This window comes from Vibrio sp. 378 (assembly GCF_033339435.1).
Window position 1 is genome coordinate 219,849 of the sequence record NZ_JAWOUO010000005.1, and the last position, 57,671, is coordinate 277,519.

At 45.4% G+C, this 57,671-nt stretch carries 53 protein-coding genes (1 of these 53 only partly in view); 31 read left to right on the top strand and 22 right to left on the bottom strand.

Annotated elements, in window-relative coordinates:
* Window positions 1-209: 209 nt before the first annotated feature.
* Window positions 210-1,388 carry a 2-octaprenyl-3-methyl-6-methoxy-1,4-benzoquinol hydroxylase gene (locus R7Q48_RS11595; RefSeq protein ID WP_213961136.1) on the bottom strand — a complete coding sequence of 393 codons (1,179 nt, stop codon included), beginning with the start codon at window positions 1,386-1,388 and terminating at the stop codon, window positions 210-212.
* A gap of 257 nt (window positions 1,389-1,645) precedes the next feature.
* Here R7Q48_RS11595 and miaB point away from each other — a divergent pair, with 257 nt between their 5' ends.
* The 5 genes from miaB (at window position 1,646) to lnt (ending at window position 7,264) form a co-directional block, all read left to right on the top strand.
* A complete protein-coding gene (miaB, locus tag R7Q48_RS11600) occupies window positions 1,646-3,070 on the top strand; it encodes a tRNA (N6-isopentenyl adenosine(37)-C2)-methylthiotransferase MiaB (protein ID WP_005373038.1) in 1,425 nt (474 codons plus the stop codon).
* Between the two features lie 73 nt (window positions 3,071-3,143).
* Window positions 3,144-4,241, top strand: coding sequence for a PhoH family protein (locus R7Q48_RS11605; protein WP_005373033.1), 1,098 nt, complete (start codon window positions 3,144-3,146; stop codon window positions 4,239-4,241).
* Between the two features lie 2 nt (window positions 4,242-4,243).
* Window positions 4,244-4,708, top strand: coding sequence for an rRNA maturation RNase YbeY (gene ybeY, locus R7Q48_RS11610; RefSeq protein WP_005373030.1), 465 nt, complete (start codon window positions 4,244-4,246; stop codon window positions 4,706-4,708).
* A 105-nt stretch (window positions 4,709-4,813) separates the two neighbouring features.
* On the top strand, window positions 4,814-5,713 hold the full coding sequence (gene corC / locus R7Q48_RS11615) for a CNNM family magnesium/cobalt transport protein CorC (protein WP_005384118.1): 900 nt from the start codon (window positions 4,814-4,816) through the stop codon (window positions 5,711-5,713).
* Window positions 5,714-5,746: 33 nt separating this feature from the next.
* On the top strand, window positions 5,747-7,264 hold the full coding sequence (gene lnt, locus R7Q48_RS11620) for an apolipoprotein N-acyltransferase (protein WP_262630347.1): 1,518 nt from the start codon (window positions 5,747-5,749) through the stop codon (window positions 7,262-7,264).
* 83 nt (window positions 7,265-7,347) lie between these two features.
* On the opposite strand, the gene R7Q48_RS11625 is transcribed toward lnt, so the two are convergent.
* Window positions 7,348-7,818, bottom strand: coding sequence for a zinc ribbon-containing protein (locus R7Q48_RS11625; protein ID WP_005373024.1), 471 nt, complete (start codon window positions 7,816-7,818; stop codon window positions 7,348-7,350).
* Window positions 7,819-7,971: 153 nt separating this feature from the next.
* Here R7Q48_RS11625 and leuS point away from each other — a divergent pair, with 153 nt between their 5' ends.
* From leuS to lipA, 12 genes are all read left to right on the top strand, one after another.
* Complete coding sequence (gene leuS, locus R7Q48_RS11630) at window positions 7,972-10,545, top strand: leucine--tRNA ligase (RefSeq protein WP_005391313.1); 2,574 nt, start codon at window positions 7,972-7,974, stop codon at window positions 10,543-10,545.
* 152 nt (window positions 10,546-10,697) lie between these two features.
* A complete protein-coding gene (lptE, locus tag R7Q48_RS11635; protein ID WP_005384122.1) occupies window positions 10,698-11,237 on the top strand; it encodes an LPS assembly lipoprotein LptE in 540 nt (179 codons plus the stop codon).
* Between the two features lie 5 nt (window positions 11,238-11,242).
* On the top strand, window positions 11,243-12,262 hold the full coding sequence (gene holA / locus R7Q48_RS11640) for a DNA polymerase III subunit delta (protein WP_033905862.1): 1,020 nt from the start codon (window positions 11,243-11,245) through the stop codon (window positions 12,260-12,262).
* A gap of 88 nt (window positions 12,263-12,350) precedes the next feature.
* On the top strand, window positions 12,351-12,668 hold the full coding sequence (gene rsfS, locus R7Q48_RS11645) for a ribosome silencing factor (RefSeq protein WP_005373015.1): 318 nt from the start codon (window positions 12,351-12,353) through the stop codon (window positions 12,666-12,668).
* 4 nt (window positions 12,669-12,672) lie between these two features.
* Window positions 12,673-13,143 carry a 23S rRNA (pseudouridine(1915)-N(3))-methyltransferase RlmH gene (gene rlmH, locus R7Q48_RS11650; protein WP_017821762.1) on the top strand — a complete coding sequence of 157 codons (471 nt, stop codon included), beginning with the start codon at window positions 12,673-12,675 and terminating at the stop codon, window positions 13,141-13,143.
* Window positions 13,144-13,172: 29 nt separating this feature from the next.
* Window positions 13,173-15,089, top strand: coding sequence for a penicillin-binding protein 2 (gene mrdA / locus R7Q48_RS11655; RefSeq protein WP_318132291.1), 1,917 nt, complete (start codon window positions 13,173-13,175; stop codon window positions 15,087-15,089).
* Entirely contained in the window at window positions 15,089-16,210 is a 1,122-nt protein-coding gene (rodA, locus tag R7Q48_RS11660; RefSeq protein WP_005373004.1) for a rod shape-determining protein RodA, read from the top strand. Before mrdA ends, rodA begins: the two co-directional genes overlap by 1 nt.
* A gap of 2 nt (window positions 16,211-16,212) precedes the next feature.
* Window positions 16,213-17,016 carry a septal ring lytic transglycosylase RlpA family protein gene (locus R7Q48_RS11665; RefSeq protein WP_017635670.1) on the top strand — a complete coding sequence of 268 codons (804 nt, stop codon included), beginning with the start codon at window positions 16,213-16,215 and terminating at the stop codon, window positions 17,014-17,016.
* Window positions 17,017-17,107: 91 nt separating this feature from the next.
* Window positions 17,108-18,286, top strand: coding sequence for a serine hydrolase (locus R7Q48_RS11670; protein ID WP_005384132.1), 1,179 nt, complete (start codon window positions 17,108-17,110; stop codon window positions 18,284-18,286).
* A 139-nt stretch (window positions 18,287-18,425) separates the two neighbouring features.
* Complete coding sequence (gene ybeD, locus R7Q48_RS11675; protein WP_005384135.1) at window positions 18,426-18,704, top strand: DUF493 family protein YbeD; 279 nt, start codon at window positions 18,426-18,428, stop codon at window positions 18,702-18,704.
* A gap of 176 nt (window positions 18,705-18,880) precedes the next feature.
* Window positions 18,881-19,543 carry a lipoyl(octanoyl) transferase LipB gene (gene lipB / locus R7Q48_RS11680; RefSeq protein WP_005384137.1) on the top strand — a complete coding sequence of 221 codons (663 nt, stop codon included), beginning with the start codon at window positions 18,881-18,883 and terminating at the stop codon, window positions 19,541-19,543.
* Window positions 19,540-20,505, top strand: coding sequence for a lipoyl synthase (gene lipA, locus R7Q48_RS11685; RefSeq protein WP_005391329.1), 966 nt, complete (start codon window positions 19,540-19,542; stop codon window positions 20,503-20,505). Before lipB ends, lipA begins: the two co-directional genes overlap by 4 nt.
* A 461-nt stretch (window positions 20,506-20,966) precedes the next feature.
* On the opposite strand, the gene glyA is transcribed toward lipA, so the two are convergent.
* Window positions 20,967-22,217: a serine hydroxymethyltransferase gene (gene glyA, locus R7Q48_RS11690; protein WP_005381985.1), complete on the bottom strand. Its 1,251-nt coding sequence runs from the start codon at window positions 22,215-22,217 to the stop codon at window positions 20,967-20,969.
* A 347-nt stretch (window positions 22,218-22,564) separates the two neighbouring features.
* Here glyA and R7Q48_RS11695 point away from each other — a divergent pair, with 347 nt between their 5' ends.
* The 3 genes from R7Q48_RS11695 to R7Q48_RS11705 all read left to right on the top strand — a co-directional run bounded on the left by R7Q48_RS11695 (window position 22,565) and on the right by R7Q48_RS11705 (window position 25,809).
* Window positions 22,565-23,167, top strand: a complete 603-nt coding sequence (locus tag R7Q48_RS11695; RefSeq protein WP_031780204.1) for a YitT family protein — start codon at window positions 22,565-22,567, stop codon at window positions 23,165-23,167.
* Between the two features lie 90 nt (window positions 23,168-23,257).
* Window positions 23,258-24,778, top strand: a complete 1,521-nt coding sequence (locus tag R7Q48_RS11700; protein WP_256903239.1) for a transcriptional regulator — start codon at window positions 23,258-23,260, stop codon at window positions 24,776-24,778.
* A gap of 131 nt (window positions 24,779-24,909) precedes the next feature.
* Window positions 24,910-25,809: a hypothetical protein gene (locus R7Q48_RS11705; RefSeq protein WP_017635673.1), complete on the top strand. Its 900-nt coding sequence runs from the start codon at window positions 24,910-24,912 to the stop codon at window positions 25,807-25,809.
* A 99-nt stretch (window positions 25,810-25,908) separates the two neighbouring features.
* On the opposite strand, the gene treC is transcribed toward R7Q48_RS11705, so the two are convergent.
* The 4 genes from treC to gmhB form a co-directional block, all read right to left on the bottom strand.
* A complete protein-coding gene (treC, locus tag R7Q48_RS11710; protein WP_033905856.1) occupies window positions 25,909-27,594 on the bottom strand; it encodes an alpha,alpha-phosphotrehalase in 1,686 nt (561 codons plus the stop codon).
* 87 nt (window positions 27,595-27,681) lie between these two features.
* Window positions 27,682-29,106, bottom strand: a complete 1,425-nt coding sequence (gene treB / locus R7Q48_RS11715; protein WP_005381959.1) for a PTS trehalose transporter subunit IIBC — start codon at window positions 29,104-29,106, stop codon at window positions 27,682-27,684.
* 176 nt (window positions 29,107-29,282) lie between these two features.
* Window positions 29,283-30,230 (bottom strand): trehalose operon repressor TreR, encoded by a 948-nt coding sequence (gene treR, locus R7Q48_RS11720; RefSeq protein WP_005381960.1) that lies wholly within the window; start codon window positions 30,228-30,230, stop codon window positions 29,283-29,285.
* Window positions 30,231-30,304: 74 nt separating this feature from the next.
* Window positions 30,305-30,856, bottom strand: coding sequence for a D-glycero-beta-D-manno-heptose 1,7-bisphosphate 7-phosphatase (gmhB, locus tag R7Q48_RS11725; protein WP_005381961.1), 552 nt, complete (start codon window positions 30,854-30,856; stop codon window positions 30,305-30,307).
* A gap of 341 nt (window positions 30,857-31,197) precedes the next feature.
* Here gmhB and metN point away from each other — a divergent pair, with 341 nt between their 5' ends.
* From metN to R7Q48_RS11740, 3 genes are read left to right on the top strand one after another with little or no spacing between them, the layout of a single operon-like run.
* The gene (metN, locus tag R7Q48_RS11730; RefSeq protein WP_256903238.1) at window positions 31,198-32,232 is read left to right on the top strand and encodes a methionine ABC transporter ATP-binding protein MetN; all 1,035 of its coding nucleotides are present in this window, start codon (window positions 31,198-31,200) and stop codon (window positions 32,230-32,232) included.
* A complete protein-coding gene (locus tag R7Q48_RS11735; protein WP_005383604.1) occupies window positions 32,222-32,899 on the top strand; it encodes a methionine ABC transporter permease in 678 nt (225 codons plus the stop codon). The genes metN and R7Q48_RS11735 overlap by 11 nt, the downstream gene beginning before the upstream one ends.
* 32 nt (window positions 32,900-32,931) lie before the next feature.
* Window positions 32,932-33,741: a MetQ/NlpA family lipoprotein gene (locus R7Q48_RS11740; protein WP_005381966.1), complete on the top strand. Its 810-nt coding sequence runs from the start codon at window positions 32,932-32,934 to the stop codon at window positions 33,739-33,741.
* Between the two features lie 126 nt (window positions 33,742-33,867).
* Here R7Q48_RS11740 and R7Q48_RS11745 read toward each other — a convergent pair whose 3' ends face one another.
* A complete protein-coding gene (locus R7Q48_RS11745) occupies window positions 33,868-34,644 on the bottom strand; it encodes a Zn-ribbon-containing protein (RefSeq protein ID WP_005383605.1) in 777 nt (258 codons plus the stop codon).
* A gap of 2 nt (window positions 34,645-34,646) precedes the next feature.
* The gene (syd, locus tag R7Q48_RS11750) at window positions 34,647-35,192 is read right to left on the bottom strand and encodes a SecY-interacting protein (RefSeq protein WP_256903237.1); all 546 of its coding nucleotides are present in this window, start codon (window positions 35,190-35,192) and stop codon (window positions 34,647-34,649) included.
* A gap of 108 nt (window positions 35,193-35,300) precedes the next feature.
* On the opposite strand from syd, the gene queF reads away from it, so the two are divergent.
* From queF to xni, 5 genes are all read left to right on the top strand, one after another.
* A complete protein-coding gene (queF, locus tag R7Q48_RS11755; protein ID WP_256903236.1) occupies window positions 35,301-36,146 on the top strand; it encodes an NADPH-dependent 7-cyano-7-deazaguanine reductase QueF in 846 nt (281 codons plus the stop codon).
* A gap of 164 nt (window positions 36,147-36,310) precedes the next feature.
* Window positions 36,311-38,593, top strand: coding sequence for a tetratricopeptide repeat protein (locus tag R7Q48_RS11760; RefSeq protein ID WP_262582615.1), 2,283 nt, complete (start codon window positions 36,311-36,313; stop codon window positions 38,591-38,593).
* Between the two features lie 98 nt (window positions 38,594-38,691).
* On the top strand, window positions 38,692-40,257 hold the full coding sequence (locus tag R7Q48_RS11765; protein ID WP_005381978.1) for a sensor domain-containing diguanylate cyclase: 1,566 nt from the start codon (window positions 38,692-38,694) through the stop codon (window positions 40,255-40,257).
* Window positions 40,258-40,548: 291 nt separating this feature from the next.
* Window positions 40,549-41,925 (top strand): nucleotide 5'-monophosphate nucleosidase PpnN, encoded by a 1,377-nt coding sequence (ppnN, locus tag R7Q48_RS11770; protein WP_005383611.1) that lies wholly within the window; start codon window positions 40,549-40,551, stop codon window positions 41,923-41,925.
* Between the two features lie 58 nt (window positions 41,926-41,983).
* Entirely contained in the window at window positions 41,984-42,766 is a 783-nt protein-coding gene (gene xni / locus R7Q48_RS11775) for a flap endonuclease Xni (protein WP_318132292.1), read from the top strand.
* 108 nt (window positions 42,767-42,874) lie between these two features.
* Here the strand turns inward: xni and rlmM are convergent, their stop codons facing one another.
* The 7 genes from rlmM to pomA all read right to left on the bottom strand — a co-directional run bounded on the left by rlmM (window position 42,875) and on the right by pomA (window position 49,769).
* Window positions 42,875-43,966, bottom strand: coding sequence for a 23S rRNA (cytidine(2498)-2'-O)-methyltransferase RlmM (gene rlmM, locus R7Q48_RS11780; protein ID WP_017820611.1), 1,092 nt, complete (start codon window positions 43,964-43,966; stop codon window positions 42,875-42,877).
* Window positions 43,963-44,361 carry a DUF423 domain-containing protein gene (locus R7Q48_RS11785; RefSeq protein ID WP_047010151.1) on the bottom strand — a complete coding sequence of 133 codons (399 nt, stop codon included), beginning with the start codon at window positions 44,359-44,361 and terminating at the stop codon, window positions 43,963-43,965. Before R7Q48_RS11785 ends, rlmM begins: the two co-directional genes overlap by 4 nt.
* A complete protein-coding gene (locus R7Q48_RS11790; protein ID WP_256903235.1) occupies window positions 44,351-44,974 on the bottom strand; it encodes an alpha/beta family hydrolase in 624 nt (207 codons plus the stop codon). Before R7Q48_RS11790 ends, R7Q48_RS11785 begins: the two co-directional genes overlap by 11 nt.
* Complete coding sequence (locus tag R7Q48_RS11795; RefSeq protein WP_005383616.1) at window positions 44,955-45,875, bottom strand: transcriptional regulator GcvA; 921 nt, start codon at window positions 45,873-45,875, stop codon at window positions 44,955-44,957. Before R7Q48_RS11795 ends, R7Q48_RS11790 begins: the two co-directional genes overlap by 20 nt.
* 510 nt (window positions 45,876-46,385) lie before the next feature.
* Window positions 46,386-47,834, bottom strand: a complete 1,449-nt coding sequence (gene thiI, locus R7Q48_RS11800) for a tRNA uracil 4-sulfurtransferase ThiI (RefSeq protein WP_005383617.1) — start codon at window positions 47,832-47,834, stop codon at window positions 46,386-46,388.
* 211 nt (window positions 47,835-48,045) lie between these two features.
* Window positions 48,046-48,993 carry a flagellar motor protein MotB gene (locus R7Q48_RS11805; protein WP_047102078.1) on the bottom strand — a complete coding sequence of 316 codons (948 nt, stop codon included), beginning with the start codon at window positions 48,991-48,993 and terminating at the stop codon, window positions 48,046-48,048.
* A gap of 14 nt (window positions 48,994-49,007) precedes the next feature.
* Window positions 49,008-49,769 (bottom strand): flagellar motor protein PomA, encoded by a 762-nt coding sequence (gene pomA, locus R7Q48_RS11810; protein ID WP_005381564.1) that lies wholly within the window; start codon window positions 49,767-49,769, stop codon window positions 49,008-49,010.
* A 263-nt stretch (window positions 49,770-50,032) separates the two neighbouring features.
* Between pomA and xseB the strand changes: the two genes are divergently transcribed.
* Genes xseB through dxs form a run of 3 tightly spaced genes read left to right on the top strand, consistent with a single transcriptional unit; the run spans window position 50,033 to window position 53,067 of the window.
* Entirely contained in the window at window positions 50,033-50,275 is a 243-nt protein-coding gene (gene xseB / locus R7Q48_RS11815) for an exodeoxyribonuclease VII small subunit (RefSeq protein ID WP_005381566.1), read from the top strand.
* Between the two features lie 21 nt (window positions 50,276-50,296).
* Complete coding sequence (ispA, locus tag R7Q48_RS11820) at window positions 50,297-51,181, top strand: (2E,6E)-farnesyl diphosphate synthase (RefSeq protein WP_318132293.1); 885 nt, start codon at window positions 50,297-50,299, stop codon at window positions 51,179-51,181.
* Between the two features lie 20 nt (window positions 51,182-51,201).
* A complete protein-coding gene (dxs, locus tag R7Q48_RS11825) occupies window positions 51,202-53,067 on the top strand; it encodes a 1-deoxy-D-xylulose-5-phosphate synthase (RefSeq protein WP_318132294.1) in 1,866 nt (621 codons plus the stop codon).
* 49 nt (window positions 53,068-53,116) lie between these two features.
* Here the strand turns inward: dxs and pgpA are convergent, their stop codons facing one another.
* The 6 genes from pgpA to R7Q48_RS11855 form a co-directional block, all read right to left on the bottom strand.
* Window positions 53,117-53,623 carry a phosphatidylglycerophosphatase A gene (gene pgpA, locus R7Q48_RS11830; RefSeq protein WP_031780838.1) on the bottom strand — a complete coding sequence of 169 codons (507 nt, stop codon included), beginning with the start codon at window positions 53,621-53,623 and terminating at the stop codon, window positions 53,117-53,119.
* 91 nt (window positions 53,624-53,714) lie between these two features.
* Window positions 53,715-54,680: a thiamine-phosphate kinase gene (gene thiL / locus R7Q48_RS11835; protein ID WP_005381570.1), complete on the bottom strand. Its 966-nt coding sequence runs from the start codon at window positions 54,678-54,680 to the stop codon at window positions 53,715-53,717.
* Window positions 54,681-54,758: 78 nt separating this feature from the next.
* The gene (gene nusB / locus R7Q48_RS11840; protein ID WP_005381571.1) at window positions 54,759-55,226 is read right to left on the bottom strand and encodes a transcription antitermination factor NusB; all 468 of its coding nucleotides are present in this window, start codon (window positions 55,224-55,226) and stop codon (window positions 54,759-54,761) included.
* Window positions 55,226-55,696, bottom strand: a complete 471-nt coding sequence (gene ribE / locus R7Q48_RS11845) for a 6,7-dimethyl-8-ribityllumazine synthase (protein ID WP_005381572.1) — start codon at window positions 55,694-55,696, stop codon at window positions 55,226-55,228. Before ribE ends, nusB begins: the two co-directional genes overlap by 1 nt.
* A 169-nt stretch (window positions 55,697-55,865) precedes the next feature.
* Window positions 55,866-56,975: a bifunctional 3,4-dihydroxy-2-butanone-4-phosphate synthase/GTP cyclohydrolase II gene (gene ribBA / locus R7Q48_RS11850; RefSeq protein WP_005381573.1), complete on the bottom strand. Its 1,110-nt coding sequence runs from the start codon at window positions 56,973-56,975 to the stop codon at window positions 55,866-55,868.
* A 173-nt stretch (window positions 56,976-57,148) separates the two neighbouring features.
* On the bottom strand, window positions 57,149-57,671 hold the 3' portion of the coding sequence (locus R7Q48_RS11855; RefSeq protein ID WP_005381574.1) for a riboflavin synthase. Its footprint extends 131 nt past the window's final position; 523 of the gene's 654 nt are visible here — the last part of the coding sequence; its start codon lies off the right edge, out of view; its stop codon occupies window positions 57,149-57,151.

Consider the following 57,671-nt stretch of genomic DNA (forward strand, 5'->3'; position numbering starts at 1 on the left):
GAATTGGTAGACGCACCAGATTTAGGTTCTGGCGCCGCAAGGTGTGAGAGTTCAAGTCTCTCCTTCCGCACCATTATCGGAAAACCCAGCATGACTTTGCTGGGTTTTTTCTTTTTTTTGGTTCTGGACTCGGGAAATCATTAGATTTGCCGAATTAAAAAAGCGAGCTCATGGCTCGCTTTTTTTCTATCTGTGATTTGAGTAGCTTACTACATACCTAACGCGTATTTCAGTACTTGAGCCTTAATTGGCCCTGAGTTTTCAGCAAGCTTCAATGCAGCATTACGTACGAACTTCAATGGCCCAAGATCGTTGCTAAAACCTTTATAGAAAAAGTCCATGCCCGTCTGCATGAGTAAGTTGTCAGGTCGACGTGCGCGTTCGTATTTCGCGAGTAAGGTATCTTCCAGCTTTTCTTGGTGTTCTGTTACCGAAAGGAGAACGTCTACATCTTTGAAGCCTAAGTTTACCCCTTGCCCTGCAAGCGGATTGATCGTATGAGCAGAGTCACCCACTAACACGCAATTTTTGCTTGAGTAGCTTTGCGCATGACGACGAGTGAGTGGGAATGAGCCAAACTGTAAAACTTCAATATCGCCTAATTCAGCAGGGAAATGACGTAAGATTTCTTCCCTTAGTTGAGGTTTACCCATCGCACACAGTTGTTTAATACGTTTAGGCGAGTCATACCAAACCAAAGAACCTTGGCCTACTACTTGACCATCGTCGTTACTCAAAGAGCACAGAGGTAAAAATGAACGTGGGCCTGAAGGTGTAAATTGTTGCCAAGTAATATCTTGCTGAGGCAATTCTGTTTTCACGTTAATCAACATGCAGTGTTGTCGGTAATCCCACGCAGTTACACCAATTCCAGACAATTGACGAACTTTAGAGTTTGCACCATCAGCACCAATCACCCAGTTAGCTTCAAACTGCTCCCCACTTTCTAGTGTCACAAGGTTTACATCTGCAAACTCAATGGCTTTTAATCGCTCAGGACACATCACGGTTAGATTTTCATACTGAGAGAAGACTTGCCAAAGACCTAATTGGATTAGGCGATTTTCAACGATGTAACCTAGCTGATCCAATGACAATTCATCAGAGTGAAAACGAGTACGGCACTCTGGGTGCTCCCAAGTTTCTAAGCGCCGATAAGGACAAACTCGCATGCTCTTGATCTCTGACCATGCTCCGAGTGAATCAAGTAACTCCACCGACTGGTGCGAGATTGCAGATACACGAATATCCATCGCCTGAGCGGCATCAAAAACTTTAGGTTTTGTACCTTCGACCAAGACAACGCTTCTGCCCTGCTTGGCAAATCCAACAGCGACGGCTGCCCCAACCATACCGCCACCGATCACGGCGATGTCATACTTGTTCATTTTTCACTCTTCATCGTGCTGATTAATTGGCGTTTTTTATTGTACTTTCCATGGCTATTTTTACAAAATTGTTTAACAAAAAACCTTGTTCTGCATAGGGCGAAAAACTAGATTTCATCAGGCTTTGCAGAGAATTAGCTAGATCACTAGTCAGGTGCTTTTTAAAGCAGTACAATACGCCGCTTACCGCCGTGATGGCGGCTATAATTTGAGCAATAGCTCTCCGATTTAAGTACAACTGAACGAGCGAAAGTGAGATGAGTAAGAAACTGCTAATTAAAACCTGGGGCTGCCAGATGAACGAATACGATTCATCAAAAATGGCCGACCTGCTTAATGCTGCAAACGGCTACGAGCTGACGGAAGAGCCAGAGGAAGCAGACGTACTTCTACTTAACACCTGTTCGATCCGTGAAAAAGCGCAAGAGAAAGTTTTCCACCAGTTAGGCCGCTGGAAAACACTAAAAGATAAAAAACCTGGCGTAGTTATCGGTGTAGGTGGTTGTGTAGCAACGCAAGAAGGTGACCATATTCGTGAACGTGCACCATACGTTGACGTTATTTTTGGCCCACAAACTTTGCACCGCCTACCTGAGATGATCAAACAATCTCAGTCCGATGATGCACCAGTTATGGACATTTCGTTCCCAGAGATCGAAAAATTCGACCGCCTACCTGAACCTCGCGCTGAAGGTGCGACAGCATTCGTTTCTATTATGGAAGGCTGCTCTAAGTACTGTACTTACTGTGTCGTACCGTACACTCGTGGTGAAGAAGTAAGCCGTCCAATGGATGACGTACTGTTCGAAATCGCCCAACTTGCTGAACAAGGCGTACGTGAAGTAAACCTTCTGGGTCAAAACGTAAACGCGTACCGTGGTCCTATGCACGATGGTGAGATCTGTTCATTTGCAGAACTGCTTCGTTTGGTTGCGTCTATCGATGGTATCGACCGTATTCGTTTCACGACGAGCCACCCGTTAGAATTCACAGACGACATCATCGCAGTATACGAAGATACGCCAGAACTTGTGAGCTTCCTGCACTTACCTGTGCAAAGTGGTAGTGACCGTATCCTAACGATGATGAAACGCCCTCACACCGCTATCGAATACAAATCGATCATCCGTAAACTGCGTAAAGCTCGTCCTGATATTCAAATCAGTTCAGACTTTATTGTTGGTTTCCCTGGTGAGACAGACAAAGACTTCCAAGACACCATGAAGCTAATCAAAGATGTAGACTTTGACATGAGCTTCAGCTTTATTTTCTCTCCACGTCCAGGTACGCCAGCAGCGGATTACCCTTGTGATGTGTCAGAACAAGTGAAGAAAGAACGCCTTTACGAACTACAGCAAACTATCAATGCTCAAGCGATGCGTTACTCTCGCTTAATGCTTGGCACAGAACAACGTGTTCTAGTTGAAGGTCCTTCGAAGAAAAACCTAATGGAACTACGCGCTCGTACAGAAAACAACCGTGTAGTAAACTTTGAAGGTAGTGCAGACCTAATTGGTCAGTTCGTTGATGTAAAAATCGTAGACGTATTTGCAAACTCACTGCGTGGTGAGCTAGTACGTACTGAAAAAGACATGGATCTTCGTAGTGTGATTTCCCCAACGCAGATGATGGCGAAAACACGTCGCGAAGATGAGCTGGGTGTAGCTACTTTTACGCCGTAAGCTCGTATAAATAGCCATGGAGAGCCTGGTCGTTATCAGGCTCTCACTAAGTGGCAAAAAATGAGAGGCAACATTGAGCAATAAAATCGTAACTCTAGAAATTAACCTAGAACCTTCAGACAACCGCCGACTAGCTAGCCTGTGCGGTCCATTCGATGACAACATCAAGCATTTAGAACGTCGTCTAGGCGTTGAAATTAACCACCGTAGTGACCACTTTACGATTGTCGGTAAACCTCATACCGCATCAGCTGCGCTGGATATCCTGAAAACTCTATATGTTGATACCGCACCTGTACGAGGTGAGATCCCAGATATTGAGCCTGAGCAAATCCATCTAGCGATCAAAGAGTCTGGTGTTCTTGAGCAGAATACTGAGTCTAATATCGAGCATGGTAAAGAAGTCTTCGTCAAAACCAAGAAAGGTGTGATCAAACCACGTACGCCAAACCAAGCGCAGTACTTGGTTAACATGGTCACGCATGATATTTCTTTTGGTATTGGCCCGGCTGGTACAGGTAAAACCTACCTTGCTGTAGCAGCAGCTGTTGACGCACTAGAGCGCCAAGAGATCCGTCGTATTCTACTTACTCGTCCAGCGGTTGAAGCTGGTGAGAAATTGGGCTTCCTGCCTGGTGATTTAAGCCAGAAAGTCGACCCATACCTACGTCCGCTATACGACGCTCTATTTGAAATGCTGGGCTTTGAGCGCGTAGAGAAGCTGATTGAACGTAACGTGATTGAGGTTGCCCCTCTTGCTTACATGCGTGGTCGTACTCTAAACGACGCCTTCATCATTCTTGATGAGAGTCAGAACACCACTGTTGAGCAGATGAAGATGTTCCTAACGCGTATTGGTTTTAACTCTCGCGCGGTTATCACTGGTGATGTCACGCAGATTGACTTACCTCGTGGTGCGAAATCGGGTCTTCGTCATGCTATTGAAGTACTAAGCGAAGTTGACGACATCAGCTTTAACTTCTTCTTGGCCGACGACGTTGTACGTCACCCTGTGGTTGCTCGTATCGTTAACGCGTACGAGAAGTGGGAAGCACAAGACCAGAAAGAGCGTAAAGAGTTCGAGAAACGCCGTCGTGAAGAACGCGATGCGAAGTTACTAGAAGCAGCAAAAGCCGAACTGAATGCACAAGTTGCTTCAACTAAGGAATAATCATGGCGATTGAACTTGATCTGCAACTGGCAGTCGAAAATGAAGAAGGTCTGCCTTCGCAGCAAGATTTCCAATTGTGGCTAGATAAGACAATCCCTCTCTTCCAGCCACAAGCCGAAGTCACCATTCGTATTGTTGATGAACAAGAAAGTCATACGCTCAACCATGAGTATCGCGGCAAAGATAAACCAACTAATGTGTTGTCGTTTCCATTTGAAGCACCTCCTGGTATGGAAATAGATTTACTTGGTGATTTGATTATTTGCCGCCAAGTTGTTGAAAAAGAGGCGGTTGAACAGAGCAAGCCTCTGCTAGCACATTGGGCGCATATGGTTGTACATGGCAGCTTGCATCTGCTAGGTTATGATCATATAGAGGATGACGAAGCCGAAGAGATGGAGTCCCTCGAAACCGAAATCATGCAAGGTATGGGTTATGAAGATCCTTACATTGCTGAAAAAGAGTAGCTATTGGCCACTCGACAGGGAAAGGCGAACCACCTAAATGACTCTCGTGTTCGCCTCTCTATGTGTGCTATCACACTTCTGATAGCGTTACTTAATTGAGAAACAATGAACGAAGATAATTCTCCCTCTTCTAACGAAGATAAGAAAGAAAAGGCAGAAGGTCCGAGTAGAAAGTCCTTCTTTGAACGTCTAGGTCAACTATTTCAGGGCGAACCAAAAGATCGCCAAGAGCTTGTGGATGTTATCCGCGACTCTGAAGTTAACGACCTGATTGACCATGACACTCGCGATATGCTTGAAGGTGTTATGGAAATCTCCGAAATGCGTGTGCGTGACATTATGATCCCGCGTTCGCAAATGGTTACCGTTGAGCGTACTCACGACCTTGATACCTTGGTTGCTTTGATTACCGATGCTCAACACTCTCGCTACCCTGTAATCAGCGAAGATAAAGACCATGTGGAAGGCATACTTCTAGCGAAGGACTTACTTAAATACTTAGGCTCAGGCAGCAATCCATTTGATATCGAAGAAGTCATTCGACCAGCGGTTGTAGTACCGGAAAGTAAACGCGTTGATCGACTGCTGAAAGAATTCCGTGAAGAACGTTATCATATGGCCATTGTTGTCGATGAATTCGGTGGTGTTTCTGGTCTTGTAACCATTGAAGATATCCTTGAGGAAATCGTCGGGGATATTGAAGATGAATTCGATGAAAGTGAAGAGACGGACATTCGTAAGCTGAGCAAGCATACGTTTGCTGTCAGAGCGCTGACAACCATCGAAGAGTTTAATGAGACATTCGGAACCAACTTCAGCGATGAGGAAGTTGATACCGTTGGTGGTATGGTCATGACTGCCTTTGGTCACTTACCTTCTCGTGGTGAACTGGTTGAAATTGAAGGCTACAACTTCAAAGTCACCGCTGCCGATAACCGTCGTGTCATTCAACTCCAAGTGACGATCCCAGACGAAGAAACCCTGGTTGAAGCCACTCAAGAGTAACGCGATACCCATTGGGAATCTCAGAAAATTACAATGATGAATGAACTCTTTCATCGCCTTAAGCGGCCCTTAGTGGCCGCTTTTGTTGGCGCCTCTACTACACTCGCTTTCGCTCCTTACCAGCTGTGGCCTATTGCCATTCTTAGCCCAGCAATTCTACTGATTCTTCTTGCTAACCAAACTCCGAAACGCGCACTATGGATTGGTTATGCTTGGGGGTTAGGTCAATTTGCAACTGGCGTTAGCTGGGTTTACGTCAGTATCTCAGGTTTTGGCGGTATGCCGCTCATTGCCAATTTATTTTTAATGGGCTTACTTGTTGCCTACTTGGCTGTTTATTCAGGCTTATTTGCTTGGCTCAACAACAAGCTGTTTCCTCAATTTACGCTCACAAAAGTACTTCTCGCTGCACCTGCTTTATGGCTGATCAGTGATTGGTTGCGTGGTTGGGTGATGACCGGCTTCCCTTGGTTATGGCTAGGCTATAGCCAGATAGATGCTCCACTCGCAAGCTTTGCACCAATTGGCGGCGTAGAACTGCTTACTCTATTTATCCTTATCAGCGCAGGGGCGTTAGCCTATGCATGGATTCATAAGCAGTGGCTGATGGTGATTATCCCTGCGGTACTACTCAGTACTGGCTTTGGGATTCGCAACTACGATTGGGTAACACCCCGACCAGAAGACACGACTAAGCTCGCGCTGATTCAAGGTAACGTAGACCAGAACCTAAAGTGGCTACCGAGTCAACGCTGGCCGACCATCATGAAATACGCTGACTTAACTCGTGAAAACTGGGACGCTGACATTATCGTTTGGCCAGAAGCAGCAATTCCCGCTTTTGAAATTGAAGTGCCTTCATTTTTGAGCAATATCGACAGCGCTGCAAAAATGAATAACAGCGCAATCATCACCGGTGTCGTCAATCAAGCTGAAGATCGACAGTTCTACAACAGTATTCTGTCCCTCGGCATCACACCATACGGTGACTACAGTTTCGACTTGAGCGAACGCTACCATAAGCATCACCTATTACCGTTTGGTGAGTTTGTACCATTTGAAGATATTTTGCGCCCATTAGCGCCATTCTTTAACCTACCGATGTCGTCGTTTAGCCGTGGGGCTTTTGTGCAGCCAAACATCGTTGCGAATGGCATGCACATGGCACCAGCGCTTTGCTATGAGATCATCTTTAATGAGCAAGTGCGTCAAAATGTGACTGACGAAACAGACTTCATTCTAACGCTTTCAAACGATGCATGGTTTGGTCACTCTATCGGTCCTCTTCAGCATATGGAGATCGCCCGTATGCGTGCCTTAGAGTTGGGTAAACCGCTCATCCGCTCGACTAACAACGGATTAACAGCGGTAACCGATCACAAAGGTAAAATCGTTGAGCAAGTACCGCAGTTTGAAACTGCAGTACTGCGCGCAGAGCTCACCCCAACCGATGGGAAAACGCCATATCGAATCCTTGGTACTTGGCCATTGTATATTTGGGTTGGGTTAAGTTTAGCGCTGACTTTCGGTTTAAGAAGAAAACAGAGCTGATAACAGCTTGAAAGTAGAAAAGACAAAAAAGAGGCGACTAAGCCTCTTTTTATTCATTGCATTATACAGTCGTTACTCGCCATTTATGGCTTTAATGACTGACGAGTAAAGCCTTTGTGACCACACTTAATACACGGAATGATTACTGTTGGGTGGTTATACGTTGTCTTGTGACCACACTCATCACAGACTAAAGTGCCTAAGCCTATCACCTCTCCTGCTTCATATAGCCCTTGATGCTCTAAGTCATCGAACAACTCAACCCACTCAACTTTAGTTCGGTCTGTAATCTCTAACAGCCCTTGCCATATCGAATCCGCAATCGTTAAGTAAAACGGGCCGCTTTTGCTATCCTCGTAACTCTCTGAAAACTCTTTTAAGTCTGCTTTAAGGTACGCTTTGATTAAAGCCAACTCATCTTTGGTCAAGTCATTAGCAGCATCCACCACTTTGCCCGACGTCTCAATCGCTTTGTTAACTTCTTCCGGACTGTGCTTCAAGGTTTCAATCACATCCTCGAGCATTTCCTCATAACCTGTTTTACGTTTAGGCATAACTGACCTCCATCTTTCTCCTACCTGCGTCACTTAAGGGCGCATGGGTACAGATTGGCTATTGTTGTGATCCCTAGCTTTAGGTATTCTATGACGATCTATTTAAGTCTGTTCTAACCGAACTCACAAATTCCAAGATAACGGATACCATCGATGCAAGAACAATACAACCCACAAGATATTGAACAAAAAGTTCAAAAGCACTGGGATGACAACAAAACCTTTGTTGTAAGTGAAGACCCAAATAAAGAAAAATTCTACTGTCTGTCCATGTTCCCATACCCAAGTGGTCGACTGCACATGGGTCACGTGCGCAACTATACTATCGGTGATGTAGTATCTCGTTTCCAACGCCTACAAGGCAAAAACGTGATGCAACCAATCGGTTGGGATGCATTCGGTCTACCTGCAGAAAACGCAGCAGTAAAAAACAAAACTGCGCCAGCACCTTGGACTTACGAAAACATCGAATACATGAAGAACCAACTTAAGCTTCTAGGCTTTGGTTACGATTGGAACCGTGAATTCGCAACATGTACACCGGAGTACTACCGCTGGGAACAAGAGTTCTTCACTAAACTTTACGAGAAAGGTTTAGTTTACAAAAAGACTTCTTCTGTTAACTGGTGTCCTAACGACCAAACTGTTCTTGCAAACGAGCAGGTTGAAGACGGTTGTTGCTGGCGTTGTGATACGCCTGTAGAGCAAAAAGAAATCCCTCAATGGTTCATCAAAATCACTGAGTACGCTCAAGAGCTACTAGACGACCTAGATAAGCTTGAAGGTTGGCCTGAAATGGTAAAAACCATGCAGCGCAACTGGATTGGTCGTTCTGAAGGTGTTGAACTGAAGTTTGAAGTTAAGGGGCAACAAGACCTAGAAGTTTACACAACACGTCCAGATACGCTAATGGGTGTGACTTACGTGGGTATCGCAGCTGGTCACCCTCTTGCAGCTCTTGCAGCAGAGAACAATCCAGAGCTTGCAGCGTTTATCGACGAATGTAAGAACAACAAGGTTGCAGAAGCTGAGCTAGCGACAATGGAGAAGAAAGGTATGGCGACTGGCCTTACTGCTATTCATCCATTGAACGGCCGCGAAGTACCAGTATACGTAGCAAACTTCGTACTGATGGACTACGGTACAGGCGCGGTAATGGCTGTACCTGCGCACGACCAACGTGACTACGAGTTCGCAACGAAGTACGGTCTAGACATCGTGCCAGTTATCAAGCCTGCTGATGGCAGCGAGCTAGACATCTCTGAAGCGGCATACACAGAGAAAGGTGTACTGTTCGATTCAGGTGAATTCGATGGCCTAGAATTCCAAGCGGCGTTCGATGCAATTGCAGCGAAGCTAGAAGCAGAGGGCAAAGGCACTAAGACTGTAAACTTCCGTCTACGCGACTGGGGTGTATCTCGTCAACGTTACTGGGGCGCACCAATCCCAATGGTAACGACTGAAGACGGTGAAGTTCACCCAGTACCTGCTGACCAACTACCAGTGATTCTTCCAGAAGACGTGGTAATGGACGGCGTAACGAGCCCAATCAAAGCAGACAAAGAGTGGGCGAAGACAACCTTTAACGGCGAACCTGCTCTACGTGAGACAGATACGTTCGATACGTTCATGGAATCTTCTTGGTACTACGCGCGTTACTGTTCACCACAAGCGGACGACATCCTAGACCCAGAAAAAGCAAACTACTGGCTACCAGTAGATCAGTACATCGGTGGTATCGAGCACGCTTGTATGCACCTACTGTACTCACGCTTCTTCCACAAACTACTGCGCGATGCGGGTTACGTAACGTCTGACGAACCGTTCAAGCAACTACTGTGTCAAGGCATGGTACTGGCTGATGCGTTCTACTTCGAGAACGAGAAAGGCGGCAAAGAGTGGGTAGCTCCAACAGACGTAGCCGTTGAACGTGATGGTAAAGGCCGCATTACTTCTGCTAAAGACACTGAAGGTCGTGATGTAACGCACTCAGGCATGATCAAGATGTCTAAGTCTAAGAACAACGGTATCGACCCTCAAGAAATGGTAGACAAGTACGGCGCTGACACAGTACGTCTATTCATGATGTTCGCGTCTCCAGCGGACATGACACTTGAATGGCAAGAGTCTGGCGTAGAAGGTGCGAACCGCTTCCTAAAACGTGTTTGGAAACTAGTGAAAGAGCACACAGCGAAAGGCGCAGCAGAAGCAGTAGATACCGCAGCGCTTTCTGGTGATCAAAAAGCACTTCGCCGCGACGTTCACAAAACTATCGCGAAAGTGACGGACGATATCGCTCGTCGTCAAACATTCAACACCGCGATCGCAGCGATCATGGAGCTGATGAACAAACTAGCGAAAGCGCCTCAAGAATCTGCGCAAGATCGTGCAATCCTTGACGAAGCACTGAAAGCTATTGTTGTCATGCTTTACCCTATCACTCCGCATATCTCATACGAGCTATGGGCAGCACTAGGTGAAACAGACATTGATAACGCGGCATGGCCGACGTTTGACGAAAAAGCGCTAGTTGAAGACGAAAAAACCATCGTTGTTCAAGTTAACGGTAAGCTACGTGCGAAGCTAACAGTCCCAGCGGATATCTCTAAAGACGATATCGAACAGCTTGGTCTAAACGACGAAAACGTGGTTAAGTTCACTGATGGCCTGACTATTCGTAAAGTCATTTACGTTCCAGGTAAACTGCTGAACATCGTTGCAAACTAATCACAGCTTGCAATTTGTCTCAGTTTAGCGAACTTATTTGTTAACCAAGAGTCATTAAACAGGGTAGTTCGCTACCCTGTTTATTTACCTCAAACCATTCACATGAGTGGTTTAAGGTAAATAACCCCTTCAATTTAGGATGAATACAATCAATGCGCTTTTTCTCTTTGATTAAACTACCAGTGGTATTGGTATTAGCGGGGCTTCTTTCTGCCTGTGGTTTTCACCTTCGCGGCGAGTATTCCGTACCGGAAGAGCTGCACACTATGTCTTTCTCCAGCTACGATGAATACAGTGAATTAACTCGCTATGTACGCTCTCAACTCGAACTGAACAAAGTTGAACTTGTTCAACCATCATCGACGGTACCCAACCTTCATTTGACGGAAGCGACAATCGATGAGCGTACACTATCGCTTTATCAAAATAGCCGTGCAGCAGAAAAAGAGCTGACATACGTAGTAAAATACCGTGTGACAATTCCTGGCTATGGTTCTAAAAACTTTACGACAACAGTAAACCGCAACTACCTAGACAACCCGTTGACCGCACTTGCAAAATCTGTTGAGCGTGACGTAATTGAAGACGAGATGCGCTTGCAAGCTGCAAAACAGATGATGCGCCAGTTGGGCCGTATTCGTGCCGAATATGAAGCAGGACAAATCTCTGAGCCAGCGAACAAAAACTCTTAGTCACTATGCGAATTTATGCCGATAAGCTAACGGATCATTTAACTAAACAAGTTAAACAGGTTTACTTAATCTTTGGTAATGAGCCGTTACTGATTCAAGAAAGCCGCCAAGCCATCCAAAAGGCAGCGTTTCAACAAGGTTTTGAGGAAAAACACCGTTTTGCTGTGGATGCTAGCATCGACTGGAACCAAGTTTACGACTGTTTCCAAGCGATGAGTCTGTTTTCAAACCGTCAATTGATTGAGCTTGAAATTCCTGAAAGTGGCGTGACAACCGCCGTCAGCAAAGAGCTGCAAACACTGTGTGATATGCTTCATGATGACATCATGCTCGTCATTGTTGGTAGCAAACTGACCAAAGCCCAAGAAAATGCGAAATGGTTTAAAGCATTAAGCTCAAAAGGCGATTGGGTAAGCTGCTTGTCGCCAGACCTTCAACGCCTACCTATGTTCATTCAGACACGTTGCCGCACGTTGGGACTAAAACCCGATCAGCAATCACTGCAAATGTTGGCTCAATGGCATGAAGGTAACCTATTTGCATTGACACAAAGCTTAGAGAAATTGGCCCTACTCTACCCGGATGGTGAGCTGACCATCATACGTTTAGAGGAAGCCCTAAGTCGCCATAATCACTTCACTACCTTTAACTGGATCGACGCCTTACTGGCAGGTAAAGCAAACCGTGCACAACGTATTCTTCGCCAACTTGAGGCGGAAGGGGTTGAGACCGTGATCTTGATTCGAAGTGTACAAAAAGAGTTGAGCCAACTTTTAAATATGCATCAAGACTTAAGTCAAATGGGAATGAACCAGGTATTTGAGAAATATCGAGTTTGGCAAAACAAGCGTCCACTCTATAACGCAGCACTGACCCGCTTATCAGCGAGTCGTATTTGTGCATTGCTCTCCTTGTTGGCTCAAGCCGAGATAAAAGCCAAAACTCAGTATGACGAGTCTGTATGGCCAACTATTCATCAGTTGAGCTTAGAAACCTGCTCTCCTGATATTAAGCTGGCAATTTAAAAATCAAAGCGTGATATAGTGCGCGACCTGTTTTGCAAGCAAGAATGTAAAACACTGTAGAGATAAGAGACAAACCGAGGAAAACCGAGTGCTTCGCGAAGAACTGAAAGACTTTTTAGCTGATAAAGCCGACGACATGAAAGCGGAAGACATTATCGTCCTAAATGTGGAAGATAAATCAAGCGTGACAGATTACATGATCATCTGTACTGGTACATCCAAACGCCACGTTTCATCCATCGCTGACCATGTTGCAACAGAGGTGAAAAAAGCCGGTCTTGAGCCACTAGGAATGGAAGGTGAAAACGAAGGTGAATGGGTAGTCCTAGATATGGGCGACGCCATGCTTCACGTGATGCAAGAAGAGCACCGCGAACTCTACCAGCTAGAAAAACTCTGGGGTTAATCTTTTGAAAATTCAACTAATTGCTGTTGGCACAAAAATGCCAAAATGGGTTGAGGAAGGCTTTCAAGAATATCGTCGCCGTTTCCCGCATGATATGCCGTTGGAGTTGATTGAAATCTCTGCTGGCAAGCGTGGTAAGAATGCCGATATCGCTCGCATCCTGCAAAAAGAAGGAGAAGCGATGCTCGCGGCGGTACCAAAAGGCAACCGTATCGTCACGTTAGATATCCCTGGTAAAAAATGGGACACTCCTCAACTCGCTGAGCAGTTAGAAGCTTGGAAATTAGATGGCCGTGATGTATCAATATTAATCGGCGGTCCCGAAGGACTCGCTCCTGCATGCAAAGCTGCAGCAGACCAAAGCTGGTCATTGTCTGCCTTAACGCTACCCCACCCTCTAGTGCGTATCGTAATGGCAGAAAGCTTGTACCGAGCGTGGAGCATCACCGCTAACCACCCTTATCATCGCGAATAATCGTTGTTTAACTTTAGAGCCAAGCGTTAATGATTCGTAAACGCCGCAGTCAAATCCGAGATTATCAAGCCGAAGCGCGTCTGTTTGCCAGCCGCGCTATTGTTGCTTTTATCGGCATTGTTGTCTTGATGGGAGCTCTGGCTGCCAACATGTACAACATTCAGGTGAACCAGTTTCAAGACTATCAAACCCGCTCGAACGATAACCGCATCAAAGTAGTGCCTATCGCGCCTAACCGAGGTCTAATTTATGACCGAAATGGCGTTTTACTGGCAGAGAACCGTCCCGTCTTTAACTTAGAACTGACCCCAGAAAAAATTAAAGACATTGATGCAACCATCCAAGAATTACAAACTATTCTGGAAATTACACCAGACCAGATTGAACGTTTCCACCACGAGCGTAAACGGACTCGTCGATTTAAATCGGTCCCACTGCTTACCCAACTGAACGAAAAACAAGTAGCGGTATTCTCCGTCAATCAGTACCGCTTTCCAGGTGTGGAAATAAGTGCGACCTTAAAGCGCTACTACCCTTTCAGCGAAGTCTTAACCCACGTGATTGGGTATGTTTCTCGAATCAATGATCGCGACATGCAGCGCCTGATCCGAGAAGAAAAAGACGCAAACTATCAAGCCACTCGCGACATTGGTAAGCTGGGTATTGAAAAATACTACGAAGACCTCTTACACGGTACAGCCGGATATCAAGAAGTCGAGGTAAACAGCCGCGGCCGAGTAATTCGTACCTTAAAGTACGTTCCACCTGTACCCGGAAAAGACATCGTTTTAAACCTTGATATCAACTTGCAGTTGTACGTACACCAATTATTGGACGGCCGCCGAGGCAGTGCTGTAGTGATCGATCCTAGAGACAACGGCGTACTGGCTATGGTTTCGAGCCCTAGCTACGATCCTAACTCGTTCGTGCACGGAATCTCAGGTAAAGACTATCGCGCCCTTTTGAACGATAAAAACCGTCCTTTGGTCAACCGCACTACACTTGGCATTTACCCCCCTGCGTCTACCATCAAACCATTTATGGCGGTAGCCGCGCTGCAAGAAGGTGTCGTCACACCTAACACCACACGAAATGACCCTGGTTATTGGCGCATACCAAACTCCAACACACGCCCGTTTCGTGACTGGTTGCGTTGGGGGCACGGGCGCGTCGATATCATTAAGTCGATCGAAGAGTCTGTTGATACCTTCTACTATCAAATCGCTTATGACATGGGCATTGACCGTATTTCGAATTGGATGATGATGTTCGGTTTTGGTGATTACACTGGCATTGATATCTACGAAGAAAGTAAGGCGAATATGCCGACTCGTGACTGGAAAATGTCTCGCCATAAAACCCCATGGTATAAAGGTGATACGATCCCTGTGGGTATCGGCCAAGGATATTGGACAGCAACACCAATGCAAATCGCCAAAGCAACCTCCGTATTAGTAAACGAGGGAGAAGTGATCGCACCTCACTTGCTCAAAGCGACGATAGAAAATGGTAACGACTTCGAAGAGCAGCAAACGACAGAATACGTGACTTACCCACCAATCAAGAATGTGCCGAAAAAGTACTGGGATATGGCGAAAGAAGGCATGCGTCGGGTAAACCATGGCACGCGCGGAACAGCTCGCCGCTCATTCTACAAAATGAATTATGAAACAGCGGGTAAATCAGGTACTGCACAGGTCTTCGGTCTGGGTGAAAACGAAGAATACAACGCCGATGAGATCGCCGAGCACTTACGTGACCATGCGTTATTTACTGGCTTTGCACCATTTGATGATCCTAAAGTGGTCGTCACTGTAGTACTAGAAAATGCCGGTGGTGGTTCTAGTAACGGTGCCCCAGTAGTAAGGAAAATTTTTGACCGAGTCGTTCTTGGTCCAGAAGAAATTGAGCCTGAAAACAATGCGAAGAAAGAGGTAAAACAGTAATGAAGATGGATCCCTCTACAGGTAAAAATCGCGCCCTGTTTGAACGCTTCCATATCGACTTACCACTCCTACTTGGCATACTGGCCCTGATGGGGTTTGGCCTGGTGATCATGTACAGCGCCAGTGGCCAAAGTTTACTGATGATGGATCGCCAAGCCATGCGAATGGTGCTTTCACTCGTTGTGATGCTCGTCCTTGCGCAGCTTTCTCCACGAACTTACGAAAGCTTGGCACCTTTGATGTTCGTTGGTGGCGTTATACTGCTTTTCGGCGTGCTGTTTTTCGGTGAAGCATCGAAAGGCGCGCAGCGTTGGCTTAACCTCGGTTTTGTGCGCTTTCAACCGTCAGAGCTATTGAAGCTCGCAGTGCCATTAATGGTGGCTCGCTATGTCGGTAGACAGCCCCTTCCACCAACGCTAAAAACACTCATTGTTGCACTGATTATGGTCTGCTTACCAACCATTCTCATTGCAAAGCAGCCTGACTTAGGTACCTCGATCCTGATCGCCGCTTCCGGTATTTTTGTTATCTTCCTCGCCGGCATTAGCTGGAAAATCATCGCTGGTGCTGCGATTGCATTAGGTGGTTTCATTCCAATTCTGTGGTTTTTCTTGATGCGAGAGTATCAAAAAGTGCGAGTTCGTACTCTATTTAACCCGGAATCTGATCCGCTAGGAGCGGGCTACCACATTATTCAGAGTAAAATTGCGATTGGCTCCGGTGGTATTTCCGGCAAAGGTTGGTTGCAAGGTACGCAGTCACAACTAGAATTTCTTCCAGAACGACACACTGACTTTATCTTTGCAGTAATTGCTGAAGAATGGGGTATGATTGGCTTCCTTTGCCTTTTAGCCATCTATCTATTTATTATTGGACGAGGTTTATATCTCGCCAGCCAAGCGCAAACCGCATTTGGACGAATGATGGCAGGCAGTATTGTACTCAGCTTCTTCGTGTATATTTTTGTAAATATTGGCATGGTAAGTGGCATCCTACCTGTAGTAGGTGTACCGTTGCCACTCATCAGTTATGGCGGCACATCAATGGTAACCTTGATGGCTGGTTTTGGTATTCTGATGTCGATTCATACGCACCGAAAAGCATTCTCTAAGGCGACCTAGACATGCAAAAACGCGCTTTATATTCCTTGGTTTTCTCTGCTCTTATTTTGGCAGGCTGTTCATCAACTAGCCAAAAAGAACAAGAAGGCCGTTACGAACTCGAATCCGATGTTGCACCGGATACACCGCTTTCAGTCGAACACATCGAGGATGCGCATCCTAAATATGAACCGTACAGCCTAGGTGGGAACAAAGATTACCACTTGCGAGGCAAAGACTACAAAATAGTTCGCAATGCGAAAGGCTTTAAAGAAAAAGGCCGCGCATCTTGGTATGGGAAAAAATTCCAAGGTCATTTGACTTCTAATGGCGAAATCTATGACATGTACTCAATGACGGCAGCGCATAAAACGCTACCGTTACCAAGTTACGTAAAAGTTACCAATACTGACAACGGCAAAACCACCATAGTACGAGTTAATGACCGAGGTCCTTTTCACGATGGCCGTATCATTGATTTAAGCTATGCCGCCGCGCACAAGTTAGATGTCATAAAAACAGGCACCGCGAACGTGGAAATTGAAGTGATCAGTATCAATCAGCCCACGGACAAAAAGTCATTAGAAGCGCACCCTAGGTACGTTATTCAAGTGGCATCATCAAAAAATGAAGAACGCGCGCGAACTTTAGGTACCGAGCTTGGTCAAAAATTGGATACAGAAACTTTCCTAGAGAGTGCGAAAGAGTCTTATCGCTTGTTGTTAGGGCCATTTACTGACTATTCCCTGACGCAAGCCACATTAGATAAAGTAAAGTTGCTCGGCTATTCGTCTGCATTTATTAAAAAACACAACACTGCCAAATGACCTCGTGTCATGAATTTCTCTTTGATCCCCCTCTTACATAACTAGGGATTCTGATAAGATGTCTGCAGTTAACCCAAAAATTTGAATTACCATGAATAAAAATAAGTTTGTGAAATCTATTCTCGTTTCTTCGGTTGCCCTTTCTGCAACTTTCGCTCAATCTGCTCTTGCATCACCTATCGTTGTTCCAGATGCCCCTCAAATCGCGGCGAAGGGCTACGTGCTGATGGATTACCATTCAGGTAAAGTACTGGCAGAGAAAGAGATGAACACAAAATTGTCTCCAGCTAGTCTGACTAAGATGATGACCAGCTATGTAATCGGCCAAGAGCTAGCGCGTGGTAATATCTCAGAAGATGATGATGTCACCATCAGTAAAAATGCGTGGGCGAAAAACTTCCCTGATTCATCAAAGATGTTCATTGAAGTAGGCACAACAGTTAAAGTACGTGACCTGAACCGAGGTATCATCGTCCAGTCAGGTAACGATGCCTGTGTTGCGATGGCAGAACATATTGCAGGTTCAGAAGATGCGTTTGTTGACCTAATGAACGCTTGGGCCAACACATTGGGTATGACTAACTCGCACTTTGCCAACGTTCATGGCTTAGATAACGCAGAGTTGTACTCAACACCATACGACATGGCACTGCTGGGTAAAGCACTTATCCGTGACGTACCAAATGAGTACCGAGTGTACTCAGAGAAGAAATTTACTTACAACGGCATCACCCAATACAACCGTAACGGTCTACTTTGGGATAAGAGCATGAACGTTGACGGCATCAAAACGGGTCACACAAGTAATGCGGGTTACAGCCTAGTAAGTTCAGCAACTGAAGGTCAAATGCGCTTGGTTGCGGTCGTTATGGGTACTAAAGATGCCAATGCTCGTAAGTCAGAAAGCAAAAAGCTGCTAAGCTACGGCTTCCGTTTCTTCGAAACAGTGGCACCGCACAAAGCAGGTGAAACGTTCGTAGAAGAAAAAGTGTGGATGGGTAACAAAGACACCGTAGCACTGGGTCTTGACCAAGATACTTACGTAACACTACCGCGTGGTGAAGCGAAAAACCTAAAAGCAAGCTTCGTCCTTGAAAAAGAGCTAGAAGCCCCAATTAATAAAGGTGATGTAGTTGGTAAGCTATACTATCAGATCGATGGTGAAGATATTGCCGAGTACCCACTAATGGCACTAGAAACCGTAGAGCAAGGTAGTCTATTTAGCCGTATGTGGGATTACATCGTATTGTTATTCAAGAGCTTCTTCTAAAAAGAACGTTAGAGTAGCAAACTTATTCACAAAGCCGCCTGAATGGGCGGCTTTTTAAGTTTGAGCTCCTCGTCTTGAGTTCCCCCTAATTTGACTGTACTATTTCGCACCGCAACGAATATCTACTGGAGTTATCGATATGCTAACCATCAACTCTGATGCAAAATTAAAAGACCTGCTTGAGTTCCCTTGTTCATTTACTTACAAGGTAATGGGTCATGCAAAGCCTGAACTTCCAGAGCTTGTTCTTGAAGTTATTCAGCGCCATGCTCCAGGTGACTACAGCCCGACCGTTAAACCAAGTGCTAAGGGCAACTACCACTCTGTGTCAATCAACATTACTGCAACCTCTATCGAGCAGGTTGAGACACTGTACAAAGAGTTAGGTGAAATTGACATCGTACGTATGGTTCTATAATTTTTTGATAGATTAAATTTTTTTTGAAAGCAGCCTTGGCTGCTTTCTTTTTATTTATCAAAGAGATAACGAGGCTTTACATCGCTTTCAGTTAAAAATCTGTTACGCAGCGGTAGAGCATCAGGGTTATCCGGTTTATAATCCAAAAACTTTATATATTAGCAACAGGAATTCCCATGCAACACCAACTTGTTGTAAAACGACTTGGCCGCCAAGACTATGAGCCTGTATGGAAGGCGATGCATGAGTTCACCGACCAACGCACAGAAGAAACCCGTGATGAAGTCTGGTTGGTAGAACATAACCCAGTATTTACGCAAGGACAGGCAGGTAAAGCTGAGCACTTGATTAACACTGGCGATATTCCTGTTGTACAAAGTGATCGCGGAGGCCAGGTTACGTATCATGGCCCTGGTCAGTTGGTCGCCTACTTCTTGATCAACCTACGCCGTAAAAAATTAGGTGTACGAGATCTCGTTACCACAATCGAGAACCTCGTGATCAACACGCTAAAAGCATACAATATTGACTCAGCCGCACGACCTGACGCACCAGGTGTCTACGTTGCCGGTAAGAAAATATGCTCTCTCGGTTTACGCATTCGTAAAGGATGCTCGTTTCATGGTTTAGCCTTGAACGTAAATATGGATTTAACACCGTTTCTGCGTATTAACCCTTGTGGTTATGAAGGTATGGAAATGGTTCAGGTCAGCCAATTTGGCGGCCCAGACAATGTAGAAGCCGTAGAAAAACAATTAATAGAAGAACTCGTTACTTTGCTCGATTATGAGCAAGTAGAATTCAGCACAGAAGCACCTTCTCAAGGTAATAAAGCATGAGCAAACCAATCCAGATGGAAAAAGGCGTTAAATATCGTGACGCCGATAAAATGGCATTGATTCCCGTAAAGAACATGCCTACAGAGCAGAAAGAAGTGCTACGTAAGCCTGATTGGATGAAGATCAAGCTACCAGCCGACAGCCAACGAATTCAAGACATCAAAGCGGCGATGCGTAAGAATAAACTTCACTCCGTATGTGAAGAAGCATCTTGCCCGAACCTAGCGGAATGTTTTAACCACGGTACAGCAACCTTCATGATCTTAGGTGCTATTTGTACTCGTCGTTGTCCTTTCTGTGACGTTGCTCATGGCCGCCCATTACCACCGGAAGCAGAAGAGCCTCAAAAACTGGCGAAAACCATTGCCGATATGAAGCTGAAATACGTAGTAATCACTTCTGTTGACCGTGACGATCTGCGTGACGGCGGTGCACAACACTTTGCCGATTGTAACCGCGAGATCCGTGCGTTAAACCCGCATATTAAGATTGAAACACTGGTTCCTGACTTCCGTGGTCGCATGGATGTAGCGCTTGATCTAATGAAAGACAATCCGCCAGATGTCTTCAACCACAACTTAGAAACCGCGCCACGTCTTTACCGTAAAGCTCGCCCAGGTGCGAACTACAAATGGTCACTTGAGCTCCTTAAGAAGTTCAAAGAGCAGCATCCAGATGTACCGACCAAGTCTGGTTTGATGATGGGCCTTGGTGAAACCAAAGAAGAAATCATCGAAGTACTGAAAGATCTACGCGCACACGGCGTAACGATGCTGACTCTAGGCCAGTATTTAGCGCCAAGCCGTCACCACTTGCCAGTAGAACGTTACGTTCCACCATCAGAGTTTGACGAGCTAAAAGAAGTTGCACTAGAACTTGGCTTCACGCATGCAGCGTGTGGTCCATTTGTGCGCTCTTCTTACCATGCCGATATGCAAGCTCAAGGTATCGAGATTAAATAAGCTCTCGCTTGTTTTGAAAAGCTTGTTTTGAAGAGAAAAGGTTGGCTCAGTGCCAACCTTTTTTGTATCTGGCAAATGATGATAAAAAGCCATTCTACCACCGTCATTCTGAACAGCGAGGTACGAACGTGATTCAGAATCTGTTTTCAGAATACTGAGGATTTTTAGGGAAACTCTGAGTAAAAGAGTGTGCCTCAACAAGATTCCTGATCTCGCCTCGGCTCGTCGGAATGACGTGGTTTGGGTATATTGAAAAGGGACAGTGTTGGTAGCCATCCCCTTATCACACTCTCTCGCTATATCTCATTCCAAACGCCAGACAAACAAAAAGGCCCTCAAATGAGGACCTTTAGTATATCAATGTTCAAAATAGACGAGTCGAGTTCTAGGAGAACACACGGAGTTTGCGCGAGCAAATGAGTATGTTCGACACCGAAGTCGACTCATTCTATGAAGAACAGTTAGGCATAAACCGGTAGACGCTTACAAATTTCTAGCACTTTCTGTTTTGTCGCTTCGATAACTTCTTCGTTGCCGATGTTATCTAGAACGTCACACATCCAGTTTGCTAGCTCTTTTGCATCTTCTTCAGTGAAGCCACGGCGAGTGATCGCTGGCGTACCTACACGAATACCAGACGTTACGAATGGGCTGCGTGGGTCATTTGGTACTGAGTTCTTGTTTACAGTGATGTTTGCTGCACCTAGTGCCGCGTCTGCGTCTTTACCAGTGATATCTTTGTCGATTAGGTCAACAAGGAACAAGTGGTTTTCTGTACCGTTAGATACGATTTTGTAGCCACGCTCTTGGAACTGACCAACCATTGCTTTTGCGTTTTTCACTACGCGAGCTTGATAAGCTTTGAACTCTGGCTCCATCGCTTCTTTGAACGCTACTGCTTTACCAGCGATAACGTGCATTAGAGGGCCACCTTGACCACCAGGGAACACTGCTGAGTTCAATTTCTTGTACATATCTTCGCCAGCATTTGACAAGATAAGACCACCGCGAGGACCTGCTAGTGTTTTGTGCGTCGTTGTTGTTACCACGTGAGCATGCGGTACTGGTGTTGGGTATTCACCGGCAGCGATAAGACCAGCTACGTGCGCCATATCAACAAATAAGTAAGCACCTGCTTTGTCAGCGATTTCACGCATGCGTTTCCAATCAACGATTTGCGAGTAAGCAGAGAAACCACCGATGATCATCTTAGGTTTGTGTTCAAGTGCTAGCTGTTCCATCTCGTCGTAGTTGATTTGACCAGCTTCATCGATACCGTAAGGGATAACGTTGTAGTGCTTACCAGAGAAGTTTACTGGTGAACCGTGAGTTAGGTGACCACCGTGCGCTAGGCTCATGCCTAAAACTGTATCGCCAGGGTTAAGAAGCGCCATGTAAACTGCGCTGTTTGCTTGAGAACCTGAGTGAGGCTGTACGTTAGCGTACTCACAACCAAATAGTTGGCATGCACGCTCAATTGCTAGTGCTTCAGCTTTATCTACGTACTCACAACCGCCGTAGTAACGCTTACCTGGGTAGCCTTCAGCGTATTTGTTCGTTAGCTGAGAACCTTGCGCTTCCATTACACGTGGGCTTGTGTAGTTTTCAGAAGCGATAAGTTCAATGTGTTCTTCCTGGCGAAGAGTTTCTTCCTGGATAGCTGCGAACAGTTCCGCATCGTAATCTGCGATGTTCATATCACGCTTAAGCATCTGTATCTCCTGACTCAGATTAGTACTGAAAGTTGCAAAAAAACTGTTGAATGACCCGACGCAAACGTTTTCGTCACCCTAATGGCGCGCATTCTACATAATTTGATTTAGGTCATAAAGAGAAATTTACAATTTTTCTCATGCAGTTTTTTCATGATGACAAGCAATGTTTATCATGCCAGCATTGCAATCGCATAACGACAATCTATTGCCTGTCAAATTTGTGCTTTACACCCTGTAAAACAGCAATTACATAGGTTTACCGTAAATTTTACCCTCTAGCTACCGAAAAGATCATCTTTTTACTACTATGCACGCCTTATTTATCACTAATGACTGCAACATTGATGGAAAAACACTCATTAAAAGAAGACTGGATAGCGATTCTCACGGGTACCTTTTTAGTAGCTCAAGGCGTTTTCTTTCTCCAATCCGCGAACCTTCTAACGGGAGGCACGACTGGATTGGCTCTGCTTATTAGCCAATTTACACCTTTTACCTTTGGTGTGCTGTACTTTTTAGCAAACAGTCCTTTTTACTTACTAGCATGGAAACGCTTCGGCCGTCATTTCGCCATTAATAGTGCCATTTCTGGCGCGTTGGTTTCTATCTTTGCCGATCATCTTTATTTGCTAATCTCGCTCGAATCGGTAAATGAAGTTTATTGCGCCGTCGCAGGCGGGCTTTTAATGGGGCTCGGTATGCTGATCCTATTCAGACATCGCTCCAGCTTAGGTGGCTTTAACGTGCTGTGTTTGTTTATCCAAGACAAATTTGGCATTTCAGTTGGCAAAAGCCAAATGGCAATCGATGCATGTATCCTGTTTGCTTCATTCTTCTTTGTCACACCAGAAGTGATTGGCCTTTCAATTTTGGGGGCGTTTGCACTCAATGTCGTGTTAGCGATGAACCACAAACCGCACCGCTATTCCGTGACCTACGGTTCATAAATTTTTGATAATGATTGAAGCGCGATTTATAAGATTTCGCGCTCCAATCGCTATATAATACTTCGCGATTTCCAAATAGATCGGTACGGTATGCGCGACTTTCTGCAACAAGCTAAACAGACTCACAGTTGTATTGCGATTGGAGAGCTGATCTATAACCCGAAGACACAGAGCCTTCATCAAGATGCTATCGCGATTGATCTTGAACCTCGCACCGTTGAATTATTAGAACTGCTGTTAACAAGCGTTGGCCACCCACTCTCTGCTGACACCATTATTGAAACCATTTGGCAGAGCAAGTTCATCTCTAAGAATGTGCTCACGAACCGCATTAGCACCTTACGTGCACTGCTACAGCAGTACTTACCCGAATACGATGCCGCTAAGCTTTTAGTCACTTACCCCCGCAAAGGCTACTTTCTTAACCCTGCCAATATTCGTTTAGTGCCACCAGCGAAAAACCATCGGCGCGTTATCTCAACCCAGGTGGCGAGTAATAAGAACTTCAAGCTGATTTTCGCTTACAGCTTATGTGCCATACTTGCGGTATGTAGCATGACGCTCGCAAGCTTGTTATGGCAACGCCAAGAAATCTCAACACAACAAACGCGTCATCAACTACTGATTCCCAAAGTCGAGCTACTACTCAACCGTGTCGATTCAATCGGCTCTCAGGCGCGAAAATACCGCATACTGGTCAAAGCCATCTTGCTGCAACAACAGGTCGAATATCCATACACCGACATCGCCAACCAAGATGCTCCCAGTTACTTTCTTGATCCTATCGGTCATACGCCATATTTCCCTGGCGCACGAAACATGCAGACCAGCGACTACGAGCTCAATATCGAGTTAAAAGACGGCACAAAACAGGGCATCTTGAAAGCGCAGATGAACCTTATTTATCCTGCGACGGGCAAGTTGGCGTTTCGCAATGAGTACACACTGCGTTTATCTGACTTACAATCGGATATTTTCCAAATGCATTCGGATGTCGCGCAATACTTCAATCTGCCTGCACCTTCGGCAAGTTCGTGGCAGCTTTCGAATATTCACAAAAAAATGTTATTCGAGAATGCCTTTTCTAGCCAACCTCTCAGACAATCTGATGAGTTTGCGGCTATAACAACGGCAAGACATCTCGCCTTATACGAGCACGAACATCAAAAGCTGGAAGCGTATTTAACTCAAGTACAATCGTCGTTTGATGTTTTGCCAGATGAGCTGAGCCTCTGGTTAGGTCTATTGCATTTCAAATTAGGTAACTTAGACAGGGCAAAAGCTCTGTTAACGACACCAGATGGCGACTCACGTATCCAAAACGCACTGATTTATACCTTTGTGTCTCACATTGCTTATAAGCAGAACAAACTTGAACAGTTCCGTCTCAACTACATGGAATCACTGGTGGCGCTGCTGCGCGTTTTACCTTCCGAAACCTTGTTTGAGCGTCTTTCTCAATCTGAATCAAAAGAGACTTGCCTCCAACCGTGGAAAACGTTGCATGTTAGTGTGACCGATCAAGAAATCATAAGCCGATGGAAAGCGCTCATTAACGAGTATTGCACTAACGTAGCCAACGAAATAACCCCAAATAAAACAAAGACCTAAATATAAAATTAAGCTTTCATTAACCCCTGTTATCTTTTGTTTTTTGCCCTTTTTCTCTCACTGAACTTAGCATGCTCGCATTCAAGCAACGGCCCAACATGAAGCGGCCTTATCAATCAGGAATGTAAACCATGCTAAACAAAATGACGCTTATCGCAGCAGCAACTCTGGCTCTTTACGGCTGTGGCGGAGGTTCGTCTTCTGGCAGTGCGAATCCAAACAAAGTGCCTCAAGAAAGTTTCGACGTCTCGATTCACAACTCAATCTTCGCTCCCACGCCAAGCACACAGCTAAACTACGCATTTAGCTTGGATGGCCAACCAGAAGGCGACATGAAACTGAGCTTCCAAGCGATGGATCGCGAGCAAATATTGGCAGCATTGGCACAAATCCCAAACAGCGAGGCAATGGTCCAGTTGGTTAATGACTTGGTGAACTACGGCGCCGAACAGTTCTACTATTCAGACGAGCAGTACAACGACGACGAAGAGAGCAATACGCTTTACTTTGTAGGATCAGATGGTGCACTCCATGAAATCACTGACGCTTATTTCATTGGTCATCAGTTTATTGCCATGCTTATGCACAGCAGTCCGATTTTCCGCCTAAACGGTGACGACGTAAAAGAGAAAAGCCCGAATATTGACATCGGTGAAGAAACTATGTCTCTGCAAACCACTCTTACAGGCTACGCAGTTCACAACCTTCTAGACCGTTTTGAAGATCATGAGTGGGTACAAAACCTTCCTATGACAGCATCTTGCCAAGTGGTTTGGCAACAGCAAATCCGAGAGACTGGTGTGCGTAAAGCGTTCTCGATCTCAGGCAAGAAAATTGAAGCGGCATACCTGATGGAAGAGAACATCTACAACCTAAACTGTGATGATATGGACTCAATGGAGTTCGCCACTTCGGCAGAACGTTGGTTTAATCCGAGCTTAGGTCTGATTGAACAAATTGAACTGCTGAAAGTACAACAAGTACAAATCAACGAAGAGAAAGTGCAGCTAACAGCGATTGAAACAAAATAAGCTCGCATTTTTTAGAGATATCTCAATAAAAGAAGGCTTTGGGGAGCACACCAAAGCCTTCATCTCGAACATCAATCTTAGGGGTGATGACACCCGAGTTTATTCTTCTATCAATAAAATACGAGTTTCGTAAGGTCGTAACACTTGATGGTTTGACGCGACTGCGCTCGCTGAGTTTTGATAGTTAGATAGCAAGTTTTTCGCCTTACTCATATCAAAACGTTCTGGCAGAACGCATTCCACCTCTTCAGCGTAGTAGTTATTGATACACAGCAGCGTTTGCTTATCGTTCTGACGAGCGTAAGCGAAAATACGTTTGTGCTCTGGCAGTAAATCTTCATAACGGCCATCGGTGATGACTGGAACCTGTTTACGCAGTTCAATCAGACGCTTGTAAAAGTAGAACACCGAGTTCAAATCGGCAACCGCAGCTTCAGCATTGATTTCAGAGTAATTCTGCGCCACTTCAAGCCACGGCGTGCCCTCAGTAAAGCCCGCGTGTTTTGCACTGTTCCATTGCATTGGTGTACGTGAATTATCACGCGACTTCTGCGCCAAGATCGCCATCATATCGTCATGAGATACACCATCACGGTTGACCATGATGTCGTACATGTTAGTACTTTCAACATCACGATATTGGCTGATTTCGGTATAACCCGGGTTGGTCATGCCGATCTCTTCCCCCTGGTAAACATAAGGTGTGCCTTGCATCATGTGCACTGATGCCGCAAGCATCTTGGCAGATTCAACACGGTATTGCTCGTCGTTACCTAATCGGCTCACAACGCGTGGCTGGTCGTGGTTACACCAGAACAGCGCCCCCCACCCTTTGCCATTTAAGCCCGTTTGCCAATGATTGAAGATCTGTTTTAACTGAATGAAATCAAACGGCGCTTTGGTCCATTTTTCACCATTTGGATAATCGACTTTCAGATGATGAAAGTTGAACACCATGGATAGCTCTTTGCCGTCCAGCGAAGAATATTGCTGGCAGTGCTCTAGCGTGGTGGAAGACATTTCACCCACCGTCACGCTGCCGTATTTTTGAAACACAGATTCGCTAATCTCTTGAAGGTATTCGTGCACACGTGGACCATCCGTGTAGAAACGACGACCATCACCAATATCGTCACTTGGAAAATCTTGCTGCTTGGAAATCAGGTTGATAACGTCGAGACGGAAACCATCCACTCCTTTTTCTGCCCAGAAGCTGATGACTTCTTTCACTTCTTCACGCACTACTGGGTTTTCCCAGTTTAAGTCCGCTTGCTCTTTAGCAAAAAGGTGCAAATAGTACTGGCCTGTTTTTTCATCCAGCGCCCAAGCGTTGCCACCAAACTTTGATTGCCAGTTGTTTGGTTCAGCACCATCTACCGGATCTTTCCAGATGTAGTAATCACGGTATGGGCTGTTTTTATCACCCAGTGCGGATTGGAACCACTTGTGTTCTGTCGACGTGTGGTTCACTACAATGTCCATGATGATACGAATGCCCAACTGATGCGCTTCTGCTAGCAAAGTATCGAAATCTTCCATAGTGCCGAACTGTGGATTGATCGAGTAGTAATCGGAGATGTCATAACCGTTGTCGATCATTGGCGATTGGTAAACCGGCGTCAGCCAAATCGCATCCACACCAAGATGCTTAAGATAATCCAGCTTAGAAATGATCCCTTTGATGTCGCCCGTGCCTTTACTGCCACTGTCACAAAAGCTTTTTGGGTAAATTTGATAGATGGTTGCGGTTTTCCACCAGCTCTCATCATGCTTGGTCATAGCCATTTCTAACACTCACTTACCAGTAATCGGAAACTTAAAATTTGAAAAGAAAAATAGGAGGAGGCAGCCAAGTCACTGCCTCAAATAGAATTACGCGTTTGCAGGCTCAAGCTCACCTTTGGCTTGTGCACGCTTATAAAGAATTAACGTTAATGCAGCAGGTACCAGCATTGCGACTAACATAGCCAAAGCAAAAATGCCCCAGAACTGCGGTTGGATAGACAAGATGCCCGGCAAACCGCCCACACCGATACCGTTCGCCATTACGCCCGCACTACCACAAATAGCAGCAGCACACGCACTACCGATCATCGCGCTCAACATTGGGAACTTGTATTTCAAGTTGATGCCGTACATCGCCGGTTCAGTCACGCCAAGGTAAGCAGAGATAGCCGCAGGCACTGAGATATCACGCTCGCCGTGTTTTTTACTGATGATAATGATGCCGACGACCGCAGACGCTTGAGCAATATTTGAAAGCGCAATCAGAGGCCAAATTGGCGTGCCGCCTAGCTCTTGCATTAATTGAAGGTCAACCGCGTTGGTGGTGTGGTGAATACCAGTAATGACCAATGGCGCGTATAGGAAGCCGAAGATGGTTGAGCCAATCATTGCGAAGTCACCCGTCATGGCTGCTTTTGCTGCGAATGCCACGCCGTCACCCAACATACGACCGAATGGACCAATGATAGAGTGCGCAAGAATCACAGACACAATGATTGAGACAAACGGCACGACCACTAGGTAAAGGTAAGACGGAATGATGCGTTTTAAGTTGGTTTCAATAAACGCCAGAGCCATACCAGCAAGCATTGCTGGAATCACTTGCGCCTGATAGCCCACTTTCTCGATGGCAAATAAGCCAAAGTCCCACACTTCGGGTACTTGCTTACCAATCAGGTAGGCGTTCATCAACTGTGGCGAAACCAATGTTACACCAAGCGTGATACCCAGAATCGGAGTACCGCCGAGCTTTTTCACTGTCGACCAACACACGCCAACCGGTAGGAAGAAGAAGATCGCCTCACCAATCAGCCATAAGAAAGAGTGTACCGTTGCCCAAAACTGGCTGATTTCCGTTAGCGTTTGACCATCAAACATTTTGATGTCGCCAATCACGTTACGGAAGCCAAGGATCAGACCACCGGTAATGATCGCAGGTAGCAGTGGTACAAAGATTTCTGCAAGGTGGGAAATACCACGCTCAACGATATTCATGTTTTGACGAGCAGCGTTCTTCGCTTCGTCTTTGCTGGCTTCACTTTTACCCGTCAGTCCGATCAGTACCTTGTAAACTTCATCCACTTCAGTACCGATAACCACTTGGAACTGGCCTGCGTTGGTAAAACAGCCCTTCACCATCGGTAATGCTTCTAACTGTTTCGTATCTGCTTTGTCCGTATCATTTAGAACAAAACGCAAGCGAGTTAAACAGTGACTTACACTGGCAATATTGTCCGGCCCCCCGACCAGCTCAATAAGACGCTCCACGTCTTTACGCGCAATCTTACTCATAACTTTGTCCACCCTGTATTGGATACATTCGATTCATCATTTTGTTTTTATAAATGGGAACATTCCCATTTCTTAATTTTAATATTGCCATTCGAAGACAAAAAACAAAATGGGAACAGTCCCATTAATTGAGAATGATCACAGTATAATTTTAGAGCAGATCGTTTTAGTGTGGATTAACAAACGATAGGCTGTTGAGTAAAGTGAACCACTTCCTCATCGCCATTTAATTGATTGATCAGCATGTTAGCGGACTTCTCACCTGCAAGGGTATAACCTGGGTCGACACTAAATACTTTAGGGAAAAGGAAAGAGAGCAATTCATTACCACCAACACCTGTCACAACCACGTCTTCACGTCCTAACTCTTGAAGACGCTTAATCACGCCCAACGCGATAGTGTCACTGGCGCACACGATGGCCTGAGTATCAGATTGAAGGACTTTGTCTACCAACTGATAAGCACTTTCATGGCTCAACTTACCCGTTTGGAAACAAGGTGCAATTTGCTTGCGTTGACACCAAGCTTTATAAGCATTTAGACGAGCTAAGCCAGTGGTTTTGTCTTCAGGATCAACACCAATATAAGCAATGCGAGATAAAGATTGCTGCTCAAGGTGAGACAAAGCCATGTCTATCACACCTTGGTTATCGTAGTTGATCGAAGAAACCATTTGCGTGTCCATCGCGATCACGACGATACGATTACCCCACTCCGCCAATGCTCGCTCATCACATCCAGTAAAACCAAACACGATCACCCCATCGACGTTGCGACGTTTAAGCACATCCAAATGCTCATTGGTTTTATCGCGATCGAATTGGCTCTCCATGATCACCGCATCATAACCAGCGGAATACAAAGCATTGAGCATTGTACCAACGGCGCGATTTTCTGATGGTGAGTCTAAACGGGAGATGATAACCCCAATGACTTTTTGGCTGCCGCCACGCATTGATTGCGCAGATTTGGACGGCACATAACCAGATTCACGAATGATTTGCTCAACCTTCTCTCGCGTTTGGGGTTTCACTTTTGGATCATTAGTAAGCACACGGCTTACTGTTGATTTGCCCACGCCTGCCAATTTTGCGATATCAAGAATGGTGAGTTTTTTGCTCATAAGTGTTCAGACTAAAAGAAGGAATCAAACAAAAGGGAAGCAGTGGCTTCCCTTATCTCAGTCAGTAATGAAGATTACTTGTTTAAGTACGCAGGCACATCTGCAATGCTATCTAATACTACCGTTGCAATGGCTTCGCCCTGTTCCGTTACTGGCTTACCAGTGCGAACCAAAATCTTAGTGCCAACGCCTGCCGCTTCTGCTGCCATCATGTCTTCAGCTTTATCGCCGATCATCACAGATTTCTCCATGTCGATCTTCAAGAAGTCACGCGCAGAAATGAACATGCCTGGTTTTGGCTTACGGCACTCACAATCTTGCTTGTACTCGCCAATGCCATGTTCTGGATGATGTGGACAGTAATAGATACCATCGAACTCAACACCATTATCAGCAAAGTTCCAATCCATCCATTGAGTCAGAGACAAGAAACGGTCTTCACTGAATTTACCGCGTGCGATGCCCGATTGATTCGTCACTAACACTAGAAGGTAGCCTTTATCTTTTAGCGCTTTCGTCGCTTCAAATACACCATCAATGTACTCAAAATCATGTTCGTCATGAACGTAGCCGTGGTCAACGTTTATCACGCCATCACGATCGATAAAAACAGCAGGTTTTGCCAAAACGTATTTCTCTATTAACTCGGTTTAATCAGATTATTACATACCTTATAAACTTCAACACTATCTAATTCATTCTTGGCCTCGACAAAACGGTTGATTTGTTGGGCAAGAATCGGTAAATCTGAGGGTGCCCTGCCGTCTACCTCCTGCTTGTTATCTATACATCTTCGTTTCAAAACAGAACATCCATACATTTAGACGTCTAGACGTAAAAATATCTATTGACTTCATTCTGCTTAACCCATAGCATCAACTGAAAATTGAGATAAAGCTCAACATTAAGTTCTGTCAAAGGCCGTTTTTGACAGCGAAGTTCCCCGTATCTTTGGGCAGGTTGAAACATGATAGAAATAAAAAACGTCAATAAAGTGTTCTACCAAGGCAGTAAGGAAATCCTTGCCCTGAAAGACATTAACCTACACATCGACAAAGGCACCATCTTTGGTGTTATCGGTTCATCAGGTGCTGGTAAAAGTACGCTGATCCGCTGTGTCAACATGCTAGAAGCACCGACCTCTGGTTCCATCATCGTTGATGGTGTGGATCTAACCAAACTCAGTAAAAAACAACTAGTCGAAACACGCCGTAACATTGGCATGATCTTCCAGCACTTTAACCTGCTTTCGTCTCGTACTGTGTTTGATAATGTGGCATTACCCCTAGAACTGGCAGATAAAGACAAATCGCAAATCACAACAAAAGTAACTGAGTTGCTAAAGCTTGTAGGCTTAGCCGACAAACACGAGAGCTACCCATCTAACTTAAGTGGCGGACAAAAACAGCGTGTGGCAATTGCTCGTGCATTGGCATCCGATCCTAGCGTGCTGCTTTGTGATGAGGCCACTAGCGCACTAGATCCAGCAACAACTCAATCTATCCTTGAGTTATTGAAAGAGATCAACCGCAAACTCAACATCACGATTTTACTTATCACTCACGAAATGGAAGTCGTAAAAAGCATCTGTCACGAAGTAGCAATCATCGGTGGTGGTGAGCTGGTGGAAAAAGGCACCGTTGGCGATATTTTTGCGCACCCTAAGACAGAGCTAGCGCACCAATTCATTCGCTCAACGCTGGATCTTTCCATTCCTGAAGATTACCAAGCACGTCTGCAAGCAGAGCGTGTTGATGGCAGCTACCCGTTGGTTCGCTTAGAGTTTACTGGCGCAACCGTCGATGCACCGTTAATGTCGCAAATTTCTCGTAAATACAATATTGATGTGAGTATTTTGAGTTCCGACCTTGATTACGCTGGTGGCGTGAAATTCGGCATGATGGTCGCAGAGCTATTTGGTAACGAAGAAGATGACAACGCAGCTCTTGAATACCTGCGTAAGCACAACGTAAAAGTAGAGGTACTTGGTTATGTCCTTTAATACGATTTCTGAATGGCTGAGTTTAAACAGCAAACTACTTTTAGGTGCAACGTGGGAAACGCTTTACATGGTTGCGGTTGCCGGATTAGTCGGCTTTGCTGTGGGTATTCCATTAGGCGTAATCCTCCATATTACTAAGAAAGGCGGCCTACTTGAAAACACCAAACTAAATAGCGGCTTAGGCGCTATCGTTAACATTGGTCGTTCTGTGCCATTCCTCGTACTGATGGTTGCGATTATTCCAGTGACAAAAATGCTGGTTGGAACCTTTATCGGTACAACCGCAGCAATCGTCCCACTGACTATTGGCGCCATTCCTTTTGTCGCTCGTCTTATTGAAGGTGCTTTATTAGAAGTACCGACAGGCTTGGTGGAAGCAGCGCAGTCAATGGGGGCGACTCCAACACAGATCATCACAAAAGTTCTACTACCTGAAGCAATGCCGACTATTGTTAACTCAGTAACGATTACCTTGGTCACTCTCGTTAGCTACTCAGCTATGGCGGGTACGGTAGGCGGCGGCGGCCTAGGTGACGTAGCCATCCGTTACGGTTTCCACCGCTACGATGTAACTATCATGGCCGTGACTGTCGTGATGTTGATTGTTCTAGTACAGATTATTCAGTCTATCGGCGACGCAGTGGTGCGCCGTGTAGACCACAGATAAGCATCAAAAATACAAATTATAAGGAGATAAAGATGAAATTTAGCCTTAAAGGTCTTTTGACTGTAGCAACGGCCGCCTCTGCTCTTGCTCTAGCGGGTTGCGGCGACAAAGAAGTAGACGTAAACAAAGTAAAAGTTGGCGTTATTGCTGGTGCTGAAGCACAAGTAGCCGAAGTTGCCGCTAAAGTAGCAAAAGAGAAATACAACCTAGATGTTGAGCTAGTAACATTTACCGATTACGTAACACCAAACGCCGCTCTGGATGATGGTTCAGTAGACGCGAATGCGTTCCAGCACAAACCATACCTAGACCAACAAGTGAAAGACCGCGGCTACAAACTGGCTATCGCGGGTAACTCATTCGTTTACCCTATTGCTGGTTACTCAAAGCAAGTAAAATCAATTGATGAAATTCAAGATGGCGCACGCATCGCAGTACCAAACGACCCAACGAACCTAGGTCGCTCACTACTGCTTCTTGAGCAACAAGGTTTGATTACGCTACGTGATGGCGTTGGTCTACTCGCTACAGTACGTGACATCGTAGGCAACCCTAAAAATATCGAAATCATTGAACTAGAAGCCCCACAGCTTCCACGTTCACTGGATGACGTAACGCTATCTATCATCAACACCACTTACGCAAGCTCTATCGACCTATCGCCAGAGCGTGACGGCGTGTTCGTTGAAGATAAAGACTCACCATACGTAAACCTAATTGTCGCTCGCGAAGAAAATGTTAATGCGCAAAACGTACAAAACTTCGTAAAAGCTTACCAAACGGAAGAAGTTTACGAAGCGGCAAAAGAGCTGTTCAAAGGCGGTGTTGTGAAAGGTTGGTAATCCCACTTTTCAAAACATGACTGAAAACAACGTTCTAAACATAAACGTTCTAAACCTAAAAGGGCTGATGTAAAAACATCAGCCCTTTCTATTTGTCTATCTACCCATTTAAGTAGCTTCAATTCGCTACTTAAGATGGTCCCAAGAGATATTCGACACGATTCGGCAGTCATCACACTTAAAATGAAATATGTCATGTAGTGGCTCATCGAGTAGCCACTCGCCATCGCATTTTGGACACTTGCGCGCTTTCTCGCTCTCCAGCGACTGACCGCCGACACGATACTGGTAATAGTACGTAGGGATCTTCGTGATGTATTCGATACGGCCACGTAAGTCCCAACCTCGGCGAAACAGCACACTATCCACATCGCAAATTTCGTGGAGCGCCGCATGTTCCGCTCGGCAACCCCCTGCCATTTGGATTTCATCACACGCTTGCCACTCAGTCTGCCACTTAATGACGGCTTTATGGTCTCCATTAAGTGTTGGCTCATTACGATACAAAGGAATTGGCAACAGGGTTTCACCACTTCGCAAAGGCGAACACGTATGAACATAAGTCGTGTACAACACTTGCCAGCTAGGTGTCTCTTCTTCGGCTGCTTGTTCTGAATTCAAATCACGCCCCAGCATACGCATTTTCGGAGCAAGCAAAGACGCATCCGACAAACGGTTCATGCAAACTTTGACGAAATCTGAGTGATAACGTGGATGCAAGCTGTCTTGTTCTGGGCAAACAACACGAACGAAAAATTCACCTTCTCCCATCACTATCGGAAATTCACGACCTAATACTTGGCCGTTGTAACGCAGAGCATCCATCAAGCCATTAATGGCTTTGTCTACCGCGCTGACGGTGGTGTTATCAAAACACTCAAACTGCAACTCAACAACATACATACTTAGACGGCAGCCTCTAACTTATTCAAGAACTCAACCAATGAATCTGCCAATACATCACGTTTAGAGGTGCCCAAACGCTCTAGAATCACATTGCCAGTGAGGTTACAAATAGAAATCACATCCATTTCCTCATCTGTCGCTGCGATAAATATTGTTGGTTTAAGTTTCAAGCGGCGCTGCGTCACCAAATGACCAAGAATATTTTCTTGTAGACGCACGAAATCGTCATCGCTCCAGACTTGCAGCAGCGTCAACGAATTACCTTGCCAAGTTGCCTCCATATCGGCGCAGTATTGAGAACCATAAAAGGCTTTAACATCATCTTGCAGTGACAACTCAATCGCATTTTCCACATTGGTGAAATCGGCCATGTCATCACGTGCGACCGCTTTCCAAAGCACCTTTCCATCACGCTTCTCTTCGACACAAGGAGAAACAAGCTCTGCAAGCTCTTCACTGCTTGGCAACTCATTGTGCTTAGCTTGCCAAGCTTGTTGGTAGCGCAGGCTGAACTCTTGTAGCGCCTGAGTAACGTTTGGGGTCATGAAGGTCTCCTCATTCCTTATTTATCAGATAGCCGTGCTTGCCGGATGGCAATTGACCAGCGGATTCAGTAAAATTCTCGCCATTCTAATCGAAAACGACCACAAAGTATGAGCAAATATTCTGACGCTAAAGAGCTTGCTGGCTTAACACTAGGTAAAACGACCGAGTATGCGAACCAGTATGACCCAAGCTTGCTGCAACCAGTCCCTCGCAGCCTGAACCGAGATGACCTCCAGTTAGGCGATACTCTGCCTTTCATGGGGCACGACATTTGGACGCTGTACGAACTGTCTTGGTTAAATAGTAAAGGTTTACCACAAGTGGCCGTTGGCGAAGTATACATTCCAGCCACCAGCGCAAACTTGATTGAATCGAAGTCTTTCAAACTGTACTTAAACAGCTATAACCAAACCCGCTTTGCAAGCTGGGAAGAAGTGACTGAGCGTTTAACACAAGACCTGTCTGAATGCGCAGGTGAAAAGGTGCTGGTTGAGGTGAATCCAGTGACCCACCATACCAATCAACCTATCGTAACAATGGACGGTGAATGTATTGATGACCAAGACATTAACATCACCAGTTACGATTTTGATGCCGATTTGCTTGAAGGTGCAGCAGGTGAAGTACAAGTTGAAGAGGTGCTACATAGCCACCTATTGAAATCAAACTGTTTGATCACTAACCAACCCGACTGGGGCAGTGTAGAAATTCGCTACCAAGGCGCAAAAATAGCTCGTGAGAAGCTGTTACGTTACTTAGTGTCTTTCCGCGAGCACAATGAGTTCCACGAACAGTGTGTAGAGCGTATTTTTACGGATCTAATGAAATACTGCCAACCAAGCAAACTGACCGTATTTGCCCGCTATACGCGCCGTGGAGGCTTGGATATCAACCCTTACCGCTCAACGGAACAAGATAAGCCAGCTCACAATCACCGTATGGCTCGTCAGTAAGCGCATAGGCAACAGAAATAAGTTCGGCAATCTAAAGGGTTGCCGGACGTTTTTATTGTCCAAGCATGTTACTATATCAAATGGCTTCAACCCGCATTTAAACGGCTAATTGAGGCTTTTCGCCGTTATCGCCATATCTAAAAACAGTTCGAGGGAACGAAAGGATGTTTTGGGACAGTTCGCGTCTATTCAAATTGATTGGCTTTCTTTGCTTGCTGTTTGTACAGCCACTTCATGCAACCATTTTATCGTCCGCGTTACTCAACGAAGCACAACAATTGGCGGAAATAGAACCATCACAAGCAAAACAAGCGGCAACCAACTATTTGTCACAGCGTGAGCTAACAGAACGCAAAGAAAGTGACAGCCCTTCAGCCATGTCTCGCGACGAAACAGATCGTAGCGTTCGCACACCAAGCAGCACCATCGAAGCGCACAAGATTATCGCTCAGGCAGATTACGCCATGGGTAATGTTCGTTCGGCTATCGAGCACCTAAATAAAGCGGAACGCTTAGCGCAAGAATATCAATTGCCGTACATGGACTTAGATCTCCAGCTGATGCGCAACCAAATGATTTGGATGTACGACGAAAACTACTCAAAAGCGGAAGACACGCTTAACCAAATTGAACAACAGCTCGATGAAGCCGATGCCGTATTACAACGCACCGACAGCGTTCGCTACCGACTAGTGATGCAAAGAGCACTCCTCGCTTCACATAGTGGCGATATCATTAAAGCGGAAAACTTGTACTCTGAAGCAAAGACCATGCTTGACGATAGCCGCTCTGAGTTAGCCTTGATCGACTACTACACAGCCGTCGGCGAGTTTTACCTCAATAGCAAGAAATACAATTTGGCTTTGTCAGAGCTGCTATACGGTTATTGGCAATCTATTGAAAGTAACAGTGGTGCAAGATTAGCAAAAGTGAATCGCCTTTTGGCTAGGCTCTTCCAGGAGCGACGAGTGTACGACAAAGCGATCGAATACTTATCTCAAGCCGCAGATTTTTATGACTCTTACCCTAGCTCTCCGATCCTAGCGGACGTCCTAGAGCAAATGGGCGACATCTACTTTTATCAGGGTAAGTTTAACCTTGCGTTAGTGCATTACTTCAACGTGCTTGACCATGAAAGTACCAGTAAGAACATCAATAGAATCATTAAAATTCGCTTAAGCTTGGCGGCTACCTACCTACAACTCTATAACTACGCGCTAGCAGAGCAGTACTTAGACCGCTCTAAAGAGCTTTTAGAATACACCAATATTCCTAAGCTTGAAGCAAAGGCTGCCCTGCTTCAGTCAGGTCTGGCTTATCATCAAAATGACAGTAAAGACGTCATTACTAATGCTAAGCTGGCGTTAGCACTTGCTGAAAAGTCACCTGAAAATAACAACTTCATTAAGCAGCAGTCATACCGTTTACTTGGGTTGGGTTACGAGCAGGCAGGCGAATACAAACTTTCTCTGCAAGCTTATAAAAAATACACCAACCTCGTTCGTCTAGAACAAAAGCAGCTTAACCAAATCAGTGAGGATGCGTTCCGTCAGCAAAAAGAATTTGCCGAACAAACCATCCATTACATCGGTCAATCAGAACGCTTAGAGCAAGTGGAAAGAGAGCATCGTAAATTCCAGAAAATCTCATTTGCATTGTTTATTACTGTCTTGGTCATGTTTTTGTTCATTATGCGCCGTGGTGTCATTATGCAGCGCCAAGCAAGTGAAATCGAAAAACTGCGTAACGACCTCTTCACCCACTCTCGCTCTCGTTTACGTAACTTGCGTATGCTGAATGTTAAGCTTTCTCGCTCATTGAAAAAGTCGAGCGAAACTTTCGAGCAATGGCAAATGGGTGAATTGATCCACGAACCACTTAATGATCGCCTACGCTTTGTTATGATCGATTTGCCATTCTTACGAAGCATGTACGTCCATAACGGCTATAAGGCAGGTCTAGAACTAGAACGGGCATTTGGCGACTTCCTTGCGGAAAAAATAGAAAAACCGTCGCGTCTTTACCATTTTTCAGATGCGAACTTACTCTACATTGAACCGAACGCTGACCGTGATGCTTCTGCCGAAGTCATGTTCGAAAAATTCCAGACTTGGGTGAATGAGTTCGCTCAGCAACACAACGTCAATCGTATTATTCGTATGGGCATCAGCGATTATCCGTTCTTACCCCGAGCCTACACTGCAATTAACGATGAGGAATTACTCGATCTGTTGTTGCTTGCGACTCACATCGCACGAGAAGTCAGCTTGAAGGATAAGCAAAGCCACTGGGTGTTCTTAAAAGCCATCGATAATGCGCCTGCTGCTAGCTTTGCAACAGGTAACATAAGAACTGCCTGTCAACATGCCATTAGCCAAGGCCTGATCAAGATCCATTCGTCCTACAAGAATGAGGACGACATCAAGAAAATATTAAAAAATGGATAATTAAACGCCTGTTGAACGTAATAACTAATGACGCTATAAAGTTTTTTGTTATTATCAGATAATTGTCAGTAGTACATGGACTTAACCGTAGTCACTTCATGGGAATCTTGGAATCCGATATTCAGTCGCAGCTGCATCAGCTGAGTTGTCAACTTGACCAACTCAGACTGACTCATCGTGATACTTCACTCAAATTCAAACGTGAACAACAAGTTCTTAAACGCGTTGTGGCATCATTGTCTTCAGCTTGCCAGGGTTCGAATACTCAGGTATCCAACTACCTATTTGAAATCCAACAAGAGCTGCAACATCAAAAAGATATCAGCACTCTTATCCCGCGTTTAGCGGTATTAGAGAGGATGCTCAAACAGCAGTCGAAGACGATGGATAAACAGAACGGTTACCTTGACGAACAAATCAAGCACAGTGGTGAAACACTGCAACGTGTCACTGGCTTACCTGCGCAGTTAAAACGTGAACTACGGAACCTGATGAGTTTCTCTGAAGTTCACGCCAGCAATAAAGCTGATCAAGCCACTAAGCTACTGAGTATTTACGAACGCGCTCTGAAAATCATCACGTCTAATTCACGTCTACATCTTAGTGAATTTGAAAACAATCCCGACAGATCTCAGCTTGAGTGCTTAGCCAGCGACCTCCAACATACTATTACAGAGCTGGATTTCGAAGGAGAATCAGGCGATAGATTGCTGGATATTCGCGCTAAGTTGCTCCTTGGCGTGAGTGCCGAGTCTCTCATTGAGCTTACGCTCTCAACGCTGAAATTGGTTGTCGAAGCAACAAAGTTCGAGCGCGAGGCGTCTAGCCAATTCCTTGATCAGCTGAACACTTCTCTCGCAAGTAACCTAAAAACCGTTCATCAGAACGTCGACCAGCATCATACCTACTTTGAACACCGCCAAGAGCTCAACACAGAAATGAACAGCTTGGTTGAATTAAGCCAAAAGTCACTTAATCAAGCTCAAGATATCGCGGTTGTGAAAAAAGAAATCACGCCTCTTCTCGAAAAAATGGCGTCGCTGACAGAGCGACTGAAAATGACGGAAGAGCGAGAGCAAGCGCTGCAAGAACGGTTGAGTTACAGTAAGAACCAACTCGAAGCGGTATTTGAAACTACGCAAGATTATCGTCGACGCTTAGATGACCAAGCTCAGCGTATGTTGCTCGACCCGCTGACTAAAGTTTATAACCGCACTGCATTTAACGATCGACTAGAGCTAGAGTATCGCCGTTGGATTCGCTCTCAGCAAAACCTTCGTGTTGTGCTATTTGATGTAGACAACTTCAAAGCGGTGAATGATAGCTATGGTTATACGGCTGGCGATAAAGCGCTGAAGATCATCGCTCGTACTATTAACAAGCGCGTATCAGAAACGGAAACAGTAGCTCGCTTTGGTGGCGAGGAGTTTATTCTACTCGTCCCGGAACAATCTGAAGAATACACACTGGATCTGATTAAGCATATCCAGCGTGATATTAGCCAATTACCCTTTAAGTTCCGTGAGCAAAATATCATGATTACCTTAGCTGCTGTATCGACGTCTTTCAAAGAGTCCGATACGCCAGAGTATGTGCTCGATCGTCTTGGCAAGATGCTTGCGGACGCTAAAAAACGTGGAACAAACCAGCTTAACTGGAGCTAAGATTCGTACAAAAAGCGAGCAAATAAACCAAATTTGGTGCAATCTACGCTTTATAACCACCCATTTTCAACGAGTTATCACATTTCTTCCCTTTTAGTCTGCTAAGCTGTAAAAACCCAAGTCACTTCAAGATGATGTATTTATAAAAGGCAAATGTATCATCTTGAGGTTGCTTGGGAGTTGATAACCATAAAACCAAATCGGCCAACTACCTTTCATCAAATCATACGTATAACACCAAAAAGGTAAGTTGGTACTTTCCCTCAAATTAATGCAACACAAGGAGGCGTTATGATTACCCATATAAGCCCCGCTGGTAGCATGGACTTGCTATCTCAACTAGAAGTAGAGCGCTTAAAGAACACAGCCTCGAGTGAACTTTATCAGCTATACCGTAATTGCACATTAGCGGTGTTGAACTCCGGTAGCCATACCGATAACTCGAAAGAACTGCTCGATAAATACCAATCGTTTGATGTCAACGTCGTGCGTCGTGAGCGTGGTATTAAGCTTGAGCTGACTAATCCGCCAGAGCACGCTTTTGTTGACGGCGAAATAATTAAAGGTATCCAAGAGCATCTGTTCTCCGTATTGCGTGATATCGTTTACGTAAACATGCATTTGGCAGACGCCCAACGGCTCAACCTTACTAACCCAATTCACATTACGAACCTCGTATTCGGCATTCTTCGTAATGCAAGAGCATTAACTCCAGGTATCGCACCGAATCTTGTCGTATGTTGGGGTGGTCACTCTATCAATGGAGTGGAGTATCAGTACACACGTGAAGTGGGTAACGAACTGGGCCTGCGTGAACTTAACATCTGTACAGGTTGCGGCCCTGGCGCAATGGAAGGGCCGATGAAAGGTGCAGCGATTGGGCACGCAAAGCAACGTTATACTCAGCAACGTTATCTTGGTTTAACCGAACCCTCGATTATTGCGGCCGAGCCACCAAACCCAATAGTAAATGAACTGGTCATCATGCCCGACATCGAAAAGCGCTTGGAAGCTTTCGTCCGTATGGCTCATGGTATCGTTATTTTCCCAGGAGGCCCAGGCACAGCGGAAGAGCTACTGTACATCCTTGGCATCATGATGCACCCGGATAACGCCGATCAGCCAATGCCTATCGTATTAACAGGACCAAAAGAAAGTGAAGAGTACTTCCGCTCTATTGATGAGTTCATTCGCGACACACTTGGTGAGGAAGGGCAAAAGCACTACGAGATCATCATTGATGACCCGGCAGAAGTCGCTCGTATTATGAAACGCTCCATGGACTCGGTACGCCTTCACCGAAAAGAGAAAGGCGATGCGTACAGCTTTAACTGGTCATTGAAAATTGAGCCAAACTTCCAACTGCCATTCGAGCCTACTCATGAGTCGATGGAACAATTGGATTTAAGCCTAGATCAAGAACCGCAAGTTTTAGCGGCCAACTTGCGTCAAGCCTTCTCTGGCATAGTGGCAGGTAACGTAAAGGCTGAAGGTATTCGAGAAATAGAACGTAGAGGGCCTTTCACCATTCATGGCGACGCAGTCCTCATGAAAAAACTCGATAAGTTGCTAAAAGACTTTGTCGAACAGCACCGAATGAAATTACCTGGCGGTTCAGACTACGAACCGTGTTATCGAATCGCTCACCCGGAAATTGGTGGTCGATAGTCAGGCTAGCATTCGTTACACTAGGGGCATTACGCCCCTTTTTTATTGCTAAGTCATTATGTCTATTCATCTTGTTATCATTGATGCCCTAAACCTGATCCGCCGAGTGCACTCAGCACAACCAGATCCAACCGACATAGCAAGAACCATAACCACAACGCAAAGAACCCTCACTCGCATTCTGTCAGAGGCCAACCCGACACACATCATCGCGGTTTTTGATCACCACGAACAAGACAGAGGTTGGCGTGCTGAAATTCTCCCTGACTATAAGCAAAACCGAAAACCAATGCCTCTGCCACTACTGCAAGGGTTAGATGCGATTCAACAAGCGTGGTGGGAGCAAGGTATTGATTCATTGCTGTCTGAAGGCGATGAAGCAGATGATTTGGTTGCTACACTCGCAACGAAAGTGGCCAGCCATGGTGAAAAAGTCACCATCGTTTCGACTGACAAAGGTTACTGCCAGCTACTTTCCCCTACCCTACAAATCCGTGATTATTTCCAACATCGTTGGTTAGATGAACCATTTATCGAAAAAGAGTTCGGCGTAAAACCAAGTCAACTAGCGGGTTACTGGGGATTGACAGGGATAAGCTCTAGCCAGGTTCCGGGCGTACCTGGAATTGGCCCGAAAGCAGCGAAAGAGATTCTCACTCAGTTTGAGAGTATTGAAGCTGCCTACGCTAGTAAAGATCTCGTACCGAAATACCGTAAAAAATTGGATGAGCACATTGAGTCTGCTCGTTTATGTAAACGCGTCGCCGCTTTAAAGTGCGATATAGAACTAGGCTTTAACTTGCAAGATATTCGCTTTTTAGGGCCAAACAAAGCGGAGTAGTGCCCGATGGTAGTTTCACACCATGAAACCCTCAGATATTAAAAAAGCGCCATTTGAAGGCGCTTTTTCTATTCTAATCACTATCCCCAAAAGACTCAGGGAATAAAGTTAGTAAGGTGAAATATTCGACAGACATTGGATATGAATCGTGATTTCTTCACGATCATGATACAAATGTTTAGCTTGTAGCTTGAACTTTACCTTATTATCAATGAGGAACTGCTTCAGATTTTCAAGGTCTTGCAGCACTTCGTCATAACGCCCTTTCATTGGCAGCTTAAGGTTAAAGATGGCCTCTTTTGCCCAACCTTTTAACAGCCACTGTCCCATCAGGTGAGCAACACGAGCTGGCTTTTCCACCATGTCACAAACAATCCATGTTACGTTCTTGCGGTCTGGTTCGAACTTAAAGCCATCCACCATATGGTGTTTGATCTGGCCAGTTTCCATCAAACTGTCTGCCATCATGCCGTTATCAACGCAGTGAACGAACATTGAGCGCTTCACTAATTGGTACGTCCAACCGCCTGGACATGCACCTAAATCCACACCCCACATACCTGGTGCCAAACGCTCATCCCACTCTTCACGTGGAATAAAGACATGAAATGCTTCTTCCAGTTTAAGTGTTGAACGACTTGGAGCGTCTGCTGGGAATTTAAGGCGAGGGATACCCATGAAGAACTGTGAGTTGTTGTCAGTGTAAGAGTAACCAACGTAACAGTGGCCAGGCTCAACAAAGCAAATGTGCAGTACTGGTTTTTTCGCGTTATCTTTGTTCAGCATTAAGCCTTTGCCGCGCAACGCTTGACGCATTGGGACGGTAAACTTACGGCAGAATTTCAGTAGCTCTTTCGCTTCATTTGTATCTGGCGTTTCAATTCTCAAATCACCACAACGAGGGAATGCTTCAATGTCTGCTAGTTCATTCAAAATTGGACTAATGCGGTCATCACTTGGCAACGATTGAAACTCAGCTGCTACCGCAAACATTTGTCGAGCAAAAATTAAAGACTTAAAGTCTAAACCTCTCGCAAGTTTGTCGGCATCTCCATCTTGGTAACACTCGAAGACAACATAACCTGAGTTTCTCTTCACACGAGGGAAGCCATACACTTCCAACTGTGTCGCTTTGTCCTGAATTTCACCAGCACACTCTTTCTCAAAGCCAGAACGGCAATAGAGCATTAGTTGTTTCACTTGGAGACCTCTTTGATATTGAACGCAGCAAAAAAGAACAGACACCAACCAATCATGAACAGCAACCCTCCTACAGGAGTAATTGGCCCAAACCACTTAATGCCCGTCAGCGCCAGCGCGTAAAGACTGCCGCTAAAACAAAAGATGCCGATAATAAAGCAAATCGCCGCAATGAAAAAATATTTTTGTGCTTTTTGTCCCAAATTGAGCAGAAGCAGAATGGCACAAAACACAATCGCCAACGTGTGAATAAATTGATACAGAACTCCGGTCTCAAATACACCGAGCAAATAAGGGGCCAGTGTCGCTTTTAGCCCATGAGCAGCAAATGCTCCAAGAGCGACCGAAAGCAGACCAGACAAACCAGAGAATGAGAGTAACCACTTACTTTTCACTGTACACCTCTTTTATAAACGCCGCTAACTGCTCTATCGCGAGTGCAATGTTACCCACTTCAGTATGACCTGAGATCTTGCGCGGTTTGAAGCTGTGGTCACCATCAGGTAAAAAGCTCACCGTTACTTGTGACGAAAGGACGAAATCATCGAATTCCTCACGCTTACCAAAGGTGTCTCGTTCCCCTTGCAGAATCAGCGTAGGTTTCTCAATGGTTGCTAAGTGTTCGCCTTTGTATTTCTCTGGCTTTCCCGGCGGGTGAAATGGAAACCCTAAACAGGCAATGCCCGCCACCAGCTCATTTTCAGCCAACAAGCTCGACATACGACCGCCCATTGACTTACCACCAATAACCACGGGAGAAGAAGTAAAGTGAGCGATCGCTTCGCTGTATGCTTCAAGCAACTTTGGCGCGCGATCGGGCGGACGCTTTTTGCCATCTTCCGAACGTTTCACCATGTAAGGGAAATTAAAACGCACTACACGAATACCTTGCTCCACTAATCCTTTAGCGACAGCTGTCATGAAGTCATGCTCCATCCCCGCACCTGCGCCGTGAGCAAAAATAAACAGCGGTCCGTTTTCAGGCCCCTCAGCTATCCAGTGATTCATCCAATACTTCCTCTTGTTCTTTTCTCGCGGTTGCTAACATCCAATCTCTAAACGTTGCGATTCGGCCCATATCTGCCTGCTGTTCATGACACACCACATAAAATGCATTCTTAGATATCAACACCTCGTCGAATGGTGCAATGAGTCGCCCGGCTTCCATTTCAGGTTTGGCGAGTACGTTGTTACCGAGCGCGACCCCCTGACCGTGCGCAGCAGCCTGTAGCACCATCGTTGAGTGACTAAAAATAGGACCGTGGTTTACGTTGATGCCTTCAATGTTGTAATGACGAGCAAACTGCTTCCAGTCTTTACGCGAAGTATCGTGTAACAAAGTATGTAATTTGAGGTCACTTAAAGATTCTAATGGTTTGTTACCCAAAAGTAATGAAGGTGAACAAAGTGGGATCAAAAACTCTTGGTACAATTTATCTGCTCGCAAACCTGGCCAGTTCCCACGGCCATAGTAGATCGCCACATCAACATCATCAGTCAGTGAGCCTTCATCCATATCTACGGCTTTAATACGTACATCGATATCGGGCTCTTGAGCATTAAAATCGGCCAAACGAGGTACAAGCCATTGGATAGCAAAACTCGGCGGTAGGCTAATCGTCAATGCCCCTTTTTCGCTACGTTCCAACACCTTATCTGTCGCTTCCGCAATCGAGGTGAAAATATCTTTGATATCGAGAAAGTAACTTTGGCCTTCTTCTGTTAACAACAAAGAACGATTACGTCGACGGAAGAGCTTCAATGATAAGAACTCTTCAAGCGCTTTAATCTGGTGACTGACCGCGGCTTGAGTAACAAATAACTCTTCTGCTGCTCGTGTAAAACTGAGATGACGAGCAGCCGCTTCGAAGACTCGAAGCGAATTTAATGGAGGCAATCTGCGAGACATATGGGACCTCTAATAGGATTAGTTTTTTTAATCTGAAACATTATAAAATGTCCGTTGTCGAACAGCCAGATAAATTCTATATTTCACCCCGCAACACGGGCCTGAACGGCTTGATTTCTTTGGAAATCAATTGGCTTCGTTGTTGCGATGTTGTGTTTGCAAACTCGTATTTCGAGTTAGGTAGATTTCTACCATAATGTTTTGTCCACACTCCCTGTGACAAAACATATACTTCCTGTATTTATTTTTGACCTGTCTGTCAAATTTGTTACACCGCCTAAATTAGGCGGTGTTTTTTTATCTATCAAAAATCTCATCCGCATATCTGGCAGCAATATCACTTTATTACTCTTCTTTCGGATTAATTATCGTTATATCAACACAAAGTGTATGGCTTTGCGATGAGCCTCAACATTATGCTAAGTAATGGTTGTCTGTAACGCGATCAAAAACAAAAAAGGCGCAAATTGATGTCTCAATTTGCGCCTTTTAACGTATTTTAACAGTCAGCTATGGACGGTAAACTTTTACGTTGCTGAAGCCTTGCTCTTGCAAGTAAAGCGCTTGCAGACGGCTCATCACACCGCGGTCACAGTAAAGTAGGTATGTCTTAGACTGGTCTAAGTCACCAAACTGTGTACCCAGCTTGTAGAAAGGGATATGTTTCACATCCACACCTTCGATTTCAAGTGGGTTATCGTCTTCCTCTTCAGGACTACGAATATCTAGCACAACCGCGTGCTCTTCTACCGCTTGAACTTGCTCTACTTCTGGTGCGGCTTGCTCAGACTCTTTCGCGATATCACGAATGTCCATCATGCGAGCTTCTTGAACCACTTGCTCAAGGATACTGAAGTCGAATTTCTCTTCTTCAGCTTCTAGCTTGCCTTTCACCGCTTTCACGGTTGGCTTCTTAGAGATAACACCACAGTATTCTGGCATTGTCTTTGCGAAATCTTCTGTGCCGATTTCACGTGCTAGATTGATGATGTCTTCTTTATCCCAGTTGATAAGTGGACGCAGAATCAGCGTGTCAGTTACGTTATCGATGTGGCGTAGATTGGTTAGCGTTTGGCTCGATACTTGACCTAGTGCTTCACCTGTTACCAATGCTTCGATCTTCATCTTCTGAGCGATCATGCCTGCTGCACGCATAAACATACGCTTCAAGATCACGCCCATTTGGCCGTCATCGACTTTCTCTAGGATTTCCGCAACCACAGGCTCGAAATCAACTGAGATAAAACGTACTTTTGCTGAAGAACCGTATTTGTTCCATAGGTAGTGAGAAACCTGCTTAACGCCGATTTCGTGTGCTGGACCACCTAAGTTAAAGAAGCAGTAATGTACTTTTGAACCACGCTTGATATGAAGATAGCTTGAAACACCAGAATCGAAACCACCCGAGATCAGGCTTAACACGTCTTCTTGCGTACCCAGAGGGAAACCACCTAGGCCTTTATGACGAGACAATACTTGGTTTAGCTTGTCGTTCGAGACTTCTACCTTGATCGTCACGTCTGGGTTTCGTAGCTTAACACTAGCGCTTTCAATCGCTTGATTTAAACCACCGCCTACATAACGCTCTAGTTCAATGGAGGTAAAGTCATGCTTGCCACGACGCTTCGCACGTACAACAAAGGTTTTATTTTCGAGTGCAGCACGGTTGAGTTCTAGCACTTGCTCGAAGATATCGTGCAAGTCTTTAAATTCAGTTTGCTTCACTTCCAGTACGTGGTGAATGCCTGGTGTATGAGTCAAAACCTCAAGAACTTCAGCGTGGAATTCGTTACTCTCAGAGGTCACTTCAATGTGATCACGACGGTTAAATACCGCGACAGACTCCGTGCGGCTCTTAATGATGTTACGAATGTTGCACTCTAAAATCTTTGTGAAGCGCTTACGCACAGATTCACTTTTTACAAAAATTTCTGGATGGGGCTTTACAATAAATTTCATAGTCTAATTCGCAGGTTAGTTTCGCAATCAACAAAGAGTGACACTCAACTTCAATACTTCATACGCAGTAAAACCGCGTTTCAGTCACAAAAAGTAGTCTGAGCTCACTTTTAAGGCGCAAGATTATACACCCAAGCGGATTGGAAAAACAAAAAAAGCGAGCAATCTGCTCGCTTTCTTATCTCTTTACTGACTTAAAACTAAAGCCTAGTTATTGAATTACCGGCACTTCTTCACTGTAGAGAGGCTCGCCTTGCATAATGCTGATTTCAACCCGTCGGTTAAGCGCGCGATTTTCATCAGAATCATTCGGTAACAAGGGTTCCGTATCCGCCATGCCTCGTACTCTTAAACGTTGATGAGAGAAGCCTCTCACTTTCTCCATCTCTTGCGCGACTGATACTGCACGCTGAGAAGAGAGATCCCAGTTAGAACGATAAAGTTCCGAGTCTAGCGGTCGATTGTCTGTATGGCCAGATACTCGCACAATGCCTGGCACGTCTTTTACTAGCTCTGCAATCTGACGAACTAAAGGACGAAACTTAGGCTGCAAGAAGGCCGAACCTTCTGGGAATGCACCTTTTTCACGCACACGTATAACAATCTGCTGACCGAGGTTTTCAACTTCAATGGCGCCTTGTTCAATCTCTCGCTCTAAGGCTTTCTTGATGCTTTCCATCAAGGTTTCCATCTCTTGCGACATCTCTTTAGATTGCTGTTGCTGCATGTCCGCTTCGGCAGATTCATTGTTTTGAGTTGACGTTTCTGGCGATTGCCCACCCGTTAACTTGCCTTCATCACGTTTTGTGCCACCAGCTCGATCAGACTCCCCTTCATGAAATTCGAGCGTCTGCTGAGTGATGTCCATGGTTTGCTGCATGATGACATCAATCGGAGTTGGCTCCGGCCGACCCGGTCGAAACTCTTGGGCAATAATGCTAGTACCTTTGGGAATGTCTTTCACTTCAAGCTGATTTTGCACACCGAAGGCAAATTTCATTGATCCTGCAATTTGTTTGAACTTCAGTACATCCATCTCAGAAAACGAGAGCAGAAGAACAAAGAAACACATCAGTAGCGACATCAAATCTGCAAATGTCCCCATCCATAACGGGAGGCCAGGTGGCGGACAATCGCATTTGTTATCTTCATCATCCATCACGACTCTCCAAGTTACTCGTCAATCTCAAGGGCACGTTTACCTTCATTGAGGTAGTTCTTCAAGTAACTATCGATCACTCGCGGGTTTTGGCCATCTTGAATCGCTAATACGCCATCCATGATCAAACGGCGATTTAGCGTTTCTTGGTCACGGCGAAGAGAAAGCTTATCCGCAATAGGGAAAAACACCATATTGGACAGGATCGCGCCATACAATGTGGTCAAGAGTGCAACGGCCATTGCTGGTCCAATCGCTTTAGGGTCATCCATGTTTGAAAGCATCGCAACAAGACCAACCAAGGTGCCAATCATTCCCATCGCAGGAGCAACGTCGCCAAAGGCGCGAAATACGCCAGTACCTTGCGTATGTCGTTCATCCGTAAGCGCGATGTCTTTTTTGAGTGCCGCTCTCACAACGTCGGCATCATGGCCATCAACCAGTAGATCAATGCCTTTCTGCATGAATGTGTTGTTTATTTCCATCTCTTCAAGAGCAAGAAAACCACCTTTACGCGCCGCATCGGCCATTTCCACAATTTTTGCGATCAGGTCTTCGGGTTCATCCGCTTTAAACATGAAGGCTTTGCCAGCAATCTTTGTCGCACCAAAAAACTGTCCCATTGTGAACTTCATCAACACGACGAATATTGAGCCACCAACGACAATAAGGATCGACGTGACATCGACAAACATGCCGATGCTGCCACCAAGCACCATCGCCATAATGACGAATGCAAAACCACCAATCAAACCTAATAGGGTTGCTAAATCCACAAAGCACTCCTCACGCTATACTCAAATACTGCCATTGGGCGGATTATTACCTGTATCGACAACTCGCGCAGAATTTTTAGAAAAATCTTAGCTAATGGATCACAAATTACACTTAACAACCTCAACCAAAATATGGGGTTTCACCGCTTAGACTCGTTGAACGCTAATTTTGTGACAATTATATAAGGTTAAATTTGACCAAGTTACTAGGCTAAGGTAACTTTCGTGCATCTTACCCGAGGCTTGATTAAGGCAGAAAAAAGATGGCGGTCAAGAAACCAGAAAACATGACCTTTGAAGCAACCATTGAAGAGCTTGATAGCTTGGTTGATCAATTAGAAAATGGCGATCTTGCTCTAGATGATGCCCTGCGTAAGTTTGAACGAGGCATTGCCTTAGCTCGTGCAGGCCAAACTAAATTAAGCGACGCCGAACAGCGCGTGAGCATTCTTCTTAGTGAAGATGATGAAGCACCACTGAGTGACTTCAAACCAGATTCAGAATAACAATCAGTAGTGAGCAATGTGATGCAACAGACATTGACGTCTTTTCAACAAAGAAACAATCAGCAATTGAATTTGTGGCTCGATCAGCTTCCATATCAAGAGCAGCCATTGATTCAAGCAATGAAATACGGCCTTTTGCTAGGTGGGAAACGCGTTCGCCCTTTTCTTGTTTACATCACAGGTCAAATGCTCGGCTGTAAACCTGAAGACTTAGACACCCCCGCCGCTGCTATCGAATGTATACATGCCTACTCACTCATTCATGATGATCTGCCAGCCATGGACGATGATGAACTGCGTCGAGGTCAACCAACTTGTCATATTAAGTTTGATGAAGCAACCGCAATACTGACAGGTGATGCACTACAAACCCTTGCCTTCACTATTATTGCTGATGGTCAATTAAGCCCGGCGGCAGAAGCTCAACGCATCAACATGATCAAAGCCTTAGCGCATTCCTCTGGTGCCAGCGGCATGTGTGTAGGGCAAGCCTTAGATTTAGGCGCGGAAAATCGCCAAGTTTCTCTTGAAGAAATGGAAGAGATACACCGTAAAAAAACCGGAGCTCTGATTGATTGTGCGGTAAAATTAGGTGCATTAGCTGCTGGTGATAAAGGTATCGAGGTTCTACCTCACTTGGAGCGCTACTCAAAAGCAATTGGTTTGGCGTTTCAGGTTCAAGACGATATTCTTGATATCATCAGTGACACAGAAACACTGGGTAAGCCTCAAGGTTCCGACCAAGGTCTGAATAAGAGCACTTATCCTTCCCTGCTGGGTTTAGAGGGAGCCATAGAGAAAGCTCACACTCTGTTACAGGAAGCACTTCAAGCATTGGAAGCTATCCCATACAATACTCAGTTACTCGAAGAGTTCGCCCGATATGTCATCGAGCGCAAAAATTAACACTATAAGCGCGCATTTATATGACTCTTGATATTTCAAAGTACCCAACACTGGCGTTAGCAAATACACCGGAAGAATTACGTCTTCTTCCGAAAGAAACATTACCAAATCTGTGTGATGAACTGCGAACGTATCTGCTAAATTCAGTGAGCCAATCTAGCGGACACTTAGCGTCTGGCTTAGGCACCGTAGAGCTAACTGTCGCTCTGCATTATGTTTACAACACCCCTATCGACAAATTGATCTGGGATGTTGGTCATCAGGCTTACCCGCATAAAATCCTCACCGGACGTCGCGATAAAATGCCAACAATTCGCCAAAAGGATGGTCTACACCCTTTCCCTTGGCGTGAAGAAAGTGAATATGACACCTTATCTGTCGGCCACTCTTCGACATCGATTAGTGCAGGTCTTGGCATGGCCATCAGCGCACAAAAAGAAGGTAAAGGTCGCAAAGTCATCAGTGTGATTGGCGATGGCGCAATTACAGCAGGCATGGCATTCGAAGCCATGAACCACGCTGGCGACGTTCATCCTGATATGTTGGTGATTTTGAACGACAACGAAATGTCGATTTCAGAAAACGTCGGCGCCCTGAATAACCACCTTGCGAAGGTACTTTCTGGTAGCTTGTACACTTCTATCCGTGAAGGCGGTAAAAAAGTGCTGTCTGGTGTTCCACCTATTAAAGAGTTGGTTCGCCGTACGGAAGAGCACCTAAAAGGCATGGTAGTGCCTGGTACTCTGTTCGAAGAGTTCGGCTTTAATTACATTGGCCCGATTGATGGGCACGACGTCAATGAACTCGTCAAAACGCTGAAAAATATGCGTGAGCTCAAAGGTCCTCAGTTCCTACACATCATGACCAAGAAAGGCAAAGGTTATGAGCCTGCCGAGAAAGATCCTATCGGCTACCATGGTGTTCCTAAATTCGATCCAACGCATAATTGTCTGCCGAAGAGCAGTGGCGGTAAGCCAACTTACTCAAAGATCTTCGGTGACTTTTTATGTGACATGGCGGCCCAAGATCCTAAGCTAATGGCAATTACGCCAGCGATGCGCGAAGGCTCGGGTATGGTGCGTTTCTCAAAAGAGTACCCAGACCAATACTTTGATGTGGCGATTGCTGAGCAGCACGCTGTAACACTGGCAACAGGCATGGCAATTGCGGGCGATCATCCAATCGTTGCTATCTATTCGACTTTCTTGCAACGTGGTTATGACCAATTGATCCACGACATCGCGATCATGGACTTACCAGTGATGTTTGCGATCGACCGCGCAGGTCTCGTTGGCGCAGATGGTCAAACTCACCAAGGTGCGTTCGATCTAAGCTTTATGCGCTGTATTCCGAACATGGTGATCATGGCGCCAAGCGACGAAAACGAGTGCCGACAAATGCTTTACACTGGCCATAAGCATTCTGGCCCGAGTGCGGTTCGATACCCTCGTGGTAGCGGCATGGGCGTAGAAATCGAAACTGAGTTTACGGCGTTAGAAATCGGTAAAGGGCGCATGGTTCGCCAAGGTGAAAAAGTTGCTATTCTGAACTTTGGTACTTTCTTGGGTAACGCGCTAGAAGCGGCAGAATACCTTAACGCCACTGTTGCTGATATGCGCTTTGTGAAGCCGCTCGATGAAGCATTAATTCGTCAATTAGCCACAGATCATGACGTGCTCGTGACGTTAGAAGAAAATGTTATCGCGGGTGGTGCTGGTGCTGGTGTCGTTGAGTTCATGATGAAAGATAAAATCATTAAACCTGTGTTGAACCTAGGTTTACCAGATGAGTTTATTCATCAGGGAACACAAGATGAACTGCATGAAGAGCTTGGTCTCGATGCAAAAGGAATTGAAAAATCCATCTTGGATTATTTAGCAAAATAGAATGTAAAAAAAGGGATGCTCATAGCATCCCTTTTTTTACGGTCAACGTTTAATTCATCCAGCCCGCATATTTTGCGACTAGAAACAGGGCAACACCAGCCATAACTCCCGCCACGATATCATCAACCATAATACCCAGCCCACCGTGAACTCGCTTATCTAGCCACCCAATTGGCCAAGGTTTTACCATATCGAAAAAACGAAATAAGATGAAGCCAGTGATCAACCACTTCCATTCAGTGAGTGGAATATTCAGTGCAGGTACAATGCTCATCGTAATCCAAAAGCCTGCAAACTCATCCCATACGATTGAACCATGATCATGCACCTTCATGTCTGCAGACGTCACTTGGCATATTTGAATGCCGATCACACACGAAATCAGAACAACAATGACATACGCCGTAAATGGTAATTGTGCCAACAACAAAAAGAAAGGCACGGCCGCCAGTGTGCCCATTGTTCCAGGGATAAACGGGGATAATCCACTGCCAAAACCCGTCGCCAATAGATGCCACGGGTTCTTTAATGAAATCAGAGAAAGAGGGTTGGTCATATCCTTAAACCTATACTGCTAGTTTGGTTTCAATCGTCATGCCTGTGAGTTGCTCAATAGTAACAGGCTCTTGGCTAGAGCTTAGCTCAGATCATTTAAAGTGGTCGAAGCCACTTAAGTCCCAATCAAGTGGTTGATTGTTATCATGCAGCTCGAAGGTTCCATTTGGTCGGATTTGACCAATACATGTGACCTTACAGCCAGTATGAGATAAAGCGCTTTGTAACGAGCCTCGATTTTGCTCCGGCACGGTAAAACACAACTCGTATTCTTCGCCACTTGCTAAAGCATACTGCTGCGCGCTGATCTTATCATCTAAAAACTGGACTAATTCTGAAGAGATCGGTAGCTGAGAGACATCAATACTCACCCCAACCTGAGATCGCTGTAAAATGTGCTTAATATCAGAGATTAAACCATCTGAAATATCTATCGCCGACGAGGCTAAGCCAACAAGAGCTTGTCCAGCAAGCACACGCGGAGAACTAAGGTAATGAGCTCGCTCTAGTGCTTCCGCGCCGGCTCTGCTGCGCAGAGAGTCATCTAGAATCACATCCAAGCCAGCTTTTGCATCGCCAAGGTTTCCCGTTACATATACCCAATCCCCAGGCTTGGCTCCGGATCGCGTGAGCGCTTTGTCTTCAGGTACAAAACCTTGCACCGTGAGTGTCAGACACAATGGCCCTTTGGTGGTATCACCGCCTATTAACTGAATACCATAGTAATCAGCCAGTTCGAAAAATGCATCACAGAAAGGAGCAAGCCATTCTTCATCTGGCTCAGGCATCGTTAATGCAAAGCTCACCCACGCAGGCGTTGCGCCCATCGCCGCCAAATCACTGATGTTAGAAGCCAATGCTTTGTGTGCGACCCATGCTGGGTTCGCGTCGGCTAAGAAATGCGTTCCAGCTACCAATGTATCCGTGCTAATCGCAATCTGAACATTAGCTGGCGCTTTGACCAAAGCACAATCATCACCAGCGGCTAGATGGACATCTTTACGTTGGCTCTGACGACCGACGAAGTACTTGTCTATCAGATTAAATTCACCAGACATAATTCACTTACTTTTTGATGTAAAAGCTTTTGATACAAAAAAGGTCAGCATGTGCTGACCTTTTCATTGAAGAAATCGTTATTTCTTACGAATGTGAGGTGCTGCTTTATCAAGTACACCATTCACAAACTTGTGGCTATCTTCTGCTGCGAAAACTTTTGCAAGTTCAATCGCTTCATTGATAACAACTTTGTAAGGAACATCTTCGCGACGAGTCATCTCGTACATAGCAAGGCGAAGAAGAGCAAGTTCCATCATATCTAAATCCTGCATAGGACGAGAGATGTATGGACGAATTTTGCTATCTAGCTCAGCGTGGCTAAGTACAACACCGCTTAATAGTTCACGGAAGTAAGCTACGTCTGTCTCTGGAGCAGCAAGCGCTGGCTCAGATGCATGAAGTTCTTCTTCATCGTATTTGTCGCCAGACAAAAACTGTTCTTCAATCTTGGCAACATTCTCTTTAGTAATTTGCCATGAGTAGATCGCCTGTAGAGCGAATTGACGTGCGTTACGACGTGCGGCTGGTTTCACACTGGCCCCCATTAGGAATCAATTTCAGATAGTACATTAATCATTTCAAGTGCGCTTAGTGCAGCCTCTGCACCTTTATTACCAGCCTTGGTTCCTGCGCGTTCAATCGCTTGATCGATCGTATCAACAGTCAAAACACCAAATGCTACCGGAATGCTGAATTCCATAGACACTTGTGCTAGACCTTTGTTCATTTCACTACAAACATAGTCAAAGTGAGGCGTTCCACCGCGAATAACAGACCCTAGAGAAACAATAGCGTCGAATTTGCCAGTTTTAGCAACACGCTGAGCTACTAGAGGTAGTTCTACGGCACCTGGACAACGCACAACCGTGATGTTGTCTTCGCTTACTTGTCCGTGACGCTTTAGTGTATCGATCGCACCAGAAAGTAGGCTTTCGTTAATAAAACTGTTGAAACGAGAAATAACGATAGCAATTTTTGCATTTGGCGCTGGGAAGCCACCCTCGATCACTTTCATAAGCTTTCCTTTAACTCTATTTATAAGTGAAATATGTTCATCAAGTGAGAATCGCCGGATTCTAGCACAAATTTGTGAGCAATATCTAATGGAAATTGGAGGCAAATCACCGGTTCCTAGCCATTGACGAGTTAAGCACGTCAAAGACTAGGAACTTATTGTTCGGTTGTTACTCGCAGACGTACTCAACAACGTTCAGACCAAAACCACCTAACGCGTGGTACTTTTTGTTGGTCGATGACAGAAGACGCATATCATGTACACCGAGATCCGCAAGAATCTGTGAACCAACGCCAACACGGCGAGACGTGCCTTGTTTTTTAGCAAGCGTTGGGGCTTCACCTTTGTCTTGCGCTTCGAACATCTTCACGCGATGAATAAGTAGATCAGTCGATTCTTCATGGCCAAGAACAACCAGCACACCGCCTTCTTCACCAATGCGTTTCATTGCCTTATCTAGTGTCCAGCTGCGCTCTGCATTACGATCGCTACGTAGTAAGTCGGTAAAAACGTCTTGAAGATGAACGCGAACCAGTGGCGCTTTTTCTTTCAAATCGCCCTTGCACATTGCGTAGTGCACTTGGTTATCAATGGTGTCTTTGTAAGTGACTAACGTGAACTCGCCAAACTCTGTCGGTAGCTTGCACTCTGCCACACGTTCAATCGTTGTCTCAGTGTTATTGCGGTACTCAATTAGGTCGGCAATAGTGCCCAATTTAATACCGTGCTTCTCTGCAAAGATCTCTAGATCTGGGCGACGAGCCATGGTGCCGTCGTCATTTAAGATCTCAACAATCACCGATGCTGGCTCTAAACCAGCAAGACGAGCCAAATCACAGCCAGCTTCAGTGTGACCTGCGCGAGTCAGTACACCGCCGTCTTGAGCTGCGAGAGGGAAGATGTGACCAGGCTGCACCAAATCCGCAGCTTTAGCGTTTGGCGCGACTGCTGCTTGAACGGTACGTGCGCGATCTGCGGCTGAAATACCAGTCGTTACCCCTTCTGCTGCCTCAATCGAAACAGTAAAGTTGGTGGTGTATTGCGCATTATTGTCTTGCACCATTGGTGGCAGACCTAGACTTTCGCAACGATCTTTGGTCATGGTTAAACAAATCAGGCCACGGCCATAGGTTGCCATAAAGTTGATGGCTTCCGGCGTAATATGCTCGGCAGCCATGATCAAGTCACCTTCATTCTCGCGGTCTTCATCATCCATTAGGATGACCATTTTGCCTGCGCGAATATCATCAATAATTTCTTGTGGCGTACTGATTGGCATAGTCTGTTATCCCGTTATTCTAAATTTGTTATTGCGACAGCAATGAAAAATTACGTTGCAGTGAATGCTAGTTACGTCAATAGTTTGAGCTTTGCATTAAGCAAGTCAATGAATCTCGCGGTGTTCTGTGAGTCTGCTCTTTATCGCATGCCTCACGCAGCCACTCCCAAGACTTATGCAAAACCGTTTTGCTGTAAAAAGTCCATCGTGATACGAGACTCGGCCTTATCTTCTTGTTGTCCTTGCAGTAAACGCTCCATATAACGCGCAAGTACATCAACTTCTAAGTTGACTTTGCGCCCCACTTGAAACTGGTCAATCGTAGTTTCTTCACTCGTATGAGGAACGATCGTCAGCTTAAAAGCATTTTTACGTAAGTCGTTGACGGTTAGGCTAATACCATCAACAGTAATCGAGCCTTTCTCTGCAACGTACTTGCTAATTTCCGCAGGCATTGCAACCCAAAACTCTATCGCACGGCCAACTGAATTGCGTTCGACAATTTCACCAACCCCATCGACATGGCCAGAAACGATATGTCCACCCAATCGCGTTGTTGGCAACATGGCTTTTTCTAGATTCACCTTATCGCCTACTTGGTATTCAGCAAACCCAGTTTTCTTCAAGGTTTCTAATGACAGATCAGCACTGTAATAGTGGCTTCCGAAGTCAACTACCGTTAAGCAAACACCATTG

Bases quoted from the DNA above. Each gene is read 5' to 3' on its own strand.
- xni (WP_318132292.1), top strand. From the start codon at position 41,984: ATGTCTATTCATCTTGTTATCATTGATGCCCTAAACCTGATCCGCCGA.
- mrdA (WP_318132291.1), top strand. From the start codon at position 13,173: ATGATTCGTAAACGCCGCAGTCAAATCCGAGATTATCAAGCCGAAGCG.
- treR (WP_005381960.1), bottom strand. From the start codon at position 30,230: ATGAGCAAAAAACTCACCATTCTTGATATCGCAAAATTGGCAGGCGTG.
- ribE (WP_005381572.1), bottom strand. From the start codon at position 55,696: ATGAAAGTGATCGAGGGTGGCTTCCCAGCGCCAAATGCAAAAATTGCT.
- pgpA (WP_031780838.1), bottom strand. From the start codon at position 53,623: ATGACCAACCCTCTTTCTCTGATTTCATTAAAGAACCCGTGGCATCTA.
- lipB (WP_005384137.1), top strand. From the start codon at position 18,881: ATGCAACACCAACTTGTTGTAAAACGACTTGGCCGCCAAGACTATGAG.
- xseB (WP_005381566.1), top strand. From the start codon at position 50,033: ATGGCGGTCAAGAAACCAGAAAACATGACCTTTGAAGCAACCATTGAA.
- holA (WP_033905862.1), top strand. From the start codon at position 11,243: ATGCGAATTTATGCCGATAAGCTAACGGATCATTTAACTAAACAAGTT.
- thiI (WP_005383617.1), bottom strand. From the start codon at position 47,834: ATGAAATTTATTGTAAAGCCCCATCCAGAAATTTTTGTAAAAAGTGAA.
- ybeY (WP_005373030.1), top strand. From the start codon at position 4,244: ATGGCGATTGAACTTGATCTGCAACTGGCAGTCGAAAATGAAGAAGGT.
- R7Q48_RS11795 (WP_005383616.1), bottom strand. From the start codon at position 45,875: ATGTCTCGCAGATTGCCTCCATTAAATTCGCTTCGAGTCTTCGAAGCG.
- R7Q48_RS11700 (WP_256903239.1), top strand. From the start codon at position 23,258: ATGCGCGACTTTCTGCAACAAGCTAAACAGACTCACAGTTGTATTGCG.
- R7Q48_RS11665 (WP_017635670.1), top strand. From the start codon at position 16,213: ATGCAAAAACGCGCTTTATATTCCTTGGTTTTCTCTGCTCTTATTTTG.
- rodA (WP_005373004.1), top strand. From the start codon at position 15,089: ATGAAGATGGATCCCTCTACAGGTAAAAATCGCGCCCTGTTTGAACGC.
- corC (WP_005384118.1), top strand. From the start codon at position 4,814: ATGAACGAAGATAATTCTCCCTCTTCTAACGAAGATAAGAAAGAAAAG.
- R7Q48_RS11740 (WP_005381966.1), top strand. From the start codon at position 32,932: ATGAAATTTAGCCTTAAAGGTCTTTTGACTGTAGCAACGGCCGCCTCT.
- R7Q48_RS11705 (WP_017635673.1), top strand. From the start codon at position 24,910: ATGCTAAACAAAATGACGCTTATCGCAGCAGCAACTCTGGCTCTTTAC.
- lipA (WP_005391329.1), top strand. From the start codon at position 19,540: ATGAGCAAACCAATCCAGATGGAAAAAGGCGTTAAATATCGTGACGCC.
- ppnN (WP_005383611.1), top strand. From the start codon at position 40,549: ATGATTACCCATATAAGCCCCGCTGGTAGCATGGACTTGCTATCTCAA.
- lnt (WP_262630347.1), top strand. From the start codon at position 5,747: ATGATGAATGAACTCTTTCATCGCCTTAAGCGGCCCTTAGTGGCCGCT.
- R7Q48_RS11670 (WP_005384132.1), top strand. From the start codon at position 17,108: ATGAATAAAAATAAGTTTGTGAAATCTATTCTCGTTTCTTCGGTTGCC.
- thiL (WP_005381570.1), bottom strand. From the start codon at position 54,680: ATGTCTGGTGAATTTAATCTGATAGACAAGTACTTCGTCGGTCGTCAG.
- nusB (WP_005381571.1), bottom strand. From the start codon at position 55,226: ATGGGGGCCAGTGTGAAACCAGCCGCACGTCGTAACGCACGTCAATTC.
- ybeD (WP_005384135.1), top strand. From the start codon at position 18,426: ATGCTAACCATCAACTCTGATGCAAAATTAAAAGACCTGCTTGAGTTC.
- R7Q48_RS11765 (WP_005381978.1), top strand. From the start codon at position 38,692: ATGGGAATCTTGGAATCCGATATTCAGTCGCAGCTGCATCAGCTGAGT.
- R7Q48_RS11745 (WP_005383605.1), bottom strand. From the start codon at position 34,644: ATGTATGTTGTTGAGTTGCAGTTTGAGTGTTTTGATAACACCACCGTC.
- syd (WP_256903237.1), bottom strand. From the start codon at position 35,192: ATGACCCCAAACGTTACTCAGGCGCTACAAGAGTTCAGCCTGCGCTAC.
- ribBA (WP_005381573.1), bottom strand. From the start codon at position 56,975: ATGCCAATCAGTACGCCACAAGAAATTATTGATGATATTCGCGCAGGC.
- leuS (WP_005391313.1), top strand. From the start codon at position 7,972: ATGCAAGAACAATACAACCCACAAGATATTGAACAAAAAGTTCAAAAG.
- R7Q48_RS11695 (WP_031780204.1), top strand. From the start codon at position 22,565: ATGGAAAAACACTCATTAAAAGAAGACTGGATAGCGATTCTCACGGGT.
- R7Q48_RS11790 (WP_256903235.1), bottom strand. From the start codon at position 44,974: ATGAATCACTGGATAGCTGAGGGGCCTGAAAACGGACCGCTGTTTATT.
- metN (WP_256903238.1), top strand. From the start codon at position 31,198: ATGATAGAAATAAAAAACGTCAATAAAGTGTTCTACCAAGGCAGTAAG.
- miaB (WP_005373038.1), top strand. From the start codon at position 1,646: ATGAGTAAGAAACTGCTAATTAAAACCTGGGGCTGCCAGATGAACGAA.
- ispA (WP_318132293.1), top strand. From the start codon at position 50,297: ATGCAACAGACATTGACGTCTTTTCAACAAAGAAACAATCAGCAATTG.
- treC (WP_033905856.1), bottom strand. From the start codon at position 27,594: ATGGCTATGACCAAGCATGATGAGAGCTGGTGGAAAACCGCAACCATC.
- R7Q48_RS11760 (WP_262582615.1), top strand. From the start codon at position 36,311: ATGTTTTGGGACAGTTCGCGTCTATTCAAATTGATTGGCTTTCTTTGC.
- R7Q48_RS11735 (WP_005383604.1), top strand. From the start codon at position 32,222: ATGTCCTTTAATACGATTTCTGAATGGCTGAGTTTAAACAGCAAACTA.
- lptE (WP_005384122.1), top strand. From the start codon at position 10,698: ATGCGCTTTTTCTCTTTGATTAAACTACCAGTGGTATTGGTATTAGCG.
- queF (WP_256903236.1), top strand. From the start codon at position 35,301: ATGAGCAAATATTCTGACGCTAAAGAGCTTGCTGGCTTAACACTAGGT.
- R7Q48_RS11595 (WP_213961136.1), bottom strand. From the start codon at position 1,388: ATGAACAAGTATGACATCGCCGTGATCGGTGGCGGTATGGTTGGGGCA.
- treB (WP_005381959.1), bottom strand. From the start codon at position 29,106: ATGAGTAAGATTGCGCGTAAAGACGTGGAGCGTCTTATTGAGCTGGTC.
- R7Q48_RS11805 (WP_047102078.1), bottom strand. From the start codon at position 48,993: ATGGATGATGAAGATAACAAATGCGATTGTCCGCCACCTGGCCTCCCG.
- dxs (WP_318132294.1), top strand. From the start codon at position 51,202: ATGACTCTTGATATTTCAAAGTACCCAACACTGGCGTTAGCAAATACA.
- glyA (WP_005381985.1), bottom strand. From the start codon at position 22,217: ATGCTTAAGCGTGATATGAACATCGCAGATTACGATGCGGAACTGTTC.
- R7Q48_RS11625 (WP_005373024.1), bottom strand. From the start codon at position 7,818: ATGCCTAAACGTAAAACAGGTTATGAGGAAATGCTCGAGGATGTGATT.